Source organism: Microbacterium sp. K36, assembly GCF_004794355.1.
GTDB lineage: Bacteria > Actinomycetota > Actinomycetes > Actinomycetales > Microbacteriaceae > Microbacterium > Microbacterium paraoxydans_D.
In genome coordinates this window covers 1-57671 of record NZ_SSDN01000044.1, presented here as the reverse complement: position 1 = coordinate 57671, position 57671 = coordinate 1, and the positions used below count along the sequence as shown (strand labels likewise).

Sequence of the window (57671 nt, the reverse complement as noted above, 5' to 3'; positions counted from 1 at the left end):
GACCCCGCGCCTGCTGAACGCCGGCTACCGGGTCCGGGTCCTCGCCCGCGACGCCGTCCGCGCCGCCTCCTTCGGCTGGGGTGAGGAGTGCGAGATCTTCGAGGGCTCCGCCGACGACGAGCATGCCGTCGCCTCCGCGATGGACGACGTCGACGTCGTGTACTACCTCATCCACTCCATGTCCGCCGGGAAGGGGTTCGAGGAGAGCGACGAGCGCGCGGCGACCACCGTCGCCACCGCGGCCGCCCGGGCCGGGGTGCGCCGGATCGTGTACCTCGGCGGCCTGCACCCGGACGACGTGAAGCTCTCCCCGCACCTCCGCTCCCGGGTCCACGTCGGCGAGATCTTCCTGGAGTCCGGGGTGCCCACCCTCGTCCTGCAGGCGGGCGTGGTGATCGGCTCCGGTTCGGCGTCCTTCGAGATGATCCGGCACCTCACCGACGTGCTGCCGTACATGCCGGCGCCGAAGTGGGTGCGCAACCGCATCCAGCCCATCGCCGTGCGCGACGTGCTGCACTACCTGCTCGGGGCGGCACGGGTCGACGACCAGGTGAACCGCGCGGTCGACATCGGCGGACCGGATGTGCTGCGCTACGGCCAGATGATGAACGGGTACGCGGTGGAGGCCGGACTGCGGCAGCGCGCCATCGCGGCCCTTCCGGTGCTGACCCCGGAGCTCGCCTCGCACTGGGTGAACCTCGTCACGCCGGTGCCGCGCTCCATCGCCCGGCCCCTCGTCGCCTCGCTGCAGAACGAGTGCATCATGAAGGACCACGCCGTCGACGCGCTCATCCCGCGCCCCGAGGGCGGGCTCACGCCGTATCGGCGGTCCGTGGCGCTGGCCCTCGGCCGGGTGGACGCGGACGCCGTGGAGACGAGCTGGCAGGACGCCGAGGTGACCGGAGCCCCGAGCGACCCGCTGCCGAGCGACCCGGACTGGGCCGGACGCACCGTCTTCACGGACAAGCGCTCCGTCGCGACCCGCGCATCCGTCGCGGAGCTGTGGCGCGTCATCCTCGGGATCGGCGGCGAGAACGGGTGGTACTCGTCGCCGCTGCTCTGGGCGGTCCGGGGACTCATGGACCGCGTGATCGGCGGCGTGGGGCTCCGCCGCGGACGCCGCAGCCGCACCGCCGCCCGAGTCGGGGATGCGATCGACTTCTGGCGCGTCGAGGCGGTCGAGCAGACCGAGGAGGGGCATCTGCTGCGACTCCGCGCCGAGATGAAGGTGCCGGGCGAGGCCTGGCTCGAACTGCGGGCGGTGCTCGACGGCGACGGCGCCCGCTACGAGCAGCGCGCCGTGTTCTTCCCCCGCGGACTCCTCGGCCGCCTGTACTGGCTCGCCGTGCTGCCCTTCCACGGACTCATCTTCTCCGGCATGGCCGCGCGGATCACCGCGGCTGCCGAGACAGGCGGCCGCGCCGGTTCAGGCGCTTTCCGTGCGGGAGTGCCTGACCCGGCGTGAGCGCCTGAGCCCTCGCGTTCAGTCCTTGTCGGCAGGGGCGTCCATCGCGGCATCGACGGCGGCGTCCACCTCGGCCGGCGGGACGATGTCGATCGCCTCGGTCGCGGCCTCGTACACCTCGGCGAGGGTGTCGTCGACGGTGTCCTCGTCGATCCAGGCGAGGTCGTCCTCTGAGTGGTCGTACTCGACAGGCACGAGGGCGAAGTCGTCGCCGTACTCCTCGAGCCCGGCCATGACGCTGTGGCGGACGGCGGCGCGGGCATACCGGTCGCGCAGGATCAGCGGATCCCGCCGCAGATCCTTCATGAACGCGATCATCATGAACGCCATGATGATCGCGAACGGCAGCGCCGCGATGATCGTGGCGTTCTGCAGCGACTGCAGCCCGCTGCCCTCCGACCCGCTGACGAGCAGCACCGCCGCGATCACCCCGACGAGCACGCCCCAGACCACCGCGACCCACCGCGACGGCTCCGGGCGGCCCTGCTGGGACAGCGTGCCCATGACGAGTGACGCGGAGTCGGCGCCCGTGATGAAGAAGATCGCGATGAGGAGGATGAGCACGATGCTGGTGATGAGCGGGAACGGCAGGTTCTCCAGCACCCCGAACAGCACCTCCTCCGGCGGGTCGACGGTGAGCCCTGCGCCGTCCATCTGCTGCTCGATCGCCGTGGTTCCGAAGATCGCGAACCACACGAGCGAGATGGCGGACGGCACCACGATGACGACCGACACGAACTGACGGAGCGAGCGTCCGCGGGAGATCTTCGCGATGAACATGCCGACGAACGGCGACCAGGAGATCCACCACGCCCAGTAGAAGATCGTCCAGCTCGACAGGAAGGCCTGCGCGGCCTCTCCCTGCGATGCGGAGCGGCCGATCATGGTCGGCAGATCGCCGAGGAACTGCACGGCGACCGACGGGATCACGTTGAGGATCAGCAGCGTCGGACCGACGAAGAACACGAAGAACGCGAGCAGGATCGCGACGACGGCGTTGATGTTCGACAGCGCCCGGATGCCCTTGGAGACACCCGAGACGGCGGAGGCGATGAAGCACGCCGTGAGCACCGCGATCACCGCGATGAGGATGCCGTTGCCGAGCGGGCCGATACCGCTGACGAGCTCGACGCCGTGGCCGATCTGCAGCGCCCCGAGACCGAGGGAGGCCGCCGTGCCGAACAGCGTCACGATGATGGAGAAGATGTCGATCGTGCGGCCGACCGGACCCGTGGTGCGGTTCTCGCCGAGCAGCGGAGCGAAGATCGAGGAGATCAGCGGGGTGCGACCGCGGCGGTAGGCGCCGTACGCGATGGCTCCACCGACGAGCGCGTAGAACGCCCAGGCCTGAGGACCCCAGTGGTACAGCACCTGGGTCTGCGCCGTGTGCATGGCCTCGAGGGTGTTCGCCTCGACGGTGCCCGGCGGCGGGTTCTCGAAGAACGTCAGCGGCTCGGCGGCGCCCCAGAACACCAGGCCGATACCCATGCCCGCCGCGAAGAGCATCGAGATCCACGAGAACATCGAGAACTCGGGCTCCTCGTCGTCGCGGCCGAGCGGGATGCGCCCGTACTTGCTGAAGCCGACGAACAGCATGAACACGAGGATGATCGTGGCGATGGTCGTGAAGAAGAAGCCGAAGTACTCCACGACCCAGGCGAGGACCGTGCTCGTGGTGCCGGCGAGGTTGTCCCCCGCGAACACGCCCCATGCGATGAAGGCGAGGGCGAACGCGGCGGCGACACCGAAGACGAGCGGGTCGGTGCGATAGGTGCGTCCCGTCTCCTCGACCGAGACCCCGGGCACGAGCGCCGGGTGCACGCTGCGCGGCGGGACCGTCGTGATGTCGCGGACGATCTTGCGCGCCGTCTCGGAGGCCTTCGCGGCTTGGCGGTGCGTCCCGGTCACGACGGCGTCGGTGCGCGGACGGGTCGGGGATCCTGCGGAGCGTTCGGTGGGCTTCTCGTCAGGCGTGTCCATGAGAGACCATCTTTCCACCTGCGCGGCCTCAGGCGGACGCGGGAGATCAGGCGCTCCCGCGCGGGAGCGCCTGATTCCGCGCGAACGCCTGTTCCGGCGGGGCCGCCGGGCGGGGTTTGGGCGGGGTCCGGGCGGGGCCTGCGCGGGGTGTGGCGGGGGTCAGCGGCGGCGGCCCAGGAAGAGGGCGCCGAGGAGCGGGAGCACCGAGACCCACAGCAGGGTGATGCCCAGCGGCGGGAGCGGACCGACGAGCAGCGCCCCGCCGATGAGCATCGCGGCGAACAGCACGCCGGAGGCGATCCGCCGTGCGATGCCCTCCAGCCGGTCGAGGCGGCGCTCCAGACGCGAGGTGTCGAAGGAGACGTTGCCGTCGTCGACGCGGGTGATGATGTCGTCGATGCGCTTCGGGAGCCGCCAGGTCGTGGCCGCGTTCGCCATCGCCTGCTGCGCCATGTCCTGCATGAGGGTCCCGGACTCGTCGCGGAGCAGCCGCGCGGCGTACGGCTCGGCCGCGTCCCACACGTTGAACGCGGGATCGAGGCCGCTGCACATGCCGGAGGTGAGGGACACGGCCCGGATGAGGAGCAGCATGTCCTCGGGAAGCTGCAGCGGAAGCCGCCGCACCATGTCGCCGAACTCCTCGGCGAAGTCGGTGAACTCCCGCGGGTCCACCCGGCTCAGCTCCGCGAACCCCATCCCGCCGAAGCGCGCGAAGAGGGCGGTCAGCGCCCGCTCCAGCTCCCCCGTGTCGGCCGTGGGGAGCAGCACGCCGATCTCCTTCGCGGCGCGGACGAGGCCGCGGCTGTCCCGCGCGGTCACCGCGATGAGGAGGGTCCGCAGTCCCTGCCGGAGGTTGTCGGAGACCTCGGCCATCATGCCGAAGTCGATGAACGTCAGCCGGAAGCCGCCCGGGGTCCCTGAGCCGCCCTGGGTCCCTGAGCCCCCTTGGGTCCCTGAGCCCGTCGAAGGGACCGGCGTGACGAAGATGTTGCCGGGGTGCGGGTCGGCGTGCACGAACCGGTGCGTGAAGACCTGGTCGAACATGACCTCGGCGAAGGCGTCGGCGACCGCGGAGGGGTCGATGCCCGCCGCCCGGAGCGCCGCGGTGTCGTTGATCTTGATCGCCGTCACGTCGGACAGCGTGAGGACCCGACGGGTCGTGCGCTCCCAGACGATCTCGGGGGCGGCGACGCGCGGGTCGTCGGCGAAGTTCTCGCGGAACCGCTCGGCGCTGCGGGCCTCGTGGAGGTAGTCGATCTCCTCGAGGCTCGTGACGGCGAACTCCTCCACGAGGGCGGGGGCGTCCACGCGGTCGGCCACGATCCGGACCCGGGTGAGCCACCGCGCGACCCGGCGGAGGGCGGCGAGGTCGACGGCGACGATCTCGTCGATGCCCGGGCGCTGCACCTTGACCACGACCTCGTCGAGACCGGTGTCCTCCGCGTCGAGCGCCGACAGGCGGGCACGGTGCACCTGGCCGAGGGACGCGGCAGCGACGGGGGTGTCGTCGAACCAGGTGTACACCCGCTCGAGCGGCATGCCCAGCTCAGCCTCCGCGAGCGCCCGGATCTGCGGGGTGGGCACGGCGGGAACCTCATCCTGCAGCCCCTCCAGCTCGGCGGTGATCTCGGGTGGGAGCACATCGAGGCGCGAGGACATGAACTGCCCGACCTTGATCATGAGGCCGCCGAGTTCGATCGCGAGCGTGTGGAATCGGCGCGCGAACCGCTGCATGCGGCGGGCGCGTGTGCGCTCCGCGACGGAAGACAGCCCGAACCGCGGAAGGACGAGCTCGAACCACCAGATCTTCAGGAACTCACGGCTCGCGAACGACAGGATGCGGCGGTACCGGGCTCGGTGGGGACCCTGTGCCGCCGCTGCCGTCATCGCGTCATCCTTCCGCCGTTCCGCGCCGGACGCCGCACGACGCGGTCAGTCCTGGGCGAGGATCGTGTACAGCCTACGGCGGGCCTCGTCGAGCACCTCGATGGCCTGCTGCACCTGCTCCGCGGAGCCGCTGCGCCCGACCTGCGCGGCCGCAGCGGCGAGGTCGACCCCGGCCTTGGGCAGAGCGCTGTACCGGGCGTCGCGGCTGCGGTCCTTGTCGGAGGACGGCACCCACGGCGGGGTCTCGGTGCTCTCCGCGGCGACGGCCCGGCCGGCCTCGGTGAGGGCGTAGGTCTTGCGGCCGTTCTGCTCCTCGGCCTCGATCAGACCCTCGTCGGCGAGGAGCTGGAGCGTCGGGTAGACGGAGCCGGCGCTCGGCTTCCAGGTGCCGCCGCTGCGCTCGGCGATCTCGTTGATGATCTGGTACCCGTGCATCGGTCGCTCGGTGAGGAGCGAGAGCACGGCGGCGCGCACGTCGCCGCGCGCCATGCGGGACCCGCCGGAGGGACGCGATTCGAACGACTTGCGGAGCTGGTCCATCGCCTCGAACAGTGCTCCGGCGGGACCCTGCGAGCCCCCGAAGAGGTTGCCGAGGCCGCCGGCGAAGTCGCCGCCGTTGCTGCCGTTGCCGCTGCCGCCGAACGGGGTGGAGGGGAATGCGTTGTTCATGATGACCTCCCAGTCGTGAACGATACTCAACGATATATCGTTAACGCTGAATGCGGGGTGGGAATCCGGACTCAGACCGGTGCCAGCACCGCAGCCCCGGTGACGGTCGCATCCACCCCGAGCTCCGCGGATCGCACCTTGGCCGTCGACGGGCCCGGCATCGCCGCCGCGCGGTAGGCGCGGGCGACCCCGGCGAGGTACCGCTCCCCGATGGCCGCCACGCCGCCGCCCACCGCGACGACCTCCACGTCCAGGAGCGCCTGCGCCCCGGCGAGCGCGCGACCGAGGAACGCCGCCCCCTCCGCGATCACCTCCTCGGCGACCGCATCCCCGGCACGAGCGGCCGTGTCCACCTCCCGCAGCGTACGCGCCGTGCCGGTGCGCTCGCGGTACGTCTGCTCCAACGCCGGACCGGAGGCCACGGCCTCGACGTGCCCGACCCCTCCGCAGCCGCATCGACGACCGGCCAGTCCTGGCGGGAGGGCGAGCTCGGTGTGCCCGACCGATCCCGCCGTGCCGGTCACGCCTGCGCGGAGACCGTCCGGGAGGACGACGGCTCCCCCGATGCCGGTGCCGACCGTGACCATCAGCAGACCACGCGCTCCCCTGCCCGCCCCTGCTGTGGCCTCCGCGACTGCCGCCGCGTGCACGTCGTTGACGACCGCCACCGGGACATCGAGGGCTCGGATGAGCGCCGCACGCAGCGGGAAGCCCGCCCAGCCGCTGATCGCATCGGTCGCGGAGGTGATGCCGCCGTCCTGATCTACCACGCCCGCGGTGCCCACGCCGACCGCCGCGAGCTGCTCCCCACCGCGGATCGCATCGATCGCATCGACGACCGCCCGCACGATGGCCTCGCCACCCTCCCGAGCTGGCGTCGGCAGGGTGTGCACGGCGGTGGCGCGACGGCGCGCCCCGCCCGGCCCCGCACGGAACCCGGCGACGGCGATCTTCGTGCCGCCGATGTCGACCCCGACGATCACACCCGCTCCCGGGCGGCCGGCGTCGCCGCGACGAACCGACGCGTGAGGGCGATCGGATCGGTGATCGCTCCGCCGACGACGACCGCGTAGGCCCCGGCGTCGAAGGCCGCACGCACCTGCGCGGGGGTCTGATAGCGCCCCTCCGCGATGGTCGGGATCCCCGCGGCGACGAGCGCGGCCACGAGGTCGAGGTCCGGGTCGTCCTGACGCGGCGAGTGCGGGGTGTAGCCGGACAGGGTCGTGCCGACGACCGCCGCCCCCGCCGCCCAGGCGCGCTCGCCCTCCGCGACCGTCGACACATCGGCCATCACCGGCCGCCCCGTCGCCGCGGCGATCTCCCCGATGAGCCGGAAGTCCGTGCCGAGCTGCTCCGTCGTGGCGTCCACCGCGATGATGTCCGCCCCGGCCTCCGCCAGCCCCGCGGCGAGCGCGCATTCCGGGGTGATGACGTTGCGGACGCCGTTCCAGACCTTGTGGAGCCCGATGATCGGCGCATCGGTCACCGGTCGCACCCGACGGATGTCCTCCGGCCCGTTGAGCCGCAGGCCGCTCGCGCCGCCGAGCAGCGCCGACTCGGCGAGCGCGCCGATGACGTGGGTGTCTCTCGCGGGAGCTCCCGCGGAGGCCTGGACCGAGGCGACGAGCCGGTCGCGGAGGAGGGCGAGGGATTCATGGGTCACTTGAGGGCTCCTGCACTGGCACCGCCGATGAAGAACTTCTGGCCGAGGAGGAAGATCGCCACGGCGGGGAGGGTGAACATCACGCACGCGGCCATGAGGGGCCCCCAGGCCACGTCGTTCTCCCCGAAGAAGGCGTACAGACCGATCGACAGCGTGTACGTCGACTGGTCGTTGAGGTAGATGAGGGGATTGAGGAAGTCGGTCCACGCCCAGACGAACTGGAAGATCGCGGCGGTCACGATGGCCGGGCGCGCCAGCGGGAGCACGATCGTCGCGTAGGTGCGGAACTCGGAGGCACCGTCCAGACGGGCGGCCTCGATGAGCTCGTCCGGCACCGCGAGGAGGAACTGCCGGATCATGAAGATGAAGAACGGCGTGCCCAGGAACGCGGGGACGATGAGCGGGAGGTAGGTGTTCGTCGCCTCCAGCCCGTTCCACACGAGGAACAGCGGGATCAGCGTGACCTGCGGCGGCAGCATCATCGTGGCGAGCACGAGGATCAGGAGCGGTCGGGCGCCGCGCCACTTCACCTTCGCGAGCGCGTAGGCGACGAGGGGGCAGGAGATGACCGTGCCCAGGATGCTCATGCCCGAGACGAAGAGCGTGTTGGCGAGGTAGCGCCACACCGGGATCTGCGCGAACGCCTCGGCGAAGTTGGCCGTCGTCCACTCGGCGGGCAGCAGGGTGGGCGGGGAGGAGAAGACGTCGCCGGGCGTCTTGAACGCGGTCGACAGCATCACCAACAGCGGGAACAGGAACAGCAGCGCGAGCAGCGTCACCGCGATCTGCTGCCGGACGCGGCGGAGCGTGCGCCGGGTGCGGCGGGGCCGGCGCACCGGTGCGGAGATGTCAGCGTGCACCATCGTGGACCCACTTCCTCGAGGTCGCGAGCACGATGAGGCTCACGGCGAGCGTGATGATGAACAGCGTCCACGCCATGGCGGAGGCGTAGCCCATCTTCAGGAACACGAACGCGTTCTGGTACAGGTACATCGCGTAGGAGAGCATCGACTGCCCCGGCCCCGAGCCCGCCTGGTTGAGGCGCTCCTGCGACAGGATGTAGGGCTGCGTGAAGATCTGCAGGAACCCGATGATGCTCACGATCACCTGGAACAGGGTGACCGGGGAGACCGTGGGCCAGGTGACGTTCGTGAAGCGACGCCACGCCCCCGCACCGTCGAGCTCGGCCGCCTCGTACAGCTCCTTCGGCACCTCCTGCAGGGCGGCGAGGTAGATGATCATGGTGCCGCCGACGGTCCACAACGACATGAGGATGATGGCGGGCTTCGTCCACTCCGGCTGCTGCAGCCAGGCCGGTCCCTCGATACCGAACCACGACAGGAAATGGTTGATGAAGCCGTACTGGGCGTTCAGTAGCCAGCGCCACAGGTAGCCGCCGACGACGACCGGCACGATCGAGGGCAGGTAGACGAGGGCGCGGTAGAGCGGCTGACCGCGTACCGGGGTGTTCAGCAGGTGCGCGCCGGCGAGCGCGATGCCGATCGCGAGCGGCACGCCGAAGACGGTGAGCACGGCCGTGTTGGCGAGAGACTTCCAGAACACCCCGTCGGCGAACATCTGGGTGTAGTTGTCCAGCCCCACCCACTCCGGCGCCTGGAACAGGTTGAAGTCGGTGAAGCTGTAGTACGCCGACGCCGCGATCGGATAGGCGAACAGGAACAGGAAGCCGACGATGAACGGCGACGCGAAAGCCAGGCCGATCAGCGTGGTCCGGCGGCTGCGGCGCCGGCGGACGGGAGCGCCGGGTCCGGCAGGAGCGTTCTCCTGCCGGACCCGGGATGCTGTTGCCGTGGTCACGAGGACCGGCTCACTTCGAGGCGTAGGAGGCCATGCGCTCCTCGACGGTCGCGATCGCCTCCTCCGGGGTGGCGGTCAGTCGCACGACCTCATCGAACGCGGTCGCGAGGTCGGTCGCGTACTCGGCGCTGTACGGACGGCTCGCCAGGGACTTCGCGTTCGGGGAGGACGCGGCCTCCGCCCAGACGCCGAAGTCCTGCAGCTCGTCGAACGCGGCGCTGCCGGCGAGAGAGGAGCGGCCGGGGAGGTTGCCGAGGGCGACGGCGAACTTCTCCATGGGCTCGTCGCTCACGAGGTAGGCGAGGAAGGTGGCCGCCTCCTCCTTGTGCTTCGAGTTCGCGGGGATGAAGAGGGTGCTCGCGGTGACCTGCGTGCTGTTCTCCAGGTCGGGCGAGGCGGAGGGGATCGCGGTCACACCCCACTCGAAGTCGGGGGCGATCTTGGCGGCGCTGGCCGACCGCCACTCGCCATCGATGATCATGGCGACCTGGCCGCTGAAGAACGGGTCCTGCGCGGAGAGGTACTCGCCCTGTCCGGACACGAACGTGGCCATGGCGTCGGCACCGACCGGCTCGATCACGTTGTCCTGATACCACTGCAGGGCCTCGATGTTCCCGTCTTCCGCGGGGGTCGGGCCGTCTTCGCCGTCCCAGCTCCCGCCGAACGCGTAGCCGAGGGTCGTAAGGGTGGTGCTGTCGTTCGCCGAGCCGAGTCCGAGCTGCGTGATCTTGCCCGACGCGTCCTTCTTGGTGAGCTTCGGGATGGCGGCGGCGAGCTCGTCCATCGTGGTCGGCGGGGTGACCCCGGCCTCCTCCAGAAGCTGCGGGTTGTAGAGCAGCTGGAAGCTGTGGATGGCGATCGGCAGCGAGTAGACCTTGCCGTCGTAGGTCATCTGCTCCATGGCGCTGGGGACGAAGTCGTCGACATCGATGTCCTCGGCGGCGATCGCCTCGTCGAGCGGTGCGAGGATGCCCTTCGAAGCCCAGGCGCCGACGGTGTTGCCGAAGTTGTCGGAGATGTCGAAGGAGCCGTTCGACGACGACATCGACGTGAGCTGCTTCTGGGTGTCGGGGCTGGAGACGCCCTTGACGACGATGTCGTCCTGACTGGCGTTGAAGTCGGCGATGATCGCCTCCAGCGCCTTCGCCTCCTCCCCTCCCCACAGATACGAGAACGTGATCTCGGTGGGGCCGTCCGCGTCACCGCCGCCGCCGGCGCAGCCGCTCAGGGCGACGATCGTCGCCGTGCCCACCGCCCCGGCGACCAGGACGCGTCGGCGCATGTTGTGCTTCACGTGCATGGGGATTCTCCGCTCATCGTTGACCGTGCAAAGGATTGGAATAGACCAATTAAGAACCGCTGAGAGGAGACATTGACACAATCCCGGGTGATCGTCAAGATTGGGTTAGTCCAAACGAGGGGGAACCATGGCGGCGATCGAGGGCCTCACGAAGCACGAACGCGTGCGGCGGCATCTGGAGGAGGTCATCGACCGGGGGCTCGCACCCCACGAGAAGCTGCCGACGGAGCGCGAACTCGCGGAGTCGCTCGAGGTGAACCGGCAGACGGTGCGTCGCGCCCTCGACGAGCTCGAACGGGACGGCCTCGTGTACCGGCTGCAGGGGGCGGGCACCTTCGTGAGCGCCTCGCGGATCAGCAAGGCGTTCGAGCTGACCTCGTTCTCGGAGGACATGCTCGCCCGCAACATGAGGCCCGGCTCCCTCTCCGTCGACGTCGGCACCGCGGCGGCCGGGCAGACCGCCGGATACGCCCTGAACCTCAGCCCCCAGTCGCCCGTCGTACGGATCCGCCGGGTGCGGACCGCCGACGACATCCCGATCTGCCTGGAGGTGTGCTCGATCGCGGCCGACGCGGTGCCGGGCCTGGAGGACGGCATCGAGGGCGACTCGCTCTACGACGACCTGCGCACCCGTTTCGGCATCACCGCCGTGCGCGCCGACCAGGAGATCCACGCGGTCGTCCTCGACGAGGAGCAGGCGGCCGCACTGCAGACGCCGCCGTTCTCCCCCGCCTTCCTCGTGAAGCGCACGACCTACGACGCCCGCAGCCGCCCGATCGAGTACGCCGAGTCGGTGTACCGCGGCGACCGCTACTCGTATCTCGTCTCCATCGCCCGCCCCTGATCCCCGATCTGCGACCCTCTTCACCGACGAAAGGCTCCTCGTGTCCGACCCGATCCTCCGCCCGCGCATCGCGCTGCTGCCCCTCGACGACCGCCCGGTGAACGTGAAGCTCCCCGGAGACGTCGCGGCCGTCGCCGGGGTGACCCTCGACGTCCCGCCCGCCGCGATCCTCCCCTCCTACCGGACTGCGGGCGATGCCGACGGGCTGGGCGCCTGGCTGCGCGAGCGTGCCGCGGACCCGGCCACCGTGCACCTGGTGGTGTCGGTCGACATGCTGCTCTACGGGGGCCTCATCGCGAGCCGCACGAGTCACGACACCACCCTCGACGTGCTGGCGCGCCTGGACGTGCTGCGCGAGGTGCGGCGGATGCGGCCCGACCTGCCGATCTCGGCGGTGTCGCTGGTGACCCGGGCGAGCAACTCCTACTCCGCGGCAGAGGAGCCGACCTACTGGACGGAGCACGGCAAGGAGATCCACGCGCTCGGCGGCGACGCGCACCGGCTGCTCGGCGAGATCGAGGTGCTGCCGCTCGACGAACTGACCCCGGTGCCGGCCGACATCGTCTCCGACTACTCGTCTCGGCGGCTGCGCAACCACATCGTGAACCTCTCCACGCTCGGCCTCGTCGAGGACGAGACCCTCGACTTCCTGGCGATCACCGCCGACGACACCGCCCCCTTCGCGGCGGGCAGCGCGGAGCAGGTCTGGCTCCGGCACTGGATGCGGATGCTGCCGTCGGGCCGGCGCGTGCTGATGTACCCGGGCGCCGACGAGGTCGGGGCCGCGCTCGTCGCCCGGGCCCTCGCGGCGAACGCCGGGGTGACCGCCTCGTTCTCGGTGGCCTGCGCGGACGCCGCCGGCATGGAGCGCATCCCGCCCTACGAGAACATGTCGCTCGCGGCGTCGGCGAGCCGGCAGATCCGCGCGGCGGGCGCCGAGGAGGTCGCCGCGGGAGGCGATGTCACCCTCGTGCTGCACGCCCCCGATCCCGACCGGCACGACATGTTCCGCGGGCGGCCGGAGGTCGTCGACGCCGAGGCCGTCGCGGGGACGGTCGCGCTCGTGCGGGAGCGTCTGGACGCCGGGGAGCACGTGGCCCTGGCCGACGTGCGCTACCCGAACGGCGCGGACGAGGCGCTCGTGCGGGCGCTGGCCGAGGCCGGGCTGCTCGGGCGCCTGGAGGCCTTCGGCGGGTGGAACACCGCCGGGAACACGCTCGGCAGCGTCGTCGCGGTGGCCGCCGCCGCAGTTGTGGGCCGGGCCACCGGCTCCTTCGACGAGCGCGCCGCGCGGATCGCCCTGCTCACGCGGCTGCTCGACGATTTCGCCTACCAGGCCGTGGTGCGCACCGATGCGGGTCCGTCCCTCTTCCCCGACATCTACCCGATGACCGAGGATGCGCAGGTCGCGACGGCCGAGCGCGTCATCCGTGCGGAGCTGACGGCCCTCCTGGAGTCGATGCTGCCCGCGGATGACGTGCGGATCGCGGAGCTGACCCTCCCCTGGCGGCGCTCGTTCGAGATCGGTCTCACCCTGCACTGATCCTCCACGGCGGCGGCATACACCCGGGACCGCCGCGAGCCTGGCGCGCTCCACAGGAAGGGATGGTTGGCTGGGATCTCCGGCGGGGGAGATTCGGGCCGGTCACGATCACAGGGGGATGACGTCCATGAGCAGTGCGACCGGGGACGAGGCGGCCGGGGGCCGCGTACGGGTGAGCGTGGTGGTGCCGGTGTTCCGGCCGAAGGCGTCGTTCGACGACCTCATCGCCTCGCTCGACGCGCAGACGCTGCCCGCGGGGTCCTTCGAGGTGCTGCTCTGCGACGACGGCTCCGGGGAGGAGACGGCCGCGCGGCTCGAGAGCATCGCGAAGGACCGTCCGGACGTGCGCGTGCTGTCGCTGCCGCACTCCGGGTGGCCGGGCACTCCGCGCAACCGGGGTGTCGAAGAGGCCAGAGGGACGTACGTGCAGTTCGTCGATCAGGACGACCGGCTCTACCCGCGAGCGCTGGAGCGGCTGTGCGATTACGCGGACGAGAACGGCTCCGATGTCGTGGTCGGCAAGGAGGTGGGCATCGGACGGAAGCTGCCCGCGAAGATCTTCCAGCGCGACATCCCGCACGCGGTGCTCGGTGAGGACCCGATCCTGGAGATGCTGACGCCGCACAAGATGTTCCGGACGGCGTTCCTGCGGGAGAACGGCATCCGCTTCCCCGACGGGAAGGTGCGGCTCGAAGACCATCTCTTCGTGATGCAGGCGTACTTCGCCGCCGACACGATCTCGGTCCTCGCGAGTGAGCCCTGCTACGCCTGGGTGAAGGAGCCGGGGAGCGCGAGCTCGGCCCGCATCGAGCCGGAGTCGTACTTCCCGCATCTGGAGACCGTGCTCGACGTGGTCGAGGCGAACACCGAACCGGGGAAGGTGCGCGACCGGCTGTTGCGGCACTGGTTCCGCGGCAAGATCCTCAACAGGATCGCCGGGCGCCGGATGGTGAAGTACCCGGCGGAGTACCGCGACCGTCTGCTGGACGTGGTCGTGCCGCTCACGCAGCGGCGCTTCGGGCCCGGCGTGGACGCGGGGTTGTCGTTCCCGCAGCGCATCCGCGCCGCTCTGCTGCGCGCCGATCGCCGCGACGACCTGCTCGCACTCGCCGCCTTCGAGGCCGAGACGACCTGCACCGCCGCCGTGACCTCGGCGCGCTGGTCGCGGGGAGGCCTGCAGCTGACCGTGCGCGTCCGTCTGCTCCGGGACGGCGAGGAGGCCTTCGTGTTCGAGACGGTCGGTTCCGCCGACCGACTGGTATCCCTGCCGCTGTCGGCGACCGAAGGCCTTCCCTCCGGATTGCTCAACGCCCGCAAGGAGCGTCGCGCTGACCGCGTCGACCTGGTCGCGCGCGACACGCCGACGCCTGGACAGGCGCCGGAGGCAACGGCGGGCTCGGAGCGCAAGATCGGCGGCCGGCGCCCGAAGCGCCTCGACGCGGTGCCGATCGCCCTGGACCCGATGAAGGTGTTCCGTGAGGACGGCGCTCGCGAAGCCGACCTCACCGTCGCCGTGCGCTACGCCGGCTGGATGTTCACCGCTCCGCTGACAGCGGCTCCCGACGTGACGGCACACCTCGGCAGGTCGCCGCTTCTCGCGGGCCGTCGGGTCGAACTCGTGCGTAACGAGGACGGCAGTCTTCGGCTGCGCCGCGAGTGGCCGGGCGGCGCGTGGCGCGACGCCCTCGCGCGTGCCGCCCGCCGCGTCCGCTCGCGACTTCGCCGCTGACAGAGCGAGCGCAGCGCACCCCTCCCCCTCGGGCGCCGACCGCCCGAGACCTCGACGCCCGGCATCGCGAGCAGCCGCTACCCACTCAGGCCGCGACATCGAAGCGCGCCCGTCCGCCCAGCCGCGGCGTGCGCCGCGGGTCGATCCACCGCGGCGGAAGGAACCATGCTCGGCCGGCCACACCGGAACCCTCGATGACGATCTCCCACCCGTTGTCGTGGATGCGGTGATGGCAGGTCTCGCAGAGCAGGATCCCGTTCGAGAGATCGGTCGGACCTCGATCGCGCTGCCACCAGCGGAGGTGGTGAGCCTTCGTCATCCCCGGGGGAAGCCCGCACATCGCGCACCCGCCGTCCCGTTCGACCAGCGCCAGGCGTTGGGCTCGTGTGAAGAGGCGCTTCTCGCGACCCCAGTCGAGCACTTCGCTCGCCCCGCCGAGGACGCAGGGGATGACGCCGCCGCTGGCCGCCATCCGCCGCGCGGCACCGATGTCGATCACCTGGTCGAGCCCATCGATCGTCGCCGACCCGGTGCCGGCCTGGAGATCGTCGAGAGACACGCGCACGACCACCGTGGCCCCCGCGAGCGGCATCCGATCACCCTCACACCCGAGCACATGCCCGCAGAAGAGGGCCAGCGCATCGTCCTGGATCATCGCGACCGAGCGCCGGTCGGCGTCCGGCGACCCGGCGTCAGGGGCGTCGAGGCGGGCGGCGAACACGGCGGACACGTGCCCGCGGATCGCAGTGACGACCGGCGCCGCGCTCTCGGCATCGAGCTGCGCGTGCAGGTGCACCATGCCGTCACGCTCGAAGAGGCGCAGTCCGCGCCGAGCACGCTGCTCCTCCGCCCGCGGCGCCACGCCGTCGGGGTCGAGCCACGCTTCGGCGCGGAGGACGAGCTTGCGCACCGCATCGAGCTCGAGCCCTTCGGCTGCACCGGTCAGCACGCGCTCCGCCTCGGCGATGCGCTCCACCTCCGCAGCCACGCGACAGCGATCCAGCAGAGCGACGAGGAGCCCAGCCGCCGGCGCTCCGAGCGCACCCGACGCGAGCGCTTCCCGGAGGAGCGGGTACCGCGCGGGCAGCGGCGCGCCGAGCAGATCGCTCCGCGGTGACGTCGCCTCTCCCACCGTCACCAGACGCTGCGCCTCTCCCGTCGAGATGCCCGACATCGCGGCGATGAGCTTCGCCGCCGTGCGGTACCCGCGTTGCTTCGCCAGGCTGTCGGCCCCGAGCTCCGCGCGCGACTCCCGAGCGATGCCGGCCGCCACGTCGACGTGCAGTGCATCGAGTCGGCGCCGCAGGATTCCGATCGCGTCGGCGACGTCGACGAGCTGCGCGCGGGTGAGCTCCGGCGCATCGCCCTCGGCGCCCCACGCCTCGTCGAGGCGATCCATCGCCTCGCGCAACCCGGACATTCTCGACATGCTTCATTTTATCTCCGAGTGGCCCGACTTTCGAAGATTTGTTCTAACGAATGCCGGCATTCCGCTCGGACCGAGAGGGCACCTCGCCCTCGGACCTGACGCAGGCCCCCACCCGTTCACCTCATCGCATCCTCGCGTTCACGCCGCGCACCTATCTTGAGTGCGGACGCGCGACCGCGCTCACGAAACCAGACAATCTTTGTGCCTTCACCACAAGAACCGGTAGTGTCGCATCGACACACCTCGAAGGCGAGAAAGGGACGAACATGGCCGACAGGCAGCAGAGGCGCTGGGCGCTCATCGGATTGACGGCCGCGGCGGCGATCGCGCTCACCGGATGCACGGCGGGCGGCGACGGAGACGCGGACGGCGGCGGCAGCGACAGCGGCTCCGGGGACACCCTCATCGTCTACACGAACTCGAACAGCGACGGCCGCGGTGAGTGGATCACCGAGAAGGCGGCGGACGCGGGCATCGACATCGAGATCGTGGGCCTCGGCGGCGCCGACCTGACGAACCGCATCATCGCGGAGAAGAACAACCCCGTCGGCGACGTGGTCTTCGGCCTGAACAACATGTTCTTCGAGCAGCTCAAGACGGAAGAGGCTATCACCGCCTACGAGCCGAGCTGGAGCGGCGAGGTCCCTGCAGACGCCGGCGACCCGAAGGACGGCGCGTTCTGGCCGCTCGTGGAGCAGGCGATCGTCACGGTCTACGACGAGAACCGCATCAGCGACGCGCCCACCGACCCCGACGACCTGTACACCGACGAGGCGTTCGCCGGCCGCTACGAGGTCAACCCTGCGCTCGGCCAGGCCACCCCGCAGCTCGTGCTCGCCAGCATGCTCACCCGTCACCTCGACGAGGACGGCGACCTGGGCGTGAGCGACGAGGGCTGGGACCTGGTGAAGTCGTACTACGCCAACGGCTCCCCCGCCGTGGAGGGCACCGACCTCTACGCCCGCATCACCCGCGACGAGGTGGACTACGGCGTGCTGCCGTCGAGCGGCATCTCCGCCCGCGACGAGGAGTACGGCACCAGCACGGGCATGATCGTCCCCGAGTACGGCGTCCCCTACGTGACCGAGCAGATCGCGCAGATCAACGGCACGGACAACGAGGACAAGGCACAGGAGTTCATCGACTGGTTCGGCAGCGCCGAGGTGCAGGGCGAGTTCGCCGCGGAGTTCAACGCCATGCCGGTGAACGAGGGCGCGGTCGAGAAGGCCAACCCCGAGGTCGTCGAGCTCATGGGCACGCTCGACCGCCAGGACATCGACTTCGGCTTCGTGAGCGAGAACCTCGGCGCCTGGGTCGAGAAGGTCACGCTCGAGTACATCGGCTGACCCGCGCCATCCCGCCGCACCGGCAGAGAGAGAAGACGATGATCCGTTTCGACGACGTCGAGGTCGTGTTCGGCGACCACCGTGCGGTCTCGCACCTCGATCTGGAGATCCAGGAGGGTGAGTTCTTCACCCTCCTGGGTCCGTCCGGATGCGGCAAGACCACCGCCCTGCGCACGCTCGCGGGGTTCATCGAGCCGACCGGCGGGCGCATCCACATCGCCGGTCGCGACGTGACCCGCGTACCCAGCGAGAAGCGCGGCGTGGGCATGGTGTTCCAGAACTACGCGCTGTTCCCGAGCATGAACGTGCGGGAGAACATCGCGTTCGGCCTCTCGGTGCAGAAGGTGTCGAAGGCCGAGCAGCGGCGGCGCGTGGACGAGGTCGCCGATCGCACCGGGCTCGCCGCGTCGCAGCTCGACAAGAACGTGGCGGAGCTGTCCGGTGGCCAGCAGCAGCGCGTCGCCATCGCCCGGGCGCTCGCGCTCACTCCCAGCATCCTGCTGCTCGACGAGCCGCTGTCGAACCTCGACGCCAAGCTCCGCGTGCAGCTGCGCGAGCAGCTCAAGGAGCTGCAGCACGAGGTCGGCGTGACCACCGTGTACGTCACCCACGACCAGGAGGAGGCGCTCACCCTCAGCGACCGCATCGCCGTGCTCGACGCCGGGACGCTGCAGCAGGTGGGCACCCCGGAGGAGATCTACGACCGCAGCGCGACGCCCTTCGTCTGCCGGTTCATCGGCGAGAACAACCGCCTCACGCCTGCGCAGCTCGTCGCGATCGGCGCGGGTCTCGACGCCACGGCCGAGAGCTACGTGCGGCCGGAGAAGCTGCACCTGGCGTCGTCGTCCGCGGCCGCCGCCGGAGGCACGGCATCGCTCGACGGTACCGTCGCGGAGCGCACGTACCACGGCAGCCACAGCGTCTACACGGTGTCGGCGGCCGACGGGACGCTCCGGGTGAGCGTGCCGGCCGCGGCGAGCGCGCACCGCTGGGACGTCGGCGACGCCGTGCGCATCGACGTCGACCCGCGGTGGATCCTGCAGTACCCGGCGGCGTGACATGAGCGCTCCGCAGAACGACTCCCGCCCGGTGCCGCCGCCGTCCGCGGCCATGACCGACGCGCCCGGCGCCCTGACGACCGAGGCCGCCGAGGCGGGCACCGCGACGAAGCCCCGTCTCCGCCGCGGACGGCCCGGCAGCGTGCGCGCGATGCTCCGCTCGCCGCTGGCCTGGGTGACCGGCATCGTCGTGATCTGGTTCGCCGCCGCCTTCCTCGTGCTGCCGAACGCCGAGCTGCTCGCCGCGACCTTCTTCCCGGACGGCCAGTTCAGCATCCGCGCCGTCGAGAAGCTGCTCGGCAGCGAGCGCGCGCTGAAGACGCTCGGCAACAGCTTCCTCCTCGCGATCACGCTGTCCGTCACGGTCAACGTCGTCGGGGTGTTCATCGTGCTGGTGACGCAGTACTTCCAGGTGCGCGGCGCGAAACTCCTCTGGCTCGGCTACGCCACGACCCTGATCTACGGCGGCATCGTGCTCGCCGCCGGCTACAACTTCATCTACGGCAAGTTCGGCTTCATCACGAACCTGATGGTGAACATCTGGCCGGACATGAACCGGGACTGGTTCTCCGGCTACTTCGCGGTCGTGTTCGTGATGACGTTCGCGACGACGACGAACCACATGTTGTTCCTGTCCTCGTCGCTCGGCAAGGTGGACTACGCGTCGATCGAGGCCGCGAAGCTCATGGGTGCGTCGACCTGGACGATCCTGCGCCGCATCGTGCTGCCGGTCATGAAGCCGATGCTCTTCGCCGTCACGGTGCTGACGTTCCTCATCGGTCTCGGGGCCCTCACCGCGCCGCTCGTGCTCGGCGGCCCGGACTTCCAGACCGTCGCACCCCTCATCATCGACCTGTCGCGCAGCCCGATCACGCGTGACATCGCGGCGCTGCTGGCCATCGTGCTCGGTGTCGCGACGATCGTCCTGCTCGCGATCATGAACCGCGCCGAGAAGTCCGGCGTGTACTTCTCGGTGGCGAAGGTGGCGACGCCGATCCAGAAGCAGCGGATCCGCAACCCGTTCGCGAACGCCGTCGTGCACGTGGTCGCCTACCTGCTCTGGGTGATCTACCTCATCCCGGTCGTGCTCATCGTGATCTTCTCGTTCGTGGACGCGCGGAGCATCCTCGCCGGATCCATCACGCTCGACAGCTTCACGCTCGACAACTACATCACCGTGTTCTCCAGCGCGGCGGCCCTCCGGCCGTTCGTCGTGAGCGTCGTCTACAGCGCCCTCGCCGCCGTCATCGTGGTGGGCGGCCTGCTGTTCGTGGCGCGGATGATGCAGAAGCACCGCAACCTGCTCACCACGGCGATCGAGTACGTGCTGCACATCCCGTGGATCCTGCCGATCGTGCTGATCGCGCTGGCCTTCGTGATGGCGTTCGACGCCCCGCAGCCGCTCGTGGGCAACATCGTGCTCACGGGGACGCCGGTCCTGCTGCTCGTCGCGTACATCTGCGTGAAGATCCCCTTCACGCTGCGGCTGCTCAAGGCCGGGTTCGCGTCCGTGCCGGACTCCCTGGAAGACGCCTCGCGCATCCTCGGCGCCCGCTCGCTGACCACGTTCCGGCGCGTGCTCATCCCGCTCGTGCTGCCGACCGCGGCCGCGATCACGGCGCTGAACTTCAACAGCCTGCTCGACGACTACGACGCCGCGATCTTCCTCTATCACCCGCTGTACAAGCCGCTCGGCGTCGCGATCCAGGAGAGCACGCGCGGGGAGAACAACCTCGACGCGATGCCCATCACGTTCGTCTACACCGTGCTGCTCATGATCATCATGGGTGTCACCATGTATCTCGTGTATGGACGAGGTTCGCGCGCCGGAGCGCCCCGCCGACGGAAGCAGCGCGCATGAGCGGGGCGGAGGCCGGGACGCCCGCCCTGCGGGTCACGATCAGCGACGTCGCCGCGGCGGCCGGGGTCTCCCGCGCGACGGCGACCAGGGCGCTGAAGGGCGAGGGGCGGTTCGCGCCGGAGACGCAGGAGCGCATCCTGGAAGCGGCCGAGCGACTCGGGTACGTGCGCAACACGATGGCCGCCGAGCTCGCCGCCGGACGCACCGGCACCGTCGGCCTCATGCTGCGCGACGCGAGCAACCCCGCGTACGGTCTCCTCTTCTCGCGATTGCAGGAGGAGGCGCATCAGCGCGGCCTCGACCTCGTGACCGTCACGATCGGCGCCGACGAACAGGGTGCCAAGCAGGTGAATGCGCTGCACCGGCTGCTCGGCATGCGCGTCGCGGGACTCATCGTCGCCACCGGCGGCATCTCCGCGGCGCAGCTCGAGCCGTTCGCCGACCAGGTGCCGATCCTGCGCGCCGGGCGCGTGGAGTCGGCGGGCCGCATCCACACCGCCCACTACGACGATGAAGGGCACGGACGTCTGCTCGCGGAGCACATCGTCGCGCTCGGGCACCGGACCGTCGTCGTGCTCGCCGGAAGTCCCGAGGCCTCGTACCCCGAGCACCTCCGCGCGCTCGCGATGCAGGAAGTGCTGACCGCGGCGGGCGTCGCCGTGACGATGATCTCGGCCGGCGCGCGTCCCGATGACGGCGTCGACGAAGCCCTCGCCGCCGTGCGCGCCGGGGCGACCGCCGTCATGTGCGCCTCGGACTACCGGCAGCTCGCCGTCATGCGCGCCGCCCGCGCGGCCGGGCTCCGCGTGCCGGAGGACGTGAGCGTGACCGGCTGCGACGGCATCCTGCCCGGCGCCGATCTGCTCGGGCTCACCACGCTGCGGATCCCCGTGGAGGCCGTGGCCGCGGCCGCCGTCGAGACCATGCAGCAGCTGCTCACCGCGGACGAGCCGGATACGCTCGTGCGCCGCTCGTTCACGGGAACGCTCGTCCCCGGCTCCACGGCCGCCGCCGTCTGACATCTGCCCCGACCTGCCTCCGTCCGCCGACCAGGAAGAGACATGATCCTCACCGAACACCCTCGCCCGTCGCACACCTTCGTGCACATCTCCGACACGCACCTGCCGGGCGAACGGTCTCCGCTGTACGGCAGCGGGGCCGACGCCGATGCGAACCTGGCGGAGATGCTCGGCCGGCTCGTCACCTCGGGGCTCCGTCCCGACGCGCTGCTGTTCACGGGAGACCTGACGGACCGGGGCGATGCCGCCGCGTACAAGCGACTGCGCGAGCTCGTGACGCCCGCCGCTGAGGCGCTCGGCTGCGAGGTCGTGTGGGCGGCCGGCAACCATGACGACCGCCGTGCCATGCGATCGGAGCTCGGACTCGCGGGGGCGGGTGACGAGCCGATCGTCGATGTGCGGTGGTTCGGGGGGATGCGCGTCATCGTCGTCGATTCGACGGTGCCCGGCGCGCATTGGGGGGAGGTGCCGTCGTCGCAGCTGGATCGGCTGGAGGGAGAGCTGTCGACGGCGGCACCGCAGGGCACGCTGCTGCTCATCCACCATCCGCCCCTGCCCACGGTGCTCGACCTCGCCGTGACGGTCGAGCTGCGGGATCAGGACGCGCTGGCCGCGGTGCTGCGGGGGTCGGACGTGCGGGGCATCCTGTCCGGGCACGTGCACCATCCGTCGTTCGGCACCTTCGCCGGGATCCCCGTGGCCGTGGCCTCGTCGAGCGCGTACGGGCAGGACCTCGCGCAGCCCGTGGGTGCCACCCGCGGACAGGACGCCGCGCAGGGCTACAACCTCGTGCACGTGTACGCCGACACCATCGTGCACTCCGCCGTCTCGCTCGAGCGCGGGGCGGACGTCGGAGAGCCGGTCGCCGCCGACGAGGCCGGACGACGGATCGCCGGCGTCGGGATCGACTGGCGGGACTAAGCCGTCACGAGGTCGTCATCGGCGTCACCTCGACGTCGATCGAGCCGAACGGGAACGGGCTGAACACGGTCCAGGAGTCGCCGGTGAACTGCTCGATCGGGATCAGCGCGAACCACACGTGCGAGACGACGATCGCGACCACCACGAACAGTCCGACTCCGCGCAGGGTCCACTCCAGGGTTCGCAGCGCCGCGCGCTCGTCAGTCGCCTTCATCACGCGACCGAGCGCGAGCAGCACGATGACGGCGATGGCGATGTAGACGAGGGGGCTCGGCGCGAGCGTCAGCTGGATGCACTGCGGAGCCTCGTCCACCGGCTGGCCTGCGGAGTCGATGAACCCGCCATTCGCGTCGACGCCGCCGGGGCAGATGCCTTTGCTGGCGGTCATGAACACGGGGTAGAGGAACGCGGTGATCAGCGACCAGAGGAGGACGCGGCGGGTCGCGGCGATGACCACGGCCCCGGGGAGCGCGGCGGATGCCGTGTCCGGGGAGGCGGACGGGGCGAGCGACATGCGGGGCTCCTCTCGGGGCGGGCGTATTCATCCTGGCGGAGGTGAGGGGTGGGTGGAAGGGGTGCGGGGTGGGCGACTTGCGCATCAGTCCTAGGCTGGAACGTCTGCCTCCTCTCTGAGGCGCCTTCCCCTGGAGCTCCATGTCTGCAACGACGGTCGACGACCGCGCCCGCTATCGCGCCCACCCTTCGGTGCTCGATGCGCTGAAGAATCCGCGACTGCTGACGCGAGAGGTGCTGGCGGGACTCGTCGTCGGCCTCGCACTGATCCCGGAGGCGATCGCGTTCTCGGTGATCGCCGGGGTGGACCCGAAGGTCGGGCTGTTCTCGTCGTTCATCATGGCGGTGTCGATCGCGTTCCTCGGCGGGCGACCGGCGATGGTGACCGCGGCGACGGGAGCCGTGGCGCTCGTGATCGCTCCCGTCGCGCCGACGTACGGGCTCGACTACTTCATCGCGACGGTCATCCTCGCCGGGATCTTCCAGGTGGTCCTCGGAGTGCTCGGCGTCGCGAAGCTCATGCGATTCATCCCCCGCAGCGTGATGGTCGGGTTCGTGAACGCGCTCGCGATCTTCGTGTTCAGCTCGCAGTTCCCGCAGCTCATCGACGTGCCGTGGCTGGTGTATCCGCTGGTGGCGCTCGGCATCGTCGTGATGCTCGTGATGCCGAAGATCACCAAGATCGTGCCGGCGCCGCTCGTGTCGGTGATCATCGTGACGGGTGTGGTGCTCGCCTTCGGGATCACGGTGCCGACCGTGGGCGATCAGGGTGAGCTGCCGCGGAGTCTGCCGTCGCTGTTCATCCCGAACGTCCCGCTGACGTGGGAGACGTTCACGATCATCGCGCCGTTCGCGCTCGGAGTCGCGCTCGTCGGGCTGATGGAGTCGCTGCTCACCGCGAAGCTCGTCGACGAGATCACCGACACCCACTCGAACAAGACGCGCGAGTCGTGGGGACAGGGCGTCGCGAACGTGCTGTCGGGGATCTTCGGCGGCATGGGCGGGTGCGCCGTGATCGGTCAGACGATGATCAACGTGAAGGCGTCGGGCGCGCGGACCCGCGTCTCGACGTTCTGCGCCGGTCTGTTTTTGTTCGTGTTGGTCGTGGTGTTCGGTGACTTCGTCGGGACGATCCCGATGGCGGCGCTCGTAGCCGTGATGATCATGGTCGCGATCGGGGCGTTCGACTGGCACAGCGTGCGGCCGTCGACGCTGAAGCGGATGCCGAAGAGCGAGACGTTCGTGATGGTGTCTACCGTTTTGTTGGTCTTGGTGACGCACAATCTGGCGGTGGGGGTCGTCGGTGGGGTGCTCGTTGCGTCGGTGCTGTTCGTGCGGCGGGTGGCGCACTTCGTTTCAGTCACGCGCGTGCTGTCCGAGGCGGGGGACGTTGTGACGTACGTCGTGGAGGGGGAGCTGTTCTTCGCGTCGAGCAACGACCTGACGACGTTGTTCTCTTACTCAGACGATCCCGATCGCGTTGTGGTCGATCTGTCGGGGTCGCACGTGTGGGATGCTTCGACCGTTGCCGCGTTGGATGCGATCGAGACGAAGTACGCGAGCCTGGGGAAGACGGTGGAGATCGTCGGGATGAACGAGAGTAGTTCGCGGATGCGCGGGCGGTTGACGGGTGGGTTTGAGTAGGCAGGCACGCTGCGGGATCGACGCTTGCGGCCGCGCCAGGATTGTCGGGGCGCCCCCATGGAACGCGGAGGGACCGAGCGAGCCGCGCCCGTATCTCCTTTGGCCATACCGAACGCTGGTAGCGGGCACGGGGTCGCGACGCTCCGGAGGCTGACGTCTGTGCTCGACGCCGGCAGGTCCCAGAATGGGTACATGCATCAACGCAAGGATCCGATCTCAGGGTATGAGACTCGGTACGACGAACGGTTGGAGCGGGCGAAGGAAGCCGCGCGTAACGTAGGGAACGATGCGCTTTTAGGGGTCGAACTTGGACAACTCGTGGACACCATCGTCGAGCGGCATGCTGCCGGTTTCGTCGAGCCGGTGTGGGACTCGTTCGCATTCAAGTCACACGAGTATCTCGACGATTCCCATCCCGACGCGGCCCCGGTTCTGCGAATCACCGCGGAGATGAGAGTGCTTGGGGCCGCGTTGGCCCTGAAGGGTGTCTCGCAAGGTGGGCACGGTACGGCGGCTTCAGAGTGGGACGAGTCGGCGGTGGGGGAATGGTGGATGGATACCCACCTCGAGCTCGCTGGTAACGTCGAGGACACTGCCATGTTGAGCACCGAGATCGCGAACTTTCGGGACGCGTGGTTCAAGGCGATCGGGCAGTCGACGGCAGACTCGCACGCGGAGATACAGGCACACCGTGGTGCCGTTCGCGCCGCTGTCAGCGAGATTCTGACGCCCCGGTTGAACAGGTATCGGGCACTTCACTCAGTGAGCCAGGCGCTAGCAATCCCCCTCAATCGTGTGGATGGCGCCCATGCCGTCGACATCCCGATGCATCCCCGCACCCTCACGATGAGCCAGATCGAGGTCTTAGCACGAGACGAGGGCAGCAGACATGGGCTCGCCGAGAGTGTTGCCGACGCATTGATCGCCCAGATCGCGGCGTTCGGTAATGCTCTGGAGCGGCTGCCCGCGACTGCGAACAAGTTGGCGGGCGCTGACGAGGAATCCGTCCGGGACGTGCTGTTGTTCGTTCTTAACGCGAACTGGGCGGGGCAGGTAACTGGGGAGACATTCATCGGCGCTGGCAAGACGGACATCCACATGACGTGGAATGGCCGGGAAGCGTTCATCGGGGAGTGTAAGTTCTGGGCCGGCCGCAGCCAGTTCGCGAAGGCACTGAGTCAACTCCTCGATCGCTACACGGTTTGGCGTGCCACCCGGGTCGCGTTGGTGCTGTTCATCCGAGACCGGGTCGACATCTCTGCCGCGATCGCGAAGGCGTGGACGACGATTACCAACCACGAGCGGTTCGTCGCTGAAGTGACCTCGGGCTCGCACGAGTTGCGGGCCGCGCACATGGCTGCGCAGCACGACCGTGCGCAACTGGTCCACCTCACGCTCGTTCCCGTCGTGATACCCGGCGAGAGCGAAGAGATCGTCGCCTAGCCATCGTTCGCCTGCGATACGTGCGGACCAGTTGGGACAATGAGCAGGATGACGCCCGAATCGCTAACGGGAGGACGGTACACCTTCGATGGCGTCCCATGCCGCAGCGGTGCGACAAGGCCACCTGGGCGGGTAGAAGTCGTGGGGAGTCACGTTCGGAACATACAGACGTGCGCTTGCATCTAGTCGCAGGAGTGCGGCTCAGAGCCCGAGTATCCTCTGGGCAACTTGGTTTGCCCCTTCGACGGGGTTCTCGGCGCTGATCGGCCCGTTCGCTGAAAGGTTCACCCGAAACCTCACCGAATCGTCGGCGACGTGTCGAAACGCGGCAACGTCAAGACGGCGCAGGACGCTGATGGCTCCGTCGTTCATGTCGTAGGCGCGGAAGAATGTCGCAAGAAACGGGATCGAATAGGTGGGGTCGGTTGCTTGTGTGCTGTGGTCGTAACCTATCCACGAGTTCGTGCCATACTCGGCAACGTGGGCAACGAAACGCTCGATGGTCGGAAGCGATGCCCCGGCATCGGCCATGCGCATGGTGATGCGCTCGACGAGGTTCGGGACCGTGAAGCTGTTTCCGGCATCGCTCTCGGCTCGCTGGAGACCGATGCTCACCAGGAACAGCCGATGCTCGTCGCCGTCCTCGTCGCGTTCGACCTGATGCACGCCTTCAACGAGGTGTGACGAACCGCTGCTTGTCGTGGTCTTGACCTCGATTCCCGTGCCGCCAAGGACCAGGTCGCGTGAGGATCGCTGCCAGCCGTGCCAACCGTCGATGATCTCTGCGACGCGAGTGTCCTCGGCTCGGCGGCATAGTGCCTCTAGGAGGAGCAACTCACCCGCGAGGCCGAGAAACGCCTGGTTTGAGAGCGTGAGATTCTTGATGGCGAGTTCGATGATCGGTTCGGTGCGCGCGAAAGCGCGTGGGAGATCGGTATCTGCTCCGTTTCGCAGGAGTTCGATGCAGATGAACGCCGCCACTTGGTCGAAATGCGTTAGTGCGGGGAAGACTATACGCGTGGCTTCGAATGTCGTCCCGTCGTCCTTATAGATTGATCGATGTTCGGATGCGTCTTTGACGGTTCGGGAGACCGGCGCGAACTCGGCGCCGCGAAGGAGAAGTTCCACCTTGCCTTCGGTGTCGCGAGCCACCCCGATGATTTCGGCGGGGGTGATCCATTCGACGTTCCGCGAGCCGGCTTCCGGCGAGACCGGGATGTGTTCGATACGCTGCCGAGCGTCTTCGTAGTTGGTCATCGGTTTCCTCACACCGAGATCAGGGAGCCGGCTCGCGTCGCGGCGAACTGCTCCGGGCCACCAGCGGGGATACACACTCCGACAGCGACGGCAGGATATGGTTGCCCGGGTCGTTTGTTGATGTAAAAGAGGATCTGCCCGTGCGACCCTTGCGGGCGCCAGGACGTCGTCCCAGCCGTTGCGGGAAGAGGGTCACCGCGATGGTAGTAGTCGAAGAACTCGTCGCCGCGGTAATCGAGAGGCCCGGCGTCCGGGTCGTTCGTGCCCCAAGTCGTGTCGAGGTTCCCCTGAGCGTTGAGGCCTTTCTGGGTGGCGCGAATGTCGAAGCCAAGACCGGAGAGCGGTCCGTCGGTAATCCTGGCGCCGTCGCCGTATCGGATACCGACGGAGAACCGGGGCTGATGCAGGGCCTTGGCACGAAGGTCGCCCATCGCCCATCGCCCAGATGGAACTCCGGTGACGAAAAGGCCTCTGACGGCACGGGTGAGGCACGCTTGCCACAAGCGAAGATACGCGGCGATAGCGTACGGGCACTCGAAGCGGGCCTCCGAGGGCGTCCCGTCGACGGGGCTTGGGGCGTTGTAGAACTGTGTCCCAGCAGGCAGTGACAGAGTTGCGTCCACGCGGGACTGGACTTGCTGCCACAACTCTGCAACGCGGCTTCCGTCACCAGGGGCATACGAGCAAAATGAGAGACTGTCGAGCAGGTCGGCAGCTTCTGACAGCGACAGCGTGCGGCCGACCGCACGCCCGCGCACGGTGCGCCCCACCAAGACATCAGAGGAAGGACCGGAAAAAACGTCAGCGACAAGCTGCACGTTCGGGTCGGGCAACTGTCCGTCGTTGATGAGCGTGATGAACGGCTTTGCGCTTGGACACAGTGGCACGCGGCCGATGCTCGCGATCTTTCCGGTAGCCAGAAAGCCCATGCCGTGCAGGACGACAGGAGAAGGCGCGGCGCCAGCCATCTTCGCCGCGATGCCTTCACGGAGCGCCTCGTCGACATCGTGGTAGGCGCCGAAGAGGTCGATCTGCTGCCGGGTGGCGAACATGCGGCAGAGTTCGATGTACCTGCCGCGGTAGCCAAACCATCGCTGCATTTGCATCTGGGTGTCGGCGGTAGGGTTAGCCGAGCTGCGTCGGAAAAGTGCTGTTGTCATTCCTTCCAGTGTCAGCCCTCGCGCCATCACGTTGCCGGAGACAAAGATCGTCGAGAGGTCAGTGGCCGCGCGCCAACGCTGATTGGTCTCGTCGAAGACCGGCTTGTACTCGGGTCGGTCGTCCGCGCTAGGGTCGCTGTTCACGACGGACACGCGCGTGCCTGGTATAACTTCGTTCTCCAGGATCTCGAGCACGGTCGACCAGTCGGGGATGGGTCGAGGGTTCATCACGTTGAACTCGGAAGCGATCGCGCTTGACGATGATCGGTAGCGGTCGATCCATGCCTCCCAGAGCGGCTCCTCACCGCGCATCTTCGCGATGAGGCTGTGCGGGAGGAGTGTATTGCCGGATTCAATCAGGTTGCGCGCTGTGGGGCGGTCTGGAACTCCAGCCCAAACGAGTACGTCTTCCGCGGCTGCGAAGTGAGCGCCGATGTCCGCAGAGGGGTGAAGCAGCATCGAATGGGTGGGCGGCGAAGCCGCTTTCACATCGTCTCTCCGGAAGAATTCGGCACCTCTGATCGAGTGTGGCCCCATCACGGTGGGGTCAGTTGTCGACGCCCAGTGCAACCTAATCGCACCGGCAACAAGGAAGGCGCGGATGGAGTCTGCGAGATCATTGTCAGCTTGTCCCGATAGCTCGCGGCAGAGGCCGACGCTGGCGCCGCGGTCGTAGTAGACCTCGCCGCCCGTGTAGTAATTGTCGATGCCGTTCGGTTCTGGGTATGTCGACGAACGCGGTGCGTCCAGCTCGCCGGGGTCTGCGGGCTGGCCGACGTCGAGCGGCGTCCTAAGCGACATCACGAAATCTCGCGGGGCGAGCGGATTGTGGTCCTCTTGAAGCAAGTTCGCTTGCGGGGTTGCCGTGTATCCGACGTAGGTGGCAAAGAGGTTGTCCGGCGCTCCGCTCGATCTCGGGTCCCATAGGTCCGCGATCGCGCGGGGAATCTGTTTGAGCGCAGGCGAAAGGGGGCCTTGGGATTGCTCTACGACTGCGTCGAGCACGGAGCCGTCATCCGCTTCATCGTCGAGGACGAGCATGTGCACGGCGCGGTCGAGTCGCGCGACCTCGCCGAACACGCTCTGACGCAGTTCGCGTCCGAGCGAGTAGAGATGATCGGTCTGCTTCATCGCAACGATGATCAGCGGATGTCTCCGCGACAGCTTGCGTCTCACCTGCGCGGAGGGGAGTCGATAAGTGCTGTCCAGTGTCGCGGGTGCCCCAGAGAGCACGACGCCCGGAGGAGGACAGAGCAGCCGCCGCCGCGCTTTCGCCACTCCGTCCTCTCCCGCATCGAGCTGTTCGACCATGCGTTCGTAGGTTTGCCGCCAGAGCGACAGGCGTGTTCCCGCAAGAATCACCACAACGTCAATACCTTGGTCGAGCGCCAGCGCGGTTACGCCGAACATCGAGGCTGTCTTACCTGACTGCACTGAGCCCATGACCAGCCCCGTACGCGTCCGGCTCTCTGGCCACGTTGCGGCGTCCGGCGGCCCCGCACCGAGCACCCCTCGCGCGACGATGTAGGCGCAATCGGTCTGGAGCACTCCTCGCGCGGTCGAGGTCATCTGCCCAAGCTCGGCAGCGTACCGGCTCCACCATGTCTCTTCCGCGCCAGACGGCGCATCGAAGTGCACCCGTTCCACGTTAATCGGTCACGCACCTTTCGGTGGGATACGCGATGCGAGCAACGACTCAACGCCTGATGAGCCGAACCGTGCACGGATCGTTTCGGAGGCTGACTCGATGTCTATCCCGAGCTTCTCTACAACGCCGGCGGCGATGCGAGCGATGAAGTCCCACTGCGTGCGGGTCTGAGTCTTCTCGGGACGCGTCCACTCGTTCAGCGCCGCTTGGCGGATCGTTGCGGCGTTGGCCTCGAGACGCTCCTCGATATCTTCCGGCGCGCCGGCGGTGGCAATGGTGACACCGACGAGCGACCCGACCAACTGCAAGTCCTGCCATCGGCTGCTTTTCCCATCGCCGCGGAACTTATCCGGCCAGAGCTCGTCGTAAGCCGCGTGCATGCTGGCAGCCGTCGTCACGAGTCCGAAAAGGTCGGACAGACGAGAAGAGGCGCGCAAGGCATGTGAGACGTCGTCCTGCACTCGCTTGAGGAGGTCGTCAGTATGGCGCGAGGTAGAGGGAAGAAGTTTGCCTCCTGAGTCGTTGACGAGCGTCGCGATGATCCATCCGAGCACCTTCGTTCGACGGTAGCGAGCCTCACCGAACCCGTAGTCTGCCAGCGTTTTGCCGAGTTCACCGACGCCCGGAACGTCGAGGAGCGACGGGGCGATCTCTTCGATGTTGGCACGACTGCTGGCGTCACCAGCCGCGACGAGGATCGCGCGCGTGAGTTCAACATCATGGAACACGGCGTTGCGGATCTCCTCGGCGTTCAGGTGCATGCCTTGTTTGTTGTAGAGGTTGAAGACCTCGTGAATCTGCCGCTGGCTCGCCTTCGTGTACTCGATAACGGGCACCTTGTAATCAGGGGCGCCTTCGAAGAGTTCCTCGACCGTCACCTCCTGATCGGCGACGTGGATCGGGTGCCCTTTGATCTGGGTGTAGTACTTCCCGCGTAGAGGCTCCAAGTCTTTGCCGACTAGCACCCCGTTCTTGTCGTTCCGTAGCCGGAATGGGAAGTAGTAGTCGTCTTCGAGCTTTGCCGTAAGCGGTTCGCCCATATACCTCTTCCAGGCCAAACGGAATTTGGGGTAGTCGTTCTCGAACTTCTCGCGAAACCCAGCCTCAGGCTTCGCTTTATCCGCCTCAACAACCCTCGCGAGCGCTTCGGGATGCTTGCCTACGAAGCGCAGAATCGCGGTCAGGCGCTGCTTGCCGTCCACGACATCATCGGGCGCAGCGCCGCCCTTCCGAAGCAGGATGATCGAGGGGAGGGGAATCCCGCGGAGGATTGACTCGATCAGCTTCTGTCGATCCCCCGTACGCCACACGTCTCCTCGCTGGTAGGAAGGCGTGAGATTGAGCTTCTTCTTGGTCAGTTGGAAGATGTGCCACACGTCCGCCTTGGCCGTAACGGGTTCCGGGGAGATGGCTTCCTCGTCACCCCCTTCAGCTTCCCAGCGATCTGCCCAGGAGGCAGTAGCGGACGATTGAGTAACTCCGTCGGAGTTGACTTCTGCTATGAACTCGTCCTTGAGCCGGGTCGCTGCCTCGGCTCGCACAGCGAGGCGCTCCAGCGCCTCACCTGTTAGCCGTGTGTCCCCGCCGGTCTCCTCGATCCCTTGAGCCGCCGGGACAAAGCCTAGGCTCGCGGCGAGGCTGACTACGAACGCCGCGAGATCGGCATCGGAAAGATCGTCATCGAAGTGCAGCCACCCTTGCACGTCGGTCAATCGCGATATCCAGGCGTCGGATTCGAAGTCCACGTCGACAGATGAGAAGCTGGCGCAAGCCTGTACTCCTTCCGGGGTGTCGGTCACTTCGGACAGTTCCGCTAGTGCTTCCGCGATGCGATCCTGTGCCTGCACGCGCGGACTCTCCTCGGAGCCGTCCTCGGCGGCCTCTGCGACGTTCAGACTCATTCGTGGTCTTCCTTCTCAATGCCGTTTGGAACCGCCGTTAGGCAGCCTCGCGAGCGTCCGTGTTTTCGGGCCTTGTGATGTCAGATGGCGTTTCGCGCGAGGTCAGAGCTTTAAGGAGCGGCTCTGCGATCTTGCGGACGACCTTCGCGTTGACAGCGTTGCCGAGTGCTTTGTACGCAGCAACGTCACTTGCAGGAAGAGTGATTCCGCCGAGGCTCTGCAACCTCGCGCATTCTGACGGGGTCATATAGCGCCGAGTTCCAGTGCCGGAGATCTTCGCTCCTAAGATCGGCACTTGCGTCGGCGTCATGGCTATCAGAGCTGGCGCGGTCGTCGGCCGCTTCACACGGACACCGGAAGCTCGGACCTGTACGACATATTCGTCGATGTCCCGCACGCCGCCCTGTGCATTCCATTCGAACTTCTGGAAGCTGGACGCGAACTCCCACGGCCGCCACTCATCAAGCCACGGGTCGATCCAAGTACGGTTGTCCGAGTAGAACGCACGATTCTGCCGGATGAAAGCCCGCTTCCAGCCAGGAAACTCAACATCTCCGTCACGCCGGGAGTGGCTTGGTATCAACAGCTTCTGCCCGGCAATGCTCAGTCCGTCGAGCGGGAGTCCGAACGATCCCGTGAACTCATCGAGCTTTCCTGGTCGCCGCTGGGACCACGCCCGCGGCGGTGTCATCTCCTCATAGGGGTAACTCGCGCGGAACTCCATAGACCAGATCGGGAAGGACGGGAGCTTGACGTCCTTCGGCGCACGAAGCAGGAAGTCCCGCCACATGTCGATCGCGTCCTGTGTCCTCTGGGGCACCTCGCGAACGGGCGGCGCCTCGGGGTCAAGAGCGGATGCAATGGTGGTCTCTTCTTTGCTCTCGTCTGGCCACTCGAAGCCGGCAAGCCCGCCCTCGGAGATCAGTGCTCCGACAAAGTACGCCCGCTCGCGGACCTGCGGGATTCCGAACTGGTGCGGCGACAACCGCCGGATGTCGACCTCGTACCCGAGGTCGACGAGCATCTTGATGATGGTCGCCTTCGTCTTACCACGAGCGTGGCTGAGAATGTTCGGGACGTTCTCCAGAATGAAGCGACCGGGCCTTTTCACGCGCAGGATATCGTGCACCTTAAAGAACAAATGACCTTGCACAGTGTGTTCGAAGCCCTGCTGCTTACCGGATTTGGAGAATGGCTGGCATGGGAAACCCGCGGTAAGAACCTCATGATCGGGAACGTGCTCGGCGATAACCTCATCCGTGTTGAGTTCGTTCACGTCCGACCACGGCGCAGTTCCAAAGTTGGTCTCGTAGAGAGCGTTCAGCCCTGACTCCCACTCCGCAGCGAACACGCCCTCGCCGCCAAGCCCGCGAAGAGCCACGTGAAAACCACCCAGCCCAGCGAACAGGTCGACGAATCGGAAGGTGGGAGGCTGGCCTGCCATGGGTGCGCGTTCTCCTTCAGATTTCCGAGTCCGAGTTCAGTCCTGCGTGCAGCCGAGTGGCTCCAAGCTACATAGCATGAGGGCGCCGGTCGCCGCTGACACCACGGTGGGTTCTTGACAACCATAGAAGGAGCGGCCGACATAGCGAGTGTCCCGCGTCGGCGCGCCGAGACGCGCAAGATCGATCTCCGCTGGCACACCCATCCAGCCCATCACAGACGCTGAACTGCAACCTCCCGACGATCAGTCCCTGACCGCTGCGCGACGCTCCCGCACTCGCTACGGATGCTCGCCGCAACCGCCGCCGACTATTGACGCCCCAAAACACAAGCGCGGTGACGTGTCATTCAAACCGCTCCCCCGAGCTCACCTGCTGCGCCACCCGCCGCAACGCCAACAACAACGGCTCCACCAACACCGACCCCAGCACCACGTACCGCACCGCCGCTTCCGCCGACTCCTCCGGCACGCCCGCGATCTCCGCGTCCGCGATCCGCCGCGCACTCGCGAGGTACTCCGCCATCGCCGCATCCGGAACGGAGAAGCCGACGCGCTCCAACCCCTGCAGCGCCCGCGCGACCGCGTACAGCACCGCCTCGTCACACATCCCCGGCTTCCACCCGAGCCCCGCGACGAGCGCCTCCGCGTCAGTCAGATCCAAAGACTCATCCACCGGCGGAGTGATCGCCGCATGCGCCGCCCCCAGCAGCTCGTGCGCACTCTCGGGCGGATCATCCAGCGCCGCGACCACTCGTCGCGTCTCGGCGATGCTCACCCCCGCGTCGAGCAGCGCCCGGATGACGCGCAGCCGCTCGACGTGCTTCTCGCCGTACGTGGCCTGCGTCGCGGAGGTGCGCTCGCCCTCGGGCAGCAGCCCCTCGCGCAGGTAGTACTTGACCGTCGGCACGGTCACGCCGGTCTGCGCTGACAGTTCGGAAATCCTCATGGCCACCTCTTGACGTCGATAGTAGCGCTATCCATTATGGATAGCATTGCTATCCAATTGAGGAGTCGCCATGTCGAAAGTCATCACGGGCCGCATGACCCACCGCCACGAGGGCGAACTCGTCGTGTTCCACATCGGGATGCAGATCAACCGGTGGTGGCGCCCCGACCTGTGGTTGCCAGCGTTCGTCGCCATGCCGCACATGCTCCGCGAGCTCAGCACCGAGTCCGACTCCGGCCTGCTCGGCTACCAGCTCCTCCTCGGATCGGGCGGACCCTACGTCGTGCAGTTCTGGTCGTCCATCGACAAGCTCTACGCCTACGCCTCGAACCCGGAACAGCAGCACCGTCCGGCCTGGACCGCCTTCAACCGCGCCGCCCGCAGGGCTCCGGGAGCGGTCGGCGTGTGGCACGAGACGTTCCTCGTCGACACCGCCGAGAGCGTGTACGTCTCGACGAAGCGCATGGGCCTCGCGGCCGCGACGGAACACGTGCCCGTACCGCGACGCCACGACCGCGCGCAGGCGCGCTTCACGGATGGGCGGACGGCGGCAGCCCACCCGAGAGCCGATCACTCCCAGGCCAACACTCAGTGAGCCCTTCGAGGCGCCGGGAACCACACCATTTCTGACACCATCGCCTGGACTACGTTCGTCATCCAAATATATTGCAATCGTCCTCATGCGTGCGCTTTACTCTCTGCAGATACAGATCGCGTAGGAGGATCCATGAGACGGTACATTCCCAGCCTCGGACTGGTGGCTGGCCTGAGTGTGGCTACAACGCTGCTCCTCGCGGCTCCCGCTTCGGCCGACGCGGGACTTCTCTCCGACGCCGAAGAGTCAGCGATCCGATCCACGATGACCGAGGGCGGCATCGACCTGGAGATCCAGGATCAGCTAGTCGACAAGATGGAGCACGGCGAAGCTCCTGACTCACTTGCTGGAAAGGATCCTGTGCGGACGATGATCGAATCCACGAGCACCGACACTCGCACCATCAGCATCTTCGCCGACGGTTCTCGGAGTTGGACCGAACTCGAGCTTCCAACCGGTGCGTCAGACGCAGCAACGCGGTCCTCCATCAGCGGTTGCAGAAGCTCCGCGGGCTGGAAGGTTGGATGCCGGGTGGGGGTCTACGACCTCATCAGCAGCGCGACCTTCGTCATCGACTATCAGACCAGCACTTCAGGTCGCGCGAGGGTTCGCGACATGCGATCGCTCACCTGCGACAACGTCGCCGGCTCCTGCACCCGATCGGGCAGCGTTAAGCGGGCGACGCAGAGCGCCGCGGGCCCGGCATGGGCGGAACTCCGGTACACCGCGAACTTGGCCTGGGCAACCACAAAGGGCTCTATCGGGATCCGCGTAAGCGGCACATCCGTCTCCACCTATTGAACGCCGCCAGCGCCGCAGCACGAAGGAACCCCAATGTTCGGAAACGTCTTCGCCGTCACCGTCATCCTCCTCTGGCTCGTCGTCGTCGGGGGTGCGGGGTACGCCATCTTCCTCTTGGGAAGAGCGGCCTACCGTCGACTTCGGCACAACTCTCGTCGTGATGTCGAGCAGAAGCGACGTGGGAGCCCGCATCTTCGTTGACGATCCGCTCGGAGGCGACCACTCGTGGTTCTCGATGGTCTCGCAACGACGTCAGAACCTCGTCGGGACGCTGAGTACATGGAGCATCCTCGCGCTGAGCCTCATCCCCACCCTGGCGTCCTGCTCTCCCGGGGGAATGCCGCGTTCGTCGCCGAGCCCGACGACGCGACGTTGACGCACGCGTCTTTCGCCCGCACCGAGCTACACGAGAAGGGAGCCACGATGTTCGTCGGCCAAAGCCCAGCCCCAGACACTGTCCAGGTCACTGCCACCCAGCCGTATGTGGTTCCGGGCTTGGTGTGGTGGGTCGACACGTACCGAGGAGGTCCCTGCAGATGAGGGATGTGCCGCGAACCTGGTGGGGAGTGATCACAGAGCGCGGGCGCGAACGGGCGCTGACAATCGCGATGGGCCTGCTGATCGCAGCAGCCACGGTGCTCTCAGTGCTCTATCCCCCTACAGGGCCATGGTTGTTCGTGATCACCGCGCTGATCGGTGCCGCGTGGTACCTGCACATGATGAGGCGTTGGCTAACTCGAAGGGCGACGAATGGCCGGCATCCCGATGGTGCGTGACGTGCGATCGGAGCAGCCGCTTGTCGTCGAGCATTCGACGTGGTTCGCAACGATCACATACCCCCGCCGCCATCTCGTCGCGACCCTGTGCGTATGGGGCTGGTTCCTTGCGGTGCTCGTGGGAGCCAACTCCGTGCCGCAGCTCGCTCCGGCGCTCGAAGCGACTGCGGCGACGGGCGCCGCCGTGTGGCACTTCGCGATGATGAGGCGATATCGCGACTCGAGCCGGCATTCCTCGCCGCCCGGGCCCACACTGTGATGCGCGGCCCGGGCTCCTGTCCGAGAGCGCGAGGATGCCGGACGTTCGCTCGCCCGCGTCTCTCTCGGGAGTCGGCGCTCCGGCTCTGGCACAGCGCCTACGTTTCCGCCGATGGGGCGTGCGCCCTCTATGCTCTCTGCGTGCTGCTCGTCCCGCTCGGGCCGATGCGGAACCCGCAGCGCCGACCTGGGACCGTGGAGGTCAGCATGGGATTTGTCGGTGCCAGCGTCATCATCCTCGCCATCGTCATGGCGATTGCTGAGGGCTACATCTCGGACGCGGAGCACACGACTGGGAACCTCGCACCTTCTGCTCTGACTGGTCTGTTTGGCGCATGTCTCATGCTCGTCGGCTTCGGGAGCATTCTCTTCCGAAGAGAGTGACCAAGTCCCGAATCGGGCTACGGTACCGAGATGGACGAGTCGCCCCTGACCATCGAATCGTTGCGCGAACTCACGGACGCTGACGCCGAAGCAATTGCATCGCTCCTGGTGCAGCTCTCCGCATCGGCCGAGTTCGATCGCGCTCGAACCGAGGCGGTCATCGCACACGAGGCGACGGAGCTCCTGGTGGCGCGTGACTCTGGGCGCATCGTCGGCACCGCCACTCTCGTGACCGCGCCTTCCCTGACCGGGCTCCGCGGGCATGTCGAAGACGTCGTAGTCGACGAGGCGTCTCGGGGGCGGGGCATCGCGCGGCTCCTTTTGGAGCATATGACTCAGCTCGCGCAAGAGCGCGGACTCCGGACGCTCGATCTCACCTCACGCCCGTCCCGGGAGTCCGCACTGCGGCTCTACGAGTCCGTCGGGTTCCGCAGGCGTGAGACGAACGTACTCCGGTTCAGCCCGACCGCGGACTAATCACGGCGCGACCCCTCGCAGCAATCGCACCACCGTCTCCTTGGTCGAGACGTGGCGGTCTCGCGGGCTGGTCTGCTTCCAGGTGGCGGAGGGCGACCTGTCAGCCCCCGCAGGTCAGGCCGCGGCCGGCGGCACCGTCAAGACGTCACCGCCACACTCGTCGCCGGCATCACACATGGACCGGGTCATGGCTCCTGTCGTGAATTGCGCACGGATACGGAGCGATCGGTGAGGTTGACGCCGATCGTAAAAGCAAGGAGCCCGACCACGAGGTACACAGGAAGCGCATCTCCAGCCGGGCTGTCGAGGTTGCCCGACGAGCCGAACCACGCAAGGACCCCGAACCACACCAGAACGGGAACGATGGCGAGAAGAGTGCCGAGCTTCCTGCCGACCCGCCCCACCAACGTCCCCCAGAGAAGAAGAGCTACGCCGACCGCGACATAAAGCATGATGCCCACCTCTAGCAGTTCCTCACTCACCGCCGTCGCACACCCGCCGGCCCACCGACACGAAGCCGCGGGATCGCGCTCGCTGCGTCATGAGACATATGAAAGCACACATATGAGGTCGCAACCGATATTCTTGACTCGCGGTACGCAACGAGTGAGCATGGAGAACCGCGACCGTCGCGCCGCACAGCAATCCAGCGAGAGGCTCAGCCCGCCGCGATCCCCCGCAGTAACCGCACCACGGTCTCCTCCACCCGCTCCGCACTCAACGGCTGCCCGATCAGGGCGGAGTACGAGGCGATCGCGATGAACTCGTCGGCGACCGCGGCGGCATCCACGTCCGCCCGCACGTCGCCGTCCGCGCGTCCGCGTGACACCCGCTCCGCGACCCACTCCCGGATCGGCGCCGCCAGCCGCTCGTTCAGCACCAGTCCCAGCTCCGGGTCCGCCGCCGTCACCTCGATCAGCGCCCGCGCCAGCGAGACACCCTCGGGCCGAGCGAGCCCCGCGGACACCGCCGTGAACCACGCGCGCAGGTCCGCGCCGAGGTCGTCCGTCATCGGCACGACGACATCCGAACCGGGAACGGTCCCCTCGAGCAGCGCTTCCCCGAGGATCGCGGCCTTCGACGGCCACCACCGGTAGATGGTCTGCTTCGACACCTCCGCCTCAGCCGCGAGACCCTCGATCGTGACCGCCTCGTATCCGTCTGCGGCGAGCGCGCGGCGCATCGCCTCCAGCACGGACTGGCGGGCCTTTTCACTGCGAGGACGGGGCACCTTTCGAGCGTACAGAGGCGTACACTGGAACATAAGTAGACGCACCGTTGCGAAACCCGAGCAAGGAGAAAGAGCATGGCCCTCACCGCACACTCCACCATCGGCGACTGGATGAACGACCCCACCGGCGGCCCGCTCATCCGTGGCCTCTTCGAGCAGACGGGCGCCGACCCCGAGCTCCTCACCCCCGTGCTCGGACTCCCCCTGCAGCAGCTCGTCGCCATGAGCCAGGGCCAGCTCCCGCAGTCGGTCGTCGACGACCTCGTCCGCGCCGCGAACAACGGCGAGATCCCCGAGGACGACGCCTACGAGGGCTGGACCGAGAAGGTCACGGCGAGCCGCTTCGCCGGCAAGACCGTCATCGTCACAGGCGCCGCCTCCGGCATCGGCAAGGCCACCGCCTCGCGCATCGCCCGGGAAGGCGGTCGCGTGATCGCCAGCGACATCGCCGCCGAGAAGCTCGACGCCTTCAAGGCCGAGCTGCCGGACGCCGACATCGTCACGGTCGCGGGCGACCTCACCAAGCAGGACGCGATCGACGCCGTCGTCGCCGCGGCGGGCGACCGCATCGACGGGCTCGCGAACGTCGCCGGCATCAACGACGACTTCTCCCCCGCCGGCGAGACCCCGGATGCCGTGTGGGACCGCGTCATCGCGATCAACCTCACCGCGCCGTTCAAGCTCATGCGTGCGGTCATCCCCGTGATGGAAGCCGCCGGTCGCGGCGCGATCCTCAACGTGTCGAGCGAGGCGGGCCTGCGCGGCAACGCCTCGGGCAACGCCTACACGGCCAGCAAGCACGGCATCATCGGCGTCACCAAGTCGGCCGCCTTCATGTACGGGCCGAAGGGCATCCGCGTGAACTCCGTCGCCCCGGGCGGCGTCGCCACCGGAATCCCCATGCCCCCGCACATGTCCGAGTACGGCTCCGGCCGCCTCGCCCCGTTCCAGCAGGCCATCCCGACCGTCGCGACCGCCGAGCACCTGGCCGCGTCGATCACCTTCCTGCTCTCGGACGACGCCGTGAACATCAACGGCGCCATCCTCGCCTCCGACGGCGGGTGGTCGGTGCAGTAACGCGACTCCATGGAACCGACGCCCCCGCCGACCCGAACGGCGGGGGCGTTCTCCGTAGGGCATCAGCGCTTCTGCGTGAGGACCGCAGTGGCGAGGGCGGTGGCGATGATGCCGACCGCGCCCACGCCGAGAAGCACGAGACCCGCGGGCCAGACGTCTCGCGTGAAGACGTCGTAGCTGTCGCCGTACTCGACGATGTGCTCGACCGTCCCGACCCCCGTGAGACTGATGCCGACGATCAGGGCGACGACGGACACACCCCACGCGACGATCCATCCGAAGCGGTTCGCGGCCAGCCGTCGGCGCTCTGCGCGCTCGGCCTCCTCCGCCTCTGGCGCGGTCCTCGACCGTGCGTCGTCATCGATCTCGTGCGTCACCTCGGATGTGGTCTCCATGGCCGCACGATATCGGACGAGATCGGTTCCGGCGGGATGCCGGTCACACCACTCCGACCAGTTCCTCGCGCGCCCACGCTTCGAGGGTCGTCGGGGTTGTGGAGCGGACTGACCGCGGCTGCTCCGCCACGAAGTCGTCGCGGAGTCCGGTCGACATCCCCAGCACGGCCTCGGCCATCGCCTCCGGCATCCCCGCAGCACGGAGCCCCTGGCGCATCTCCTCGTCGTCGATGCGCTGTACGGTCACCTCTCGCCCGAGCTCGCGCGTCAGGATCGCGGCGACCTCGGACCAGCTCAGATCCGCGGGTCCGTGCACGGCCTGCACGCGCCGCCCCGTCCACTCCCCGTTCAGCAGCGTGAGGGCGGCGACCTCCGCGATGTCGCGCGGCGCCACCCACGGCATCCGGAAGTCCAGCGGCAGCACGGTAGTGAGCGTGCCCGCCCGCAGCGACTCGACGTCGAGCAGCAGGTTGGTGAAGAAGTAGCCGCAGCGCAGATGCGTCACGTCGATGTCGAGGAAGTCGAGCGCGACCTCCGTGCCGGCCAGGCCGTCGATCTCGCCGACGCCGTGCCGCTTCTCCGCGCCGACGCTGCTCTGGAACACCACCCGCCGGACGCCGTTCGCCCGGACGGCCTGCACCAGGGCCTCGGTCGCACGGGCGTAGTCGGCGAGCGGGTCGTCGGAGAAAACCGACGGATCCACCCAGTACAGGGCATCGACGTTTCGTGTCGCGGCGACGACCTCCTCGGGATTCTGCGAGTCGGCCCGGGCGATGTCGACGTACGGGCGCAGGTCGGCGGCGATGCCATCCGGGTTCCGGGCGAGCAGCAGGGGGCGGACGCCGGCGCGGACCAGCATCCGGGTGAGGTGGTGCCCGACGTGGCCGTTGGGGGTGGTGACAGCGATGCGCATGAGGGTCCTCTCGGTCGGTGTCGCTCCACGCTACGAACGGATACGGCCTGATTCCGGCCGCATCTCGCGCGATGATGGAGCCGTGGACGCCCCCTCGCACCGCACGCTCCATCTGCTGTCGCTGCTGCAGACCGGCGGCGAGTGGAGCGTGCCCGACCTCGCCGCCCGCCTGACCGTGAGCCCGCGGACGGTCCGCCGCGATATGCAGCGCCTGCGCGACCTCGGCTACGACGTCCACTCCCGCCCCGGTCCCGGCGCGGTCTATCGCCTGCGGCCGGGGACGCGCATCCCACCGCTGCTCCTGGACGCCGACGACGTCACCGCGATCATCACCGGGCTGCTCGTCCTCGAAGCGTGGGGCCCGGAAGACCCGGCCGCCGCCGTCGTCCGCGGGAAGATCGAGCAGGTCCTCCCGCCGGGCCTCCGACGACGGGCCGCGGCGACGGCGCTGTCCACGCAGATCCTCCGCGCAGAGCCGGCGCCCGCGGCGTGGGCTGCGGTCGGGACGCTCGCGGACGCGGTCGCCCAGGGTGCTCGCGTCACCTTCACCTATACCGATCAGCACGATCACTCTTCGGAGCGGGTGATCGCGCCGCATCGCCATGTCCTCCGCGGAGGGCGGTGGTACGTGGTCGGGTTCGACATCGACCGCGACGACTGGCGGCTGTTCCGGCTTGACCGGATGCGGGAGGTCCGAACTGTGCCGGGGGTTTTCGCTGCGCGGGAGTTCCCGTTCGCGTCGGTCGAGGAGTGGCTCGCGAGCGACTTCGGCCGTTCCGGAAGCTGATCCCGCGCGGGGGCGCAAGCCCCTCCGCGGACACCCTCCCCCGCCGTACCCTTGCCGCATGTTGAAGATCGTGTCGATCGTGATCCGCGTCGACGACCTCCCGGCCCAGACTGCGTTCTGGAAGGCCGCCCTCGACTACGTCGAACGAGACCCCGCGGAGGACGACTGGGTCGTACTCAAACCCCGCGACGCCGACGCACCGTGCATCGCGCTCGACGCCCACCACTCGGAGCGTGTGCTGCCGCCGCGCATCCACCTCGACATCTATGCGGAGGACCAGGCTGCCGAGGTGGAGCGCCTCGCCGGGCTCGGAGCGCGGGAGGTGCACTGGGACGGTCGGCCCGACGACGCCGACTACATCATCATGGAAGACCCCGAGGGGAACCGCTTCTGCATCGTGGACCGTCCCGACTGGGGCGGGTGGAGTGCCGGGTGAGTCCGGTCCGTGCGGCCTCCTGCGGGTGCGGAGTGCGAAAGCGTTCCGGGGCGGGCAAGCTGAGGGGCATTACTGCATCCACACCGGGGCAGCGTGACGCGTACGCCGTTCGCGAGTGCGAAAACGTTCCATGGCCGGCGGGACTATGGACGTTTCTGCACCCGCACCGGGTCCCGGGCGGCGCGCATGCCGTTGGCGAGTGCGAAAACGTTCCGGAGCGGGCGAGGCCAGGGACGTTTTTGCACTCGCACCGGGGCAGAGTGGCGCGCACGCCGTTTGGCGAGTTCGAAAACGTTCCGGAGCGGGCGAGGCCAGGGACGTTTCTGCACTCGCACTGAGGCCGAGTGGCGCACCCGTGGGGGAGTGCGAGAACGTTTCGGGGCCGGCGAGACCAGGGTTTTGTTTCTGCACCCGCACCGGGTCCCGGAATGGACTCGTGCACGGAAGGGCAGAAACGTGCCGGAGGGCGGGGGCGTGAGGAGCGGTCCTGCGCCTGCACCCGGCGTCAGGGCGAGGCAAGCGGCCACGAGGTCGCCGGAAGCGCAGGATCAGGGGGTGTCCGGCGCGGTGGTGCGCTCCGCGGCGAGGGCGCGGCGATGCGCAGTCAATGCCGCCCGGACCGCCGAGTAGATGATCAGCCACAGGAGCAGCAGCGCGAGGAGCGGGACGACCACGTAGACGAGCAGGAAGTAGACGGAGGCACCGGCGAACATCGCTCCAGCGTAGGGGCGCTCGTACTCCTCGGGAAGGCCCTGACACGGTTCGGACCGCCGCCTTCCGAAGCGGATTGCCGAGAACGCCTCGGAGCCGATGGCGGGAGGTGCGGTTCTGCACCCGCACTCAAGGGGCCGGGATCAGTCCCCATGGCGCGGAGCGCAAGAACGGGCCGGAGCCCGCCCTCCGAAGAGCGGTTTCGCATCCGCGGCAGGGCGTATGCGACCGGCGCTGGAGAGCGCAAGAACGGGCGGGAGTCTGCGCGTTGAGGCGCGGTTCTGCACTCGCAAGAGAGGGTCCGAACTGCGTAGTGCGAAAAGGGACCAGAACTCGCGAAAAGAGGGACGTTTCTGCACCCGCACCGGCGCCATGCGACGGGCGGGCGAGGTGCGGCAGGCGGGCGGGGCGGCGGGCTAGGGGCGGGGGAGGCGGGCGCGGGCGGCGCGGACGAGGGCAGCGTTGCTCGGGGCGTCGGTGCCGTCCGGGAGGAGGAGCGTGTCCTCCAGGCCGATCCGCGTGTCGAGGCCGAGCTCCCCGGCGAGGTCGAGGGCGGGCCAGGCCGACAGCTCCTCACCGTGCAGCAGGATCGGCAGGTCGGGCTCCTCGCGCGCCACATGGGCGATCAGTCCCTCGGCGTGCGGACGGACGACGTCGGCGGCCTCCGCGGGAAGCTCGACCAGGACGCGCAGGCAGGCGCCGCGGACCGGGGAGACCCGCCAGGCCTCGAGCCCCGCTGCGTCCCAGATGCCCGCTTCCACGCCGATCCCCCGTCGATGCAGCGCTGCGGCCACCTCGTCGGCTCCGGCCTCGTGCCAGTTCACGGAGGCGTAGTCGGGAAGTTCCGTCCAGCCTTCGATGGCCGCGAGCCGTCGCGACACGTCGGGCTCGGCCCAGGCTCCGGTCGTCACGCCCACGGGTATCCCCGGCGCCGCAGCACGGACGGCTCCGAGCCACCGCCGCACACCCTCAGGTGCCAGGGAGTCGCGGCCGGCGGCGTCCTTCGCATGCACATGGATCTCTGCGGCACCAGCATCGACGGCCGCCGCGGCGTCCTGGGCCACCACCGTCTCGTCGGCACTCAGCCACGGATGCTCCGCGACGTCCCTGGCACCGTTCACGCACGCCTGCAGGATCATCCGCGACTCACCACATGAGATCGCGCGGGTGCGCCTCGTTCGGGGCCACGTCGTCGGACGGCCCCTCCTCGGTGCGCACGAAATGCTGCACCTGACGCGCTGTCGCCGCGCCACGGCCGACCTTCACCGCCTCCTCCATCGACTCGAAGCTGCTGCCCAGCGTGTGCGACTCGCCCTGGATCCGGTTGAACCAGATGCCGTTGCGCGAGAAGGTCTCGATGTCTCCTGCGGCCATGCCCTGCCTTTCGTCTCCTCCTTTCTACGTCAGGCGACCGACGACGAAGAGGCCCTTGACATGTCATGTCGCCCACGGGCGCCGACCCACCCCCTGCCGTGCATCCCGGCCCGTTGCGGACGGGCGCAAGGGGCCGGGTCGACCGCAAGGGGCCGGGCCAACTGCAGGAGGCACGCCGCTCGTCGACCCACCCCCTGCCGTGCATCCCGGCCCGTTGCGGACGGGCGCACGGGGCCGGGTCGACCGCAAGGGGCCGGGTCGACCGCACGGGGCCGGGTCGAGCGTCCAACGGGGTCAGGCGACGTCGAGGACCCAGGTCACGCCGAAGCGGTCGGTGAGCATGCCGAAACCGGCGGACCACGCGGAGGCGGCGAGAGGCTCGATCACGGTCGCCCCCTCGGCGAGGCCGTCCCAGAGGGGCTGCAGCTCATCCAGGGAGCTCGCCCGCAGCGACTGGAAGAAGGAGCGGTCCGTGATCGTCATCCCGTTCTCGCGACGGGTGGTGCCGGCAGTCGCGGCCGCGTCGTCCGCGCCAGGGACGTCATACGCCATCAGGCGCACGGGCCCGTCGAGCTGCCCGAACACGAGCTTGTCGAACCCGGGGACCCCGTCCGGCATCCCGAACTGCCCGTAGGTCGCCGCGGTCACCTCGCCGCCGAAGACCGAGCGGTAGAAGTCCAGGGCCTGACGGGCCGTGCCGCGGAAGTTGAGGTGGGTGGTGGTCGTGAGAGTCATGGTGTCCTCCGTGTCCCGGTCCGCCGATCGGACCGTGTGATCCCACCGTCACAGCGGTAGAGGTCTGTTTGTGTCCTCTTTTCGCCGCAGAATGGAGCCATGACCGGAAGCTCGTCGCGCATGCTCGCGCTGCTGTCCCTGCTGCAGGCGACGCGCGACTGGCCGGGCGGGGAACTCGCCGACCGTCTCGGCGTCACGCCGCGCACGGTGCGCCGCGATGTCGATCGCCTGCGCGCGCTCGGCTACCGCATCGGATCCAGCAAGGGCCCGTACGGCGGCTATCGCCTCGAAGCGGGGTCGGACATGCCGCCGCTCCTGTTCGACGACGAGCAGGCCGTGGCGATCGCCGTCGCCCTGCAGAGTGCGAGCGCGACCGGGGTCGAGGTCGCCGAGGCCGCTCAGCGCGCTCTCGCGACCGTCCGTCAGGTCATGCCGTCACGCCTGCGCCACCGCATCGACGGGATCCGCTTCGACGGAGCACCGGCAGAGATCCGCGCCGATCCGGCCGTGCTGGAGGCGGCGAGCGCGGCGGTACGCGACCGGAAGGTGCTCCGCTTCGACTACGGATCCGCGCGGGACCGCCCTCCACGGCGCACCGAGCCCCATGCCATAGTGGCGCGCGAGGGCCGCTGGTACCTGCTGGCCTGGGACCTGGACGCGGCCGACTGGCGCACGTATCGCCTCGATCGACTGCAGCCACGCACGCCGACCGGGCCCTCCTTCACGCCGCGGCCTCTGCCCGCCGCGGACGCCCAGACCTTCCTCGCCGCCCGCGCCAAGGGCTCGACGGCCGAGGACCGCTGGCCGTGCACGGGCGTGGTGGATATCGCCCTGCCGGCGCGGGACGTGGCGCCGTGGGTCGGAGACGGCGCCGTGGTGCCGCTGTCGGAGGACTCGTGCCGAGTCACGGTCGGCTTCTGGTCGTGGACGGGTGTGCTCGCCGCGGTGGCCCGGTTCGACGCGCCTTTCACGGTGGTCGGGCCCGAGGCGCTGCGCGAGGCGGCGGGGGTGCTGGCGCAGCGGTTCGCGGCAGCGCACTCCTCCTCCTGACGCCGCCCTGCAGAGGAGTTATCCAGAACGTTCGGGGAGCTCCGTCCGTGCGGCCTCGCAATGTCGCCGAGCGATGGTTCACTGGACTCGCGCCTCCTCGCCGTGGAGCTGCACGCGATCGCCGACCGCCGTTCCCTCGACCGCGAAGCCGTCGTCGGCCTCCTCGACCGCGTCGCGCTCGTCTCCCTCGACGACGAGACTCTGACCGCGGCCATCCGGGCAGGCTCAGGGCTCCGCACTCTGGACGCTCTCCACCTCGCCGCCGCGCTCGAACTCGGCGACGTGGTCACGGCACTCCTCACGTTCGACCGCGAGCTGGCGGCCGCCGCACGCGCACAGGGCCTGAGCCTCGCCGAGCTGCCATGACGCCGCCGCCTTCCCGCCGCGACCCCGTCCGACAGCACGCACGAGAGAGCGGCCCCGACCGCGCCGGTAGACTGAACCTGCCCCGCCGGCCCCTTCCTTTGGAGTGCGCGTGACCACCGCCCCTGCACCTTCCCCCCAGCACGTCCCCGACTCCGTCGAGAACGCGATCGCGACGCCCGAGAAGGAGCAGCCGTACGGCGCCCTCGGGCTCAAGGACGACGAGTACGCGCGCATCAAGGAGATCCTCGGCCGCCGCCCCACCTCGGGCGAGCTGGCGATGTACTCGGTGATGTGGTCGGAGCACTGCTCCTACAAGTCGAGCAAGAACTACCTGCGCCGCTTCGGCCAGAAGGTCTCCGACGAGATGAAGGAACGCCTCATGGTGGGCATGGGCCAGAACGCGGGCGTCGTCGACGTCGGCGAGGGCTGGGCCGTCACCTTCAAGGCCGAGTCACACAACCACCCGTCGTTCATCGAGCCCTTCCAGGGCGCGGCGACCGGTGTCGGCGGCATCGTCCGCGACATCATCTCGATGGGCGCCCGCCCCGTCGCCGTCATGGACGCCCTGCGCTTCGGTGCGATCGACCACCCGGACACCGCCCGCGTCGTGCACGGCGTGACCAGCGGCATCAGCTTCTACGGCAACTGCCTCGGCCTGCCGAACATCGGCGGCGAGACGGTCTTCGATTCCGTCTACCAGGCCAACCCGCTCGTGAACGCGCTCGCGGTGGGCGTGCTGCGGCACGAAGACCTCAAGCTCGCGAACGCCACCGGCGTCGGCAACAAGGTCGTCCTGTTCGGCGCCCGCACGGGTGGCGACGGCATCGGCGGTGCGAGCATCCTGGCCTCCGACACGTTTGCCGACGGCGGCCCGACCAAGCGCCCCGCGGTGCAGGTGGGCGACCCGTTCGCCGAGAAGGTGCTCATCGAGTGCTGTCTGGAGCTCTACCGCGGCGAGCTCGTCGAGGCGATCCAGGACCTCGGTGCCGCCGGCATCTCCTGCGCGACCAGCGAGCTCGCGGCCAACGGCAACAGCGGCATGCACGTCTCGCTCGACAACGTGCTGCTGCGCGACCCCACGCTCACGGCCGAGGAGATCCTCATGTCGGAGTCGCAGGAGCGCATGATGGCGATCGTCGCCCCCGAGAAGCTCGACGCCTTCCTGGCCGTCGTGAACAAGTGGGAGGTCGAGACCTCCGTGCTCGGCGAGGTCACCGGCGACGGACGCCTCATCATCGACTGGCAGGGCGAGCGCATCGTCGATGTCGACCCCTCGACCGTCGCGGTCGACGGTCCCGTCTACGACCGCCCGGTCGCCTACCCGACGTGGATCGACGCGCTGCAGGCCGACGCCGCCGAGAACCTGCCGCGCGCGAACGACGCGGAGACGCTGCGCGAGCAGTTCCTCGCCCTCGTCGCCTCGCCGAACCTCGCGGACACGAGCTGGATCACGAACCAGTACGACTACTACGTGCTCGGCAACACGGCCCTGAGCTTCCCCGACGATGCCGGCATGATCCGCGTGGACGAGGAGTCCGGCCTGGGCTTCTCCGTCGCGACCGACGCCAACGGCCGCTACTGCCAGCTCGACCCGTACGCCGGCGCGCAGCTCGCGCTCGCCGAGGCGTACCGCAACGTCGCCGTCACCGGTGCCGTGCCGACGGCCATCACCGACTGCCTCAACTTCGGTTCCCCCGAGAACCCCGAGGTCATGTGGCAGTTCGGGCAGACCGTCGACGGCCTCGCGGACGGCTGCTACGAACTCGGTACCCCCGTCACCGGCGGCAACGTCTCGTTCTACAACCAGACCGGCGACGTGCCGATCCACCCGACGCCGCTCGTCGGCGTGCTGGGCATCATCGACGACGTCTCCCGCCGCATCCCGTCCGGCTGGCAGGACGAGGGGCAGAACATCTACCTGCTCGGCACCACGTCGACCGAGCTCTCCGGCTCCGCGTGGGCCGAGGTCGTGCACCAGCACCTCGGCGGCCGCCCGCCGAAGGTCGACCTCGCGGGCGAGAAGCGCCTCGCCGGACTGCTCGCCGCGGCCCGTGACGAGTGGCTCATCTCCTCGGCACACGATCTCTCCGAAGGTGGTCTCGCACAGGCTCTGGCCGAGGGTGTCATGCGCTTCGGCGTCGGCGCCCGCGTCTGGCTCAACGAGATCATCGAGCGCGATGGCGTGGACGCCGCGACCGCCCTGTTCTCCGAGTCGACCGGCCGCGTGATCGTGACCGTTCCCCGCGAGGACGACGTGAAGTTCCGCGGACTCTGCGAGGGCCGCGGCTACCCGGTCGCCCGCATCGGCGTCACGGACAGCGAGCCGCAGCTCGAGGTGCAGGACGTCTTCACCGTCTCGGCCGCCGAGCTCCGCGAGCGCTCGCAGGCAACGCTGCCGTCGTACTTCGGTCCGACCGTCACCGAGCCGGTCAGCGCATGAGCAACGACGGCCTCAGCGAGGACTACGGCGATCTCGGCGAGAAGCGCAACCGGCGCATCCGCATCATCGCGTGGACCGTCATCGTGGCGCTGATCCTCGGTGGCGGCGGCGCGACCGTGCTCACCCTGCTCCTCGGCTGATCCGGGCCCGCGTCGCGGATTCGCACCCGGGTCGCAGGGATTCCCTGAATCCGTGCGACCTCGTGCGGATCCGCGACCTCAGCGGGCGAAGAGGTAGCGGGTCAGGGCGACGACGGACCCCGGGTCGTGGGCCTCGCGGCCGAGGGACTCCACGATGATGGCCCCGAGGATGGCGCGACCGAGCTGCTCGACCGGGGCGTCCTCCGGCAGCTGACCGTCGCGGATGCCGCCGCGGAGACGCTCCGACAGGTACTTCTCGACCCCGAGGCTCTCGCCGAGGTGCGCGCCGACCGAGGCATCCTCCGTGGCCGCGGCCACGAGCGACCGCAGCAGTACGCCGCCCTGCGGCTTCTCCAGGATCGACAGGACGCTCCGCAGCCAGGTCTCCACGTCGGCGGAGAGGTCTCCGGTGTCCGGCACGACGAAGTCCACGGGGATGAGGCGTCCCTCGGCCAGGCACTCCCCGATGAGGGCGCCGCGCGACGGCCACCAGCGGTAGATGGTCTGCTTGCCGACCTTGGCCTCCTTGGCGATGCCCTCGATCGTGAGCCGGTCGTACCCCTGATTGTGGAAGAGCCGGGCCGTCGCGTCGAGGATCGCCTCGCGGGCCGCCGTGCTGCGCACAGGGCCGCTGCGATGCTCGTTCACCATGCGTTCAGGATAGCCACAGATCCCTAGACGAGACGTGCCGTATGCTCTTTTCGTCTGAAGGAGATCACGTGGCTTCACTGCTGTTCCGTCTGGGTTCTTTCGCTGCGCGCAGGGCGTGGACGGTGATCGTCTCCTGGGTGCTGATCCTCGGGCTCGGCGTCGGCGCCTTCCTCACGTTCGGCGGCACGCTGAGCAACAGCTTCGACATCCCGGGCACCGCCTCCGGCGAGGTCACCGATCAGCTCGCCGACAAGCTGCCGGACACCGCCGGCGGCACCGGGACGGTGGTCTATCGGACGGACGACGGCGAGCCCTTCACCGACGAGCAGAAGCAGGCGATCTCCGACCTCGCCGCGAGCGCGGAAGACCTCGACGGCGTCGCCTCCGTCGTCGACCCGTTCGACGCCCAGCGGCAGCAGGACGAGCAGGCGAAGGAGCTGACGGACGGCCAGGCCCAGCTCGACGACGGCCGCGCGCAGCTCGACGCCGGCCAGGCCCAGCTCGACGACGGCCGGGCACAGCTCGAGGCCGGGATCACCCAGCTCGAAGGGGCGCGCGCGCAGGCCGAGGCCGCCGGCGCGCCGCCGCAGCAGACCGCCGCACTCGACGCGCAGCTCGCGGAGCTGAACGCCCAGCTCGCCCAGCTCGACGCGCAGCAGGACACCATCGACGAGAACCGCGCAGAGCTCGCCGACAGCGCGGAGCAGCTCGAGCTCGGTACGACCCTGCTGAACCTCGCGGACGGCATCGGCGTCGTCTCGGAGGACGGCTCCACGGCGATCGTCAATGTCTCCTTCGTCGACCCGCGCCTGGAGCTCGCCGAAGAGACCAAGCAGAGCACCATCGCCCACTTCCAGGACGAGGAGATCGACGGCGTCACGGTCGATTTCGGCACCGACATCGCCCAGGGCGTGCCGGAGATCTTCGGCGTCGGCGAGGCCATCGGTCTCGCGTTCGCCGCGGTCGTGCTCATCGTCATGCTCGGTTCGCTGATCGGTGCGGCCCTGCCCATCGTCACCGCCGTGGTCGGCGTCGGAGTGGGCGTCACGGCGTCGCTCGCGTTCTCCGGCGTCGTCGACATGGCCTCGGTCACTCCCGTCCTCGGCGTGATGCTCGGGCTCGCGGTCGGCATCGACTACTCCCTCTTCATCGTGAACCGGCATCGCAAGCAGCTGCTGGCGGGGTCGCCCGTGCGCGAGTCGATCGGCCTGGCCACCGGCACCTCCGGCACCGCGGTGGTGTTCGCAGGGACCACGGTCATCGTCGCGCTCCTCGCCCTCAACGTGACGGGCGTGCCGTTCCTCGGCCTCATGGGCACGGTGGGCGCGGTCTGCGTCGCGGTCGCCGTGCTCGTGGCCGTGACCCTCGCCCCGGCGATCCTCGGCCTCGTCGGCACCCGCCTGCTCGGCCGCAAGGCGCGGGCGACCATCGGCCAGGAGCACGCGGCCGGGAAGCCCGTGCGCCGGATGTCGACGCTGCGCGCGGTCGTCACCGCCCTCGTCAGCGTCATCGCACTGCTCGTGATCGCGATCCCCGCGATGTCGATGCGCCTCGGCCTCCCCGACGGGTCGAGCGAACCCGCCGACTCCACCAGCTACCGCGCGTTCCAGACCGTCGACGAGCAGTTCGGCGAGGGCGCGAACGGGCCGCTCCTGGTCACCGCCACCCTCGACGACGCCGTGAGCGACGACGACCTGCTGGCCACGCAGGTGACCGTCGCGGAGAAGATCGCCGAGCAGGACGACGTGGTCGCGGTGGCCCCCATCGCCACGTCGGACGACAACACGCTCCTCGCCTTCCAGGTGCTGCCCGCCGAAGGGCCGAACAGCGCCTCCACCGAGAAGCTGGTGCAGGATCTGCGGGGTCTCCCCGAGATCGACGGCGGCATCACCCTCGGCGTCGCCGGTCAGGCCGCCACCAACATCGACATCTCCGAGGCTCTGGCGAGCGTGCTCCCGCTGTACCTCGTGGTCGTCGTGGGCCTGTCGCTGCTCATCATGATCGTCGTGTTCCGCTCGCTGCTCGTGCCGCTCATCGCCACGGGAGGGTTCGTGCTGTCGCTGTTCGCGACGTACGGGCTCATCGTCGCGGTGTTCCAGTGGGGGTGGGGCGCCGACCTCATCGGGTTGCACAGCACCGGTCCGATCCTGAGCTTCCTGCCGGTGATCCTCGTCGGCATCCTGTTCGGACTGGCCATGGACTATCAGCTCTTCCTCGCGTCGGGGATGCGGGAGGCCTATGTGCACGGCGCCTCCGCGCGCGATGCCGTGGCGCAGGGCTTCCGGGCCGGGCGCTCGGTGGTCATCGCGGCCGCGCTCATCATGGTGTCGGTGTTCGGCGGGTTCGTGTTCTCGGAGTCGACCATCATCCGGTCCATCGGGTTCGGTCTCGCGTTCGGCGTGCTGCTCGACGCGTTCGTGGTGCGGATGCTGCTGATGCCGGCACTCATGCACCTGCTCGGACGTTCGGCCTGGTGGCTGCCGAAGTGGCTCGACCGCATCATCCCCAACGTCGACATGGAGGGCGCGGCGCTGGAGCGGGATCACCCCAGCGTGCACACCGACTCCGTCCCCACCGTGGAGGCTCCGCGCGCCCGCCGCTGAGTCTGGTTCGCGCGCGGGTTCAGGCGTTCGCGCGGGTTCAGGCACCTGTCACCAGTGTCGCCTGATGCCGCGCGGGCGCCTGATCCTGCGCGAGCGGTCGCGGGGGCAGGCTGTCAGGAGAGGACAGGCCGGCGCGGGAGTTCAGGCACCTGTCACCGGTGTCGCCTGAATCCGCCGGGATGCCTGGTCCGGCGACGACGCGCGTGTCTCAGGGCGGGCCTAGAGTGGGCGGATGGATCTGCGAGCGCTGTTGCAAGAGCGCCGCGCCGAGGCCGAAACCCGCGTCACGGCGACGGCGGCCACGCTCGCGGAGCTCATGCACGACCGCGAGGGCTCGAACGACGACGACGAGCACGACCCGGAAGGGGTGACGCTCTCGTCGGAGTGGTCGCGGCTGTCGGGGCTCGCCGAGGCGGCACAGGCGGAGCTCCGCCAGGTGGACGAGGCGCTGGTGCGGATGGACGCCGGGACCTATGGCATCTGCGCGCACTGCGGGCGGCCCATCCCCCCGGAGCGCCTGGAGGTGCGCCCGTTCGCGGAGTACTGCGTGGCCTGCGCCGAGAAGCTGGGTCGCTGACGCCGGGCACGACTTCGGAGACGTGGGCCGGCACGCCGGGCGACAGGGACGGTCGACGGCGTGCCGGCCGGGATCTCCGAAGGTGTGACCACGGGTCAGGGGAGGGCGGGGCCTCCCGGGCCGGCGCCGGGCACCGGGTAGTAGACCGGCGGGGTGTCGTCCCAGGCCGACGGCAGCATCAGCAGATCGTCGTAGTGGTGCATGGCGATGCCGCCGAAGGAGGCGTCATCCTGGAACGCGGCGTAGGTCTTGTCGAGCTCGCCCTCGAGGTAGGTGCGCCCCTCCTCCCAGAACGTCACCGTCTCCGGGTCACCGGTGCCCGAGAGGTCCTTCGTCTCGATGCCGACGACGACCGAGTTCGGCTTGCCGATCTGGTTCGCGTAGTCGATCTCGTGCTGCGCCTGCGCGATGATCCCGGCACTGCCGTCCGCGGTGTCCCGATAGTCCATGATCGCGATGTAGTCGGTCATGTCCTGGATGTGATCGCTCAGGGCCTTCGTCTGCCCGTTCCAGGTGATGGACGTGCAGCAGGCCGACGAGTCGAGCCACCGCGGGATGGCCGGCCCCACGAGGACCGGGAGTCCCGAGGCGTCCCGACGTTCGATGAGCGTGTCGAGCACCTCGAGCCAGCGGACGGGCAGGCCGCCGTTGCCGGGCTCCTTCCACGCGGACAGGATGTACGGCTCGATATCGACGTTGATGCCGTCGAAGCGGGCCGACTCCGGCACGGCGAGGTTGTAGTCGAGGACCTTCTCGAACTCGTCGACGGCGAAGTGCTCGAACTGCTCCAGCGCGCCTAGATAGGGCGGACGCGTGCCACCGGCGACGGTGGCCTGCACGTGGTAGCCGCGGCCGCGCGCCCACTGGACGAACGCCGCCACCTCGGACCGCGACTCCCGCAGCATGTCGGTGCTGCCGTACTTGTCGACGCCGAGGTAGATCGTGCGGATGGGGTCGGAGCCGAAGGTCGTCGTGTCGTCCATGACGGCGCCGAGACGGTCCCGGGCGTCGGTGTCGAAGACGGCTTCGTACGAGGCGCGCTCCCAGATCCACATCGCGCGGTCCTGGTCGTAGACGACCGGGGCCTCCGGGGTCGCCCCGCCGAGGGCCACGTAGGTGGTCGTCGACTCCCCCGTGTGCCCGGACACGTCGACGGCCCGCGCCTCGATGCTCGCGAACCGCGCAGGCCCGACGGGGAATGACGTCGCGTACAGCCCGCCGGACTGCGCGGTGGCGGCCTGCCAGGCACCGCCGTCGACCCGCACCTCGACCGTCGTCAGTGCACGATCCGACTGCACCGCGACCTCGACGTCCAGGCTCGAGCCCGCGTACGCCCCTTCGGCAGGAGTGGCGATGGTGACGACGGGACGCGAAGCGGCGGGGTTGTCGACCTCCACGGCGAGGAAGTCCGACCACGTCGTGTACAGCGTCGTGAGGTCGCGGCCGCGGACGGCGAGATCGAGCCGTCCGTCGACGTCCGCGATGTCGAGATCGACGCTCCAGGTGCCGGAGGTGCCGCTGGTCGGGATGGGCACCAGTTCCTGCGCCCCGACGACGAGCACGAGCTCCGCGGCATTGGCGAAGCTGCCCTCGACGGTGAGGATCGAGCCGCTGACGACGGCACCGTCGGTCGGCGAAGTGATGGCGAGGGCGGTCGTGACCGTCTGGGCGGAGGCGGCGCCGCTCGAGGCGACCGCCCCGCCGGCGAGAAGGGTGGCGGCGACCAGCGCCGACAGCCAGCGTGTGCGTCTCATCGTGTCTCCTTCCGCTCCGCGCGGCGCGGAGTCGTCGTGACTGCCACCGTGACGCCGCGCGGGAGACGGGTCAACGCGGGAGACGCGGGAGGGAAGGAATCGGGGAAGGACTGCGCACTCCTGCCGGCCCGTCGGAGATCCGCAGCGGCCGGGGGACCCTTGTCCCGCACCCTTGCAATGAATACGGTTGCACAAAGCGGACACCCACGGATGGGAGGGTCGTGTGAGCGCTTTTCCGAACACCCAGCCGCTGTTCCGGAGTCTCGCCGCACAGCTTCGCGCGCGCATCACGGCAGGCGAGTGGACGCCCGGCGACCGCCTGCCCCCGGAGACCGCGCTGGCCGGCGCGCACGCGGTCGGCGTCAACACCGTGCGCCGTGCGCTGGCCCTGCTCGCCGCCGAGGGACTGGTCGTGCGACGCCAGGGCGCGGGCACCTACGTGGCCGCGCGGGCGCGACGGCGGATCGGAGTGATCGTGCCGTCGCTCGACTACTACTTCCCCGCCGTGGTGGCGGGCGTCGCCGAGGTGGCGGCGTCCGCCGGGGCCACCCTGCGCGTCACCTCCAGCGCGTACGACGACGCGGTCGAGATCCGCCGCATCCGAGAGGCCATCGCCGACGGCTGCGACGGCCTTCTCCTCACCCCCACCCTGCATCGAGCCGACCCGTCCGCCCGCCTCGACCTGCTGCGCGCCCTCCCCGTACCCGTCGTGCTGATGGAGCGACTGCCGACCGGCGCTCCGCCGGACGACACCCTCTCGGCCGTCTGCACCGACGTCGTGGCCGGCGGCTATGCGGCAGTCCGACACCTCGCGGCCGCGGGACGGCGGCGGATCGGGTTCCTCGGCCGACGCGACACCGCCACGTCGGCGGCCGCCTGGCGCGGCTTCCAGCGCGGGATCGACGACCTCGGCCTCACCGACGTCGCCGACGGGACGGAGCGGCGCTCGTCGTGGGACACCCCGGCCCTCGCGGCTTACGCACGGCGCGTGCGGGAGCTCGCCCTGGACGCCGTCGTGTGCCTGGGCGACCGGGAGGCGATCGCGCTGCTCCCGCATCTCCACGGTGTCGGGCTGTCGGTGCCCGAGGACGTCGCGCTCGTCTCCCACGACGACGAAGAGGCCGCGCACGCCCCGGTGCCCCTGACCGCGGTCTCCCCGCCGAAGCGGGAGATCGGTCGCCTCGCTGCCTCGACCCTGCTGGCGCGACTGGACGGCGGCGGCCGCCCGGCACCGGTGCGGATGCTGCTGCAGCCGGAGGTGCGCCGGCGTTCGTCGAGTCGGGCCCGATCCACCCTCTCCGCCCATTTCATGCAACCGCTTGCATCCCTGCCGACCCCATCCTAGGGTGGAGTCGACGAGGGCCGCTCCCTCGAGAAGAGGTGACCCGTGCCCCGCCCGACCCGTCGTGCGCCCCGCGCCCCCGTCCGCATCGTCCACCTCGGCCTCGGGGCCTTCCATCGGGCGCACCAGGCCTGGTTCACCGCGCACGCCGACCCCAGGAGGGAGTGGGGCATCGCCGCCTTCACCGGCCGCTCCCCCGACCAGGCGGCCGTGCTCGCCCGGCAGGACGACGTCTACACGCTCCTCACCCGCGGCGCCGACGGCGACGGGATCGAGACCGTCGAGAGCATCGTCGCGGCGTACGAAGGTGCCGACACCGATGCGCTGCGCGACCTCCTGCGTCGCCCCGAGGTGTCGATCGTCACGCTCACGGTGACAGAGAAGGGCTATCGGCTCGCCGCCGACGGCCGCCTCGACCGTGACGACCCCGACGTCCGGGCCGACCTCGCTCTGCTGGCGGCGGCGCTCGGACCGGACGCCGCGCCTGTGACCCCCGGTGCGCTGAAGACGATGCCCGGACGGCTGCTCTGGGGACTGGACGCCCGCCGTGGTGCGGTGCCCGACGCCCCGCTCGCCCTCGTCCCCTGCGACAACCTCGACGCGAACGGCGCGGCGCTGGAGCGGGCGCTCATCGACGCCGCGACCGCTGTCTCCCCTCAGCTCGCCGCGTGGATCGGGCAGCGGATCGACATCGTGAGCACCGCGGTGGACCGCATCACGCCCCGCGTGACCCCCGCCGACGTCGCGGCGTTCCAGGCGCGGACCGGGGTCGACGACGACGCCCTGGTGGTCACCGAGCCGTTCCACAGCTGGATCCTCACCGACACCTTCCGCGGCGCGCGTCCGCGCTGGGAGGACGCGGGAGCCCTGTTCGTCGCGGACATCGCGCCGTTCGAGAGACGCAAGCTGTGGATGCTGAACGGCGCCCACTCCCTGCTCGCATACGACGGGCTGATCCGCGGCCGGGAGACGGTGGCGGAGGCGATCGCCGATCCCTCCGGCGCGGCCGGGGTGCGGGCGCTGTGGGACCTCGCCGAGGCCCTGCTCCCCGACGCCGATCTCGACCTCCCCGGTTACCGTGCCGCGCTGACCGCCCGCTTCGCCAACCCGGCGATCGCGCACCGGCTCCGCCAGATCGCCGCCGACGGCAGCGTTAAGCTGCGCGCCCGCGCGGTGGGCCCCCTCCGGCTGGCCCTGGCGCGGGGCGTCTCCGGCGCGGCCGCCATCCGGCTCATCGATGCGTGGATCCGCTTCGTCGTCGCGGAGGTGCGCGCGGGCCGCCCGCTCGACGACGTCGCCGCGGACGAGCT

The 57671-nt window shown here is 69.0% G+C and carries 51 protein-coding genes (1 of these 51 running past the window's edge); 26 read left to right on the top strand and 25 right to left on the bottom strand.

Annotated features, from left to right (window positions below; translation table 11 throughout):
- Positions 1-1465: the 3' portion of an SDR family oxidoreductase gene (locus DW296_RS03180; RefSeq protein WP_136051064.1), read on the top strand. 119 nt of this gene lie to the left of the window's left edge; only the last 1465 of its 1584 coding nucleotides appear in the window; the start codon falls outside the window, past its left edge; the stop codon is at positions 1463-1465.
- Positions 1466-1483: 18 nt separating this feature from the next.
- On the opposite strand, the gene DW296_RS03175 is transcribed toward DW296_RS03180, so the two are convergent.
- The 8 genes from DW296_RS03175 to DW296_RS03140 all read right to left on the bottom strand — a co-directional run bounded on the left by DW296_RS03175 (position 1484) and on the right by DW296_RS03140 (position 10782).
- A complete protein-coding gene (locus DW296_RS03175; protein ID WP_136051063.1) occupies positions 1484-3445 on the bottom strand; it encodes a BCCT family transporter in 1962 nt (653 codons plus the stop codon).
- Positions 3446-3604: 159 nt separating this feature from the next.
- Complete coding sequence (locus tag DW296_RS03170; protein WP_136051062.1) at positions 3605-5332, bottom strand: ABC1 kinase family protein; 1728 nt, start codon at positions 5330-5332, stop codon at positions 3605-3607.
- 45 nt (positions 5333-5377) lie between these two features.
- Complete coding sequence (locus DW296_RS03165) at positions 5378-6001, bottom strand: PadR family transcriptional regulator (protein ID WP_025104066.1); 624 nt, start codon at positions 5999-6001, stop codon at positions 5378-5380.
- Positions 6002-6072: 71 nt separating this feature from the next.
- Positions 6073-6984 carry an ROK family protein gene (locus DW296_RS03160; RefSeq protein WP_136051061.1) on the bottom strand — a complete coding sequence of 304 codons (912 nt, stop codon included), beginning with the start codon at positions 6982-6984 and terminating at the stop codon, positions 6073-6075.
- Positions 6981-7664 carry an N-acetylmannosamine-6-phosphate 2-epimerase gene (locus tag DW296_RS03155; RefSeq protein ID WP_136051060.1) on the bottom strand — a complete coding sequence of 228 codons (684 nt, stop codon included), beginning with the start codon at positions 7662-7664 and terminating at the stop codon, positions 6981-6983. The genes DW296_RS03160 and DW296_RS03155 overlap by 4 nt, the downstream gene beginning before the upstream one ends.
- Positions 7661-8527 (bottom strand): carbohydrate ABC transporter permease, encoded by an 867-nt coding sequence (locus DW296_RS03150; RefSeq protein WP_025104068.1) that lies wholly within the window; start codon positions 8525-8527, stop codon positions 7661-7663. Before DW296_RS03150 ends, DW296_RS03155 begins: the two co-directional genes overlap by 4 nt.
- Positions 8514-9482 carry a carbohydrate ABC transporter permease gene (locus DW296_RS03145; RefSeq protein WP_205807797.1) on the bottom strand — a complete coding sequence of 323 codons (969 nt, stop codon included), beginning with the start codon at positions 9480-9482 and terminating at the stop codon, positions 8514-8516. The genes DW296_RS03150 and DW296_RS03145 overlap by 14 nt, the downstream gene beginning before the upstream one ends.
- A gap of 10 nt (positions 9483-9492) precedes the next feature.
- A complete protein-coding gene (locus tag DW296_RS03140; RefSeq protein ID WP_136051059.1) occupies positions 9493-10782 on the bottom strand; it encodes an ABC transporter substrate-binding protein in 1290 nt (429 codons plus the stop codon).
- 127 nt (positions 10783-10909) lie between these two features.
- Here DW296_RS03140 and DW296_RS03135 point away from each other — a divergent pair, with 127 nt between their 5' ends.
- The 3 genes from DW296_RS03135 (at position 10910) to DW296_RS03125 (ending at position 14898) form a co-directional block, all read left to right on the top strand.
- Positions 10910-11626, top strand: a complete 717-nt coding sequence (locus tag DW296_RS03135) for a GntR family transcriptional regulator (protein WP_136051058.1) — start codon at positions 10910-10912, stop codon at positions 11624-11626.
- Between the two features lie 40 nt (positions 11627-11666).
- A complete protein-coding gene (locus DW296_RS03130) occupies positions 11667-13169 on the top strand; it encodes a DUF4127 family protein (RefSeq protein ID WP_168428966.1) in 1503 nt (500 codons plus the stop codon).
- A gap of 127 nt (positions 13170-13296) precedes the next feature.
- The gene (locus tag DW296_RS03125) at positions 13297-14898 is read left to right on the top strand and encodes a glycosyltransferase family 2 protein (protein ID WP_168428965.1); all 1602 of its coding nucleotides are present in this window, start codon (positions 13297-13299) and stop codon (positions 14896-14898) included.
- Positions 14899-14983: 85 nt separating this feature from the next.
- Here DW296_RS03125 and DW296_RS03120 read toward each other — a convergent pair whose 3' ends face one another.
- Positions 14984-16318, bottom strand: a complete 1335-nt coding sequence (locus tag DW296_RS03120; RefSeq protein ID WP_136051055.1) for an HNH endonuclease signature motif containing protein — start codon at positions 16316-16318, stop codon at positions 14984-14986.
- Between the two features lie 275 nt (positions 16319-16593).
- Here DW296_RS03120 and DW296_RS03115 point away from each other — a divergent pair, with 275 nt between their 5' ends.
- The 5 genes from DW296_RS03115 to DW296_RS03095 are packed head-to-tail and all read left to right on the top strand — an operon-like array spanning position 16594 to position 22532.
- Positions 16594-17673 (top strand): extracellular solute-binding protein, encoded by a 1080-nt coding sequence (locus DW296_RS03115; protein ID WP_136051054.1) that lies wholly within the window; start codon positions 16594-16596, stop codon positions 17671-17673.
- A 38-nt stretch (positions 17674-17711) separates the two neighbouring features.
- Positions 17712-18731 carry an ABC transporter ATP-binding protein gene (locus DW296_RS03110; RefSeq protein ID WP_136051053.1) on the top strand — a complete coding sequence of 340 codons (1020 nt, stop codon included), beginning with the start codon at positions 17712-17714 and terminating at the stop codon, positions 18729-18731.
- Between the two features lies 1 nt (position 18732).
- Positions 18733-20592: an ABC transporter permease gene (locus tag DW296_RS03105; protein ID WP_331201676.1), complete on the top strand. Its 1860-nt coding sequence runs from the start codon at positions 18733-18735 to the stop codon at positions 20590-20592.
- Positions 20589-21611 carry a LacI family DNA-binding transcriptional regulator gene (locus tag DW296_RS03100; RefSeq protein ID WP_136051052.1) on the top strand — a complete coding sequence of 341 codons (1023 nt, stop codon included), beginning with the start codon at positions 20589-20591 and terminating at the stop codon, positions 21609-21611. The genes DW296_RS03105 and DW296_RS03100 overlap by 4 nt, the downstream gene beginning before the upstream one ends.
- 42 nt (positions 21612-21653) lie before the next feature.
- On the top strand, positions 21654-22532 hold the full coding sequence (locus DW296_RS03095) for a metallophosphoesterase (RefSeq protein ID WP_136051051.1): 879 nt from the start codon (positions 21654-21656) through the stop codon (positions 22530-22532).
- A 4-nt stretch (positions 22533-22536) separates the two neighbouring features.
- Here the strand turns inward: DW296_RS03095 and DW296_RS03090 are convergent, their stop codons facing one another.
- Positions 22537-23046 carry a hypothetical protein gene (locus tag DW296_RS03090; protein ID WP_136051050.1) on the bottom strand — a complete coding sequence of 170 codons (510 nt, stop codon included), beginning with the start codon at positions 23044-23046 and terminating at the stop codon, positions 22537-22539.
- Positions 23047-23186: 140 nt separating this feature from the next.
- Between DW296_RS03090 and DW296_RS03085 the strand changes: the two genes are divergently transcribed.
- Both DW296_RS03085 and DW296_RS03080 read left to right on the top strand, forming a co-directional pair.
- Positions 23187-24689 (top strand): SulP family inorganic anion transporter, encoded by a 1503-nt coding sequence (locus tag DW296_RS03085; protein WP_136051049.1) that lies wholly within the window; start codon positions 23187-23189, stop codon positions 24687-24689.
- A gap of 192 nt (positions 24690-24881) precedes the next feature.
- Positions 24882-26132, top strand: a complete 1251-nt coding sequence (locus DW296_RS03080) for a hypothetical protein (RefSeq protein WP_136051048.1) — start codon at positions 24882-24884, stop codon at positions 26130-26132.
- Between the two features lie 201 nt (positions 26133-26333).
- Here the strand turns inward: DW296_RS03080 and DW296_RS03075 are convergent, their stop codons facing one another.
- From DW296_RS03075 to DW296_RS03055, 5 genes are all read right to left on the bottom strand, one after another.
- Positions 26334-27389 carry a PD-(D/E)XK motif protein gene (locus tag DW296_RS03075; protein ID WP_136051047.1) on the bottom strand — a complete coding sequence of 352 codons (1056 nt, stop codon included), beginning with the start codon at positions 27387-27389 and terminating at the stop codon, positions 26334-26336.
- Positions 27390-27397: 8 nt separating this feature from the next.
- Positions 27398-30118: a Z1 domain-containing protein gene (locus DW296_RS03070; protein WP_136051046.1), complete on the bottom strand. Its 2721-nt coding sequence runs from the start codon at positions 30116-30118 to the stop codon at positions 27398-27400.
- Between the two features lie 87 nt (positions 30119-30205).
- Positions 30206-32098 (bottom strand): DUF262 domain-containing protein, encoded by a 1893-nt coding sequence (locus tag DW296_RS03065; protein ID WP_136051045.1) that lies wholly within the window; start codon positions 32096-32098, stop codon positions 30206-30208.
- A gap of 37 nt (positions 32099-32135) precedes the next feature.
- Entirely contained in the window at positions 32136-33542 is a 1407-nt protein-coding gene (gene dcm / locus DW296_RS03060) for a DNA (cytosine-5-)-methyltransferase (protein ID WP_136051044.1), read from the bottom strand.
- Between the two features lie 343 nt (positions 33543-33885).
- On the bottom strand, positions 33886-34488 hold the full coding sequence (locus DW296_RS03055) for a MerR family transcriptional regulator (RefSeq protein WP_136051043.1): 603 nt from the start codon (positions 34486-34488) through the stop codon (positions 33886-33888).
- A 70-nt stretch (positions 34489-34558) separates the two neighbouring features.
- Between DW296_RS03055 and DW296_RS03050 the strand changes: the two genes are divergently transcribed.
- From DW296_RS03050 to DW296_RS03035, 4 genes are all read left to right on the top strand, one after another.
- Positions 34559-35083 (top strand): monooxygenase family protein, encoded by a 525-nt coding sequence (locus tag DW296_RS03050; RefSeq protein WP_136051042.1) that lies wholly within the window; start codon positions 34559-34561, stop codon positions 35081-35083.
- A 132-nt stretch (positions 35084-35215) separates the two neighbouring features.
- Positions 35216-35884: a hypothetical protein gene (locus DW296_RS03045; RefSeq protein WP_136051041.1), complete on the top strand. Its 669-nt coding sequence runs from the start codon at positions 35216-35218 to the stop codon at positions 35882-35884.
- A 1175-nt stretch (positions 35885-37059) separates the two neighbouring features.
- Positions 37060-37302, top strand: a complete 243-nt coding sequence (locus DW296_RS03040) for a hypothetical protein (RefSeq protein ID WP_136051040.1) — start codon at positions 37060-37062, stop codon at positions 37300-37302.
- Between the two features lie 30 nt (positions 37303-37332).
- Complete coding sequence (locus DW296_RS03035; RefSeq protein WP_136051039.1) at positions 37333-37779, top strand: GNAT family N-acetyltransferase; 447 nt, start codon at positions 37333-37335, stop codon at positions 37777-37779.
- 185 nt (positions 37780-37964) lie between these two features.
- Here the strand turns inward: DW296_RS03035 and DW296_RS03030 are convergent, their stop codons facing one another.
- Positions 37965-38261 (bottom strand): hypothetical protein, encoded by a 297-nt coding sequence (locus DW296_RS03030; protein ID WP_136051038.1) that lies wholly within the window; start codon positions 38259-38261, stop codon positions 37965-37967.
- Positions 38262-38437: 176 nt separating this feature from the next.
- Positions 38438-39010, bottom strand: coding sequence for a TetR/AcrR family transcriptional regulator (locus DW296_RS03025; protein ID WP_240742968.1), 573 nt, complete (start codon positions 39008-39010; stop codon positions 38438-38440).
- 75 nt (positions 39011-39085) lie between these two features.
- On the opposite strand from DW296_RS03025, the gene DW296_RS03020 reads away from it, so the two are divergent.
- On the top strand, positions 39086-40087 hold the full coding sequence (locus DW296_RS03020) for an SDR family NAD(P)-dependent oxidoreductase (RefSeq protein WP_136051037.1): 1002 nt from the start codon (positions 39086-39088) through the stop codon (positions 40085-40087).
- A gap of 62 nt (positions 40088-40149) precedes the next feature.
- Here the strand turns inward: DW296_RS03020 and DW296_RS03015 are convergent, their stop codons facing one another.
- A complete protein-coding gene (locus tag DW296_RS03015; protein ID WP_136051036.1) occupies positions 40150-40482 on the bottom strand; it encodes a hypothetical protein in 333 nt (110 codons plus the stop codon).
- Positions 40483-40525: 43 nt separating this feature from the next.
- Positions 40526-41395, bottom strand: a complete 870-nt coding sequence (locus tag DW296_RS03010; RefSeq protein ID WP_136051035.1) for an NmrA family NAD(P)-binding protein — start codon at positions 41393-41395, stop codon at positions 40526-40528.
- Positions 41396-41477: 82 nt separating this feature from the next.
- On the opposite strand from DW296_RS03010, the gene DW296_RS03005 reads away from it, so the two are divergent.
- Both DW296_RS03005 and DW296_RS03000 read left to right on the top strand, forming a co-directional pair.
- A complete protein-coding gene (locus DW296_RS03005) occupies positions 41478-42182 on the top strand; it encodes a helix-turn-helix transcriptional regulator (protein WP_240742967.1) in 705 nt (234 codons plus the stop codon).
- A gap of 58 nt (positions 42183-42240) precedes the next feature.
- Positions 42241-42618: a VOC family protein gene (locus DW296_RS03000; protein ID WP_136051033.1), complete on the top strand. Its 378-nt coding sequence runs from the start codon at positions 42241-42243 to the stop codon at positions 42616-42618.
- Positions 42619-43166: 548 nt separating this feature from the next.
- On the opposite strand, the gene DW296_RS16395 is transcribed toward DW296_RS03000, so the two are convergent.
- From DW296_RS16395 to DW296_RS02985, 4 genes are all read right to left on the bottom strand, one after another.
- Positions 43167-43331, bottom strand: a complete 165-nt coding sequence (locus DW296_RS16395; protein ID WP_158698493.1) for a hypothetical protein — start codon at positions 43329-43331, stop codon at positions 43167-43169.
- Positions 43332-43745: 414 nt separating this feature from the next.
- Positions 43746-44468, bottom strand: coding sequence for a 3-keto-5-aminohexanoate cleavage protein (locus DW296_RS02995; protein WP_136051032.1), 723 nt, complete (start codon positions 44466-44468; stop codon positions 43746-43748).
- 7 nt (positions 44469-44475) lie between these two features.
- Positions 44476-44703 carry a hypothetical protein gene (locus tag DW296_RS02990; RefSeq protein ID WP_025104100.1) on the bottom strand — a complete coding sequence of 76 codons (228 nt, stop codon included), beginning with the start codon at positions 44701-44703 and terminating at the stop codon, positions 44476-44478.
- Positions 44704-44997: 294 nt separating this feature from the next.
- Entirely contained in the window at positions 44998-45438 is a 441-nt protein-coding gene (locus tag DW296_RS02985) for a VOC family protein (RefSeq protein ID WP_136051031.1), read from the bottom strand.
- Between the two features lie 99 nt (positions 45439-45537).
- Between DW296_RS02985 and DW296_RS02980 the strand changes: the two genes are divergently transcribed.
- From DW296_RS02980 to DW296_RS16390, 4 genes are all read left to right on the top strand, one after another.
- Positions 45538-46488 (top strand): helix-turn-helix transcriptional regulator, encoded by a 951-nt coding sequence (locus DW296_RS02980; RefSeq protein ID WP_136051030.1) that lies wholly within the window; start codon positions 45538-45540, stop codon positions 46486-46488.
- Between the two features lie 60 nt (positions 46489-46548).
- A complete protein-coding gene (locus DW296_RS02975) occupies positions 46549-46854 on the top strand; it encodes a PIN domain-containing protein (protein WP_136051029.1) in 306 nt (101 codons plus the stop codon).
- Between the two features lie 109 nt (positions 46855-46963).
- Positions 46964-49294, top strand: coding sequence for a phosphoribosylformylglycinamidine synthase subunit PurL (gene purL, locus DW296_RS02970; RefSeq protein WP_136051028.1), 2331 nt, complete (start codon positions 46964-46966; stop codon positions 49292-49294).
- On the top strand, positions 49291-49434 hold the full coding sequence (locus DW296_RS16390; RefSeq protein WP_168428964.1) for a hypothetical protein: 144 nt from the start codon (positions 49291-49293) through the stop codon (positions 49432-49434). Before purL ends, DW296_RS16390 begins: the two co-directional genes overlap by 4 nt.
- 78 nt (positions 49435-49512) lie before the next feature.
- Here the strand turns inward: DW296_RS16390 and DW296_RS02965 are convergent, their stop codons facing one another.
- On the bottom strand, positions 49513-50085 hold the full coding sequence (locus tag DW296_RS02965; protein ID WP_025104106.1) for a TetR/AcrR family transcriptional regulator: 573 nt from the start codon (positions 50083-50085) through the stop codon (positions 49513-49515).
- A gap of 68 nt (positions 50086-50153) precedes the next feature.
- Between DW296_RS02965 and DW296_RS02960 the strand changes: the two genes are divergently transcribed.
- Together DW296_RS02960 and DW296_RS02955 are read left to right on the top strand one after the other, a co-directional pair.
- The gene (locus DW296_RS02960; protein ID WP_136051027.1) at positions 50154-52688 is read left to right on the top strand and encodes an MMPL family transporter; all 2535 of its coding nucleotides are present in this window, start codon (positions 50154-50156) and stop codon (positions 52686-52688) included.
- 232 nt (positions 52689-52920) lie between these two features.
- On the top strand, positions 52921-53265 hold the full coding sequence (locus tag DW296_RS02955; protein ID WP_136051026.1) for a TraR/DksA family transcriptional regulator: 345 nt from the start codon (positions 52921-52923) through the stop codon (positions 53263-53265).
- A 95-nt stretch (positions 53266-53360) separates the two neighbouring features.
- Here DW296_RS02955 and DW296_RS02950 read toward each other — a convergent pair whose 3' ends face one another.
- On the bottom strand, positions 53361-55019 hold the full coding sequence (locus DW296_RS02950; protein WP_136051025.1) for an Ig-like domain-containing protein: 1659 nt from the start codon (positions 55017-55019) through the stop codon (positions 53361-53363).
- 223 nt (positions 55020-55242) lie between these two features.
- Between DW296_RS02950 and DW296_RS02945 the strand changes: the two genes are divergently transcribed.
- Positions 55243-56364, top strand: coding sequence for a GntR family transcriptional regulator (locus tag DW296_RS02945; RefSeq protein ID WP_136051024.1), 1122 nt, complete (start codon positions 55243-55245; stop codon positions 56362-56364).
- 42 nt (positions 56365-56406) lie between these two features.
- On the top strand, positions 56407-57671 hold a 1265-nt coding region (locus DW296_RS02940; protein ID WP_136051023.1), incomplete at its 3' end, for a mannitol dehydrogenase family protein.

Bases quoted from the DNA above. Each gene is read 5' to 3' on its own strand.
- DW296_RS03170 (WP_136051062.1), bottom strand. From the start codon at position 5,332: ATGACGGCAGCGGCGGCACAGGGTCCCCACCGAGCCCGGTACCGCCGC.
- DW296_RS03120 (WP_136051055.1), bottom strand. From the start codon at position 16,318: ATGTCCGGGTTGCGCGAGGCGATGGATCGCCTCGACGAGGCGTGGGGC.
- DW296_RS02955 (WP_136051026.1), top strand. From the start codon at position 52,921: ATGGATCTGCGAGCGCTGTTGCAAGAGCGCCGCGCCGAGGCCGAAACC.
- DW296_RS02990 (WP_025104100.1), bottom strand. From the start codon at position 44,703: ATGGCCGCAGGAGACATCGAGACCTTCTCGCGCAACGGCATCTGGTTC.
- DW296_RS03015 (WP_136051036.1), bottom strand. From the start codon at position 40,482: ATGGAGACCACATCCGAGGTGACGCACGAGATCGATGACGACGCACGG.
- DW296_RS03010 (WP_136051035.1), bottom strand. From the start codon at position 41,395: ATGCGCATCGCTGTCACCACCCCCAACGGCCACGTCGGGCACCACCTC.
- DW296_RS02965 (WP_025104106.1), bottom strand. From the start codon at position 50,085: ATGGTGAACGAGCATCGCAGCGGCCCTGTGCGCAGCACGGCGGCCCGC.
- DW296_RS02950 (WP_136051025.1), bottom strand. From the start codon at position 55,019: ATGAGACGCACACGCTGGCTGTCGGCGCTGGTCGCCGCCACCCTTCTC.
- DW296_RS03095 (WP_136051051.1), top strand. From the start codon at position 21,654: ATGATCCTCACCGAACACCCTCGCCCGTCGCACACCTTCGTGCACATC.
- DW296_RS03110 (WP_136051053.1), top strand. From the start codon at position 17,712: ATGATCCGTTTCGACGACGTCGAGGTCGTGTTCGGCGACCACCGTGCG.
- DW296_RS03135 (WP_136051058.1), top strand. From the start codon at position 10,910: ATGGCGGCGATCGAGGGCCTCACGAAGCACGAACGCGTGCGGCGGCAT.
- DW296_RS03070 (WP_136051046.1), bottom strand. From the start codon at position 30,118: ATGACCTCGACCGCGCGAGGAGTGCTCCAGACCGATTGCGCCTACATC.
- DW296_RS16390 (WP_168428964.1), top strand. From the start codon at position 49,291: ATGAGCAACGACGGCCTCAGCGAGGACTACGGCGATCTCGGCGAGAAG.
- DW296_RS03055 (WP_136051043.1), bottom strand. From the start codon at position 34,488: ATGAGGATTTCCGAACTGTCAGCGCAGACCGGCGTGACCGTGCCGACG.
- DW296_RS03090 (WP_136051050.1), bottom strand. From the start codon at position 23,046: ATGTCGCTCGCCCCGTCCGCCTCCCCGGACACGGCATCCGCCGCGCTC.
- DW296_RS03085 (WP_136051049.1), top strand. From the start codon at position 23,187: ATGTCTGCAACGACGGTCGACGACCGCGCCCGCTATCGCGCCCACCCT.
- DW296_RS16395 (WP_158698493.1), bottom strand. From the start codon at position 43,331: ATGTTCGCCGGTGCCTCCGTCTACTTCCTGCTCGTCTACGTGGTCGTC.
- DW296_RS03105 (WP_331201676.1), top strand. From the start codon at position 18,733: ATGAGCGCTCCGCAGAACGACTCCCGCCCGGTGCCGCCGCCGTCCGCG.
- DW296_RS03115 (WP_136051054.1), top strand. From the start codon at position 16,594: ATGGCCGACAGGCAGCAGAGGCGCTGGGCGCTCATCGGATTGACGGCC.
- DW296_RS03175 (WP_136051063.1), bottom strand. From the start codon at position 3,445: ATGGACACGCCTGACGAGAAGCCCACCGAACGCTCCGCAGGATCCCCG.
- DW296_RS03150 (WP_025104068.1), bottom strand. From the start codon at position 8,527: ATGGTGCACGCTGACATCTCCGCACCGGTGCGCCGGCCCCGCCGCACC.
- DW296_RS02980 (WP_136051030.1), top strand. From the start codon at position 45,538: ATGACCGGAAGCTCGTCGCGCATGCTCGCGCTGCTGTCCCTGCTGCAG.
- DW296_RS03045 (WP_136051041.1), top strand. From the start codon at position 35,216: ATGAGACGGTACATTCCCAGCCTCGGACTGGTGGCTGGCCTGAGTGTG.
- DW296_RS03125 (WP_168428965.1), top strand. From the start codon at position 13,297: ATGAGCAGTGCGACCGGGGACGAGGCGGCCGGGGGCCGCGTACGGGTG.
- DW296_RS03065 (WP_136051045.1), bottom strand. From the start codon at position 32,098: ATGAGTCTGAACGTCGCAGAGGCCGCCGAGGACGGCTCCGAGGAGAGT.
- DW296_RS03020 (WP_136051037.1), top strand. From the start codon at position 39,086: ATGGCCCTCACCGCACACTCCACCATCGGCGACTGGATGAACGACCCC.
- DW296_RS03000 (WP_136051033.1), top strand. From the start codon at position 42,241: ATGTTGAAGATCGTGTCGATCGTGATCCGCGTCGACGACCTCCCGGCC.
- DW296_RS02985 (WP_136051031.1), bottom strand. From the start codon at position 45,438: ATGACTCTCACGACCACCACCCACCTCAACTTCCGCGGCACGGCCCGT.
- dcm (WP_136051044.1), bottom strand. From the start codon at position 33,542: ATGGCAGGCCAGCCTCCCACCTTCCGATTCGTCGACCTGTTCGCTGGG.
- DW296_RS03165 (WP_025104066.1), bottom strand. From the start codon at position 6,001: ATGAACAACGCATTCCCCTCCACCCCGTTCGGCGGCAGCGGCAACGGC.
- DW296_RS03140 (WP_136051059.1), bottom strand. From the start codon at position 10,782: ATGCACGTGAAGCACAACATGCGCCGACGCGTCCTGGTCGCCGGGGCG.
- DW296_RS02995 (WP_136051032.1), bottom strand. From the start codon at position 44,468: ATGATCCTGCAGGCGTGCGTGAACGGTGCCAGGGACGTCGCGGAGCAT.
- DW296_RS03075 (WP_136051047.1), bottom strand. From the start codon at position 27,389: ATGACCAACTACGAAGACGCTCGGCAGCGTATCGAACACATCCCGGTC.
- DW296_RS03035 (WP_136051039.1), top strand. From the start codon at position 37,333: ATGGACGAGTCGCCCCTGACCATCGAATCGTTGCGCGAACTCACGGAC.
- DW296_RS03050 (WP_136051042.1), top strand. From the start codon at position 34,559: ATGTCGAAAGTCATCACGGGCCGCATGACCCACCGCCACGAGGGCGAA.
- DW296_RS02975 (WP_136051029.1), top strand. From the start codon at position 46,549: ATGTCGCCGAGCGATGGTTCACTGGACTCGCGCCTCCTCGCCGTGGAG.
- DW296_RS03100 (WP_136051052.1), top strand. From the start codon at position 20,589: ATGAGCGGGGCGGAGGCCGGGACGCCCGCCCTGCGGGTCACGATCAGC.
- DW296_RS03080 (WP_136051048.1), top strand. From the start codon at position 24,882: ATGCATCAACGCAAGGATCCGATCTCAGGGTATGAGACTCGGTACGAC.